Annotated in this window: 49 protein-coding genes; 22 read left to right on the top strand and 27 right to left on the bottom strand. The window is 63.5% G+C overall.

From position 1 onward, the window contains the following. A partial coding sequence (locus K675_RS0120650; protein WP_026145388.1) for an ATP-binding cassette domain-containing protein occupies nucleotides 1–233 on the bottom strand: 233 nt, incomplete at its 3' end. A 288-nt stretch (nucleotides 234–521) separates the two neighbouring features. Here K675_RS0120650 and K675_RS0120645 point away from each other — a divergent pair. From K675_RS0120645 to K675_RS0120615, 7 genes are all read left to right on the top strand, one after another. Continuing rightward, nucleotides 522–4,373 carry a bifunctional diguanylate cyclase/phosphodiesterase gene (locus K675_RS0120645; protein WP_017905378.1) on the top strand — a complete coding sequence of 1,284 codons (3,852 nt, stop codon included), beginning with the start codon at nucleotides 522–524 and terminating at the stop codon, nucleotides 4,371–4,373. 310 nt (nucleotides 4,374–4,683) lie between these two features. Further along, nucleotides 4,684–5,937: a serine hydroxymethyltransferase gene (gene glyA, locus K675_RS0120640; RefSeq protein ID WP_017905377.1), complete on the top strand. Its 1,254-nt coding sequence runs from the start codon at nucleotides 4,684–4,686 to the stop codon at nucleotides 5,935–5,937. A 352-nt stretch (nucleotides 5,938–6,289) separates the two neighbouring features. Then, entirely contained in the window at nucleotides 6,290–7,603 is a 1,314-nt protein-coding gene (locus K675_RS0120635) for a C4-dicarboxylate transporter DctA (RefSeq protein WP_017905376.1), read from the top strand. Between the two features lie 99 nt (nucleotides 7,604–7,702). Further along, nucleotides 7,703–8,413 (top strand): FadR/GntR family transcriptional regulator, encoded by a 711-nt coding sequence (locus tag K675_RS0120630; protein ID WP_026145387.1) that lies wholly within the window; start codon nucleotides 7,703–7,705, stop codon nucleotides 8,411–8,413. A gap of 25 nt (nucleotides 8,414–8,438) precedes the next feature. Then, nucleotides 8,439–9,122, top strand: a complete 684-nt coding sequence (locus K675_RS0120625) for a GntR family transcriptional regulator (RefSeq protein ID WP_017905374.1) — start codon at nucleotides 8,439–8,441, stop codon at nucleotides 9,120–9,122. A gap of 187 nt (nucleotides 9,123–9,309) precedes the next feature. After that, nucleotides 9,310–10,536 (top strand): aminotransferase class I/II-fold pyridoxal phosphate-dependent enzyme, encoded by a 1,227-nt coding sequence (locus K675_RS0120620; protein ID WP_026145386.1) that lies wholly within the window; start codon nucleotides 9,310–9,312, stop codon nucleotides 10,534–10,536. Continuing rightward, the gene (locus K675_RS0120615; RefSeq protein WP_157383966.1) at nucleotides 10,505–11,719 is read left to right on the top strand and encodes an MFS transporter; all 1,215 of its coding nucleotides are present in this window, start codon (nucleotides 10,505–10,507) and stop codon (nucleotides 11,717–11,719) included. Before K675_RS0120620 ends, K675_RS0120615 begins: the two co-directional genes overlap by 32 nt. Here K675_RS0120615 and yjiA read toward each other — a convergent pair. From yjiA to K675_RS0120600, 3 genes are all read right to left on the bottom strand, one after another. Further along, nucleotides 11,681–12,697, bottom strand: coding sequence for a GTPase (yjiA, locus tag K675_RS31150; RefSeq protein WP_198291664.1), 1,017 nt, complete (start codon nucleotides 12,695–12,697; stop codon nucleotides 11,681–11,683). The genes K675_RS0120615 and yjiA overlap by 39 nt on opposite strands. Before the next feature lie 157 nt (nucleotides 12,698–12,854). Next, nucleotides 12,855–13,052 carry a YbdD/YjiX family protein gene (locus K675_RS0120605; protein WP_010448516.1) on the bottom strand — a complete coding sequence of 66 codons (198 nt, stop codon included), beginning with the start codon at nucleotides 13,050–13,052 and terminating at the stop codon, nucleotides 12,855–12,857. A gap of 15 nt (nucleotides 13,053–13,067) precedes the next feature. Continuing rightward, nucleotides 13,068–15,134, bottom strand: coding sequence for a carbon starvation CstA family protein (locus tag K675_RS0120600; protein ID WP_026145385.1), 2,067 nt, complete (start codon nucleotides 15,132–15,134; stop codon nucleotides 13,068–13,070). A 219-nt stretch (nucleotides 15,135–15,353) separates the two neighbouring features. Here K675_RS0120600 and K675_RS0120595 point away from each other — a divergent pair, with 219 nt between their 5' ends. Then, a complete protein-coding gene (locus tag K675_RS0120595) occupies nucleotides 15,354–15,722 on the top strand; it encodes a PilZ domain-containing protein (protein WP_017905369.1) in 369 nt (122 codons plus the stop codon). 12 nt (nucleotides 15,723–15,734) lie between these two features. On the opposite strand, the gene K675_RS0120590 is transcribed toward K675_RS0120595, so the two are convergent. The 4 genes from K675_RS0120590 to katB all read right to left on the bottom strand — a co-directional run bounded on the left by K675_RS0120590 (nucleotide 15,735) and on the right by katB (nucleotide 20,073). Next, on the bottom strand, nucleotides 15,735–16,457 hold the full coding sequence (locus tag K675_RS0120590) for a hypothetical protein (protein WP_017905368.1): 723 nt from the start codon (nucleotides 16,455–16,457) through the stop codon (nucleotides 15,735–15,737). 20 nt (nucleotides 16,458–16,477) lie between these two features. Further along, nucleotides 16,478–17,845 (bottom strand): DNA repair protein RadA, encoded by a 1,368-nt coding sequence (gene radA, locus K675_RS0120585; RefSeq protein ID WP_017905367.1) that lies wholly within the window; start codon nucleotides 17,843–17,845, stop codon nucleotides 16,478–16,480. A gap of 49 nt (nucleotides 17,846–17,894) precedes the next feature. Next, nucleotides 17,895–18,446 carry an ankyrin repeat domain-containing protein gene (locus tag K675_RS0120580; protein ID WP_017905366.1) on the bottom strand — a complete coding sequence of 184 codons (552 nt, stop codon included), beginning with the start codon at nucleotides 18,444–18,446 and terminating at the stop codon, nucleotides 17,895–17,897. An 85-nt stretch (nucleotides 18,447–18,531) separates the two neighbouring features. Then, nucleotides 18,532–20,073 (bottom strand): catalase KatB, encoded by a 1,542-nt coding sequence (katB, locus tag K675_RS0120575; RefSeq protein ID WP_026145384.1) that lies wholly within the window; start codon nucleotides 20,071–20,073, stop codon nucleotides 18,532–18,534. 284 nt (nucleotides 20,074–20,357) lie between these two features. On the opposite strand from katB, the gene mscL reads away from it, so the two are divergent. Beyond that, nucleotides 20,358–20,771, top strand: coding sequence for a large-conductance mechanosensitive channel protein MscL (gene mscL / locus K675_RS0120570; protein WP_017905364.1), 414 nt, complete (start codon nucleotides 20,358–20,360; stop codon nucleotides 20,769–20,771). A 42-nt stretch (nucleotides 20,772–20,813) separates the two neighbouring features. Here mscL and K675_RS0120565 read toward each other — a convergent pair whose 3' ends face one another. Then, nucleotides 20,814–21,590 carry a ferredoxin--NADP reductase gene (locus K675_RS0120565; RefSeq protein WP_017905363.1) on the bottom strand — a complete coding sequence of 259 codons (777 nt, stop codon included), beginning with the start codon at nucleotides 21,588–21,590 and terminating at the stop codon, nucleotides 20,814–20,816. 385 nt (nucleotides 21,591–21,975) lie between these two features. Between K675_RS0120565 and K675_RS32455 the strand changes: the two genes are divergently transcribed. Together K675_RS32455 and K675_RS0120555 are read left to right on the top strand one after the other, a co-directional pair. After that, nucleotides 21,976–22,689, top strand: coding sequence for an autoinducer binding domain-containing protein (locus K675_RS32455; protein WP_026145383.1), 714 nt, complete (start codon nucleotides 21,976–21,978; stop codon nucleotides 22,687–22,689). Nucleotides 22,690–22,852: 163 nt separating this feature from the next. Further along, nucleotides 22,853–23,977: a methyltransferase gene (locus K675_RS0120555; protein ID WP_017905360.1), complete on the top strand. Its 1,125-nt coding sequence runs from the start codon at nucleotides 22,853–22,855 to the stop codon at nucleotides 23,975–23,977. Between the two features lie 193 nt (nucleotides 23,978–24,170). Here the strand turns inward: K675_RS0120555 and K675_RS32450 are convergent, their stop codons facing one another. From K675_RS32450 to K675_RS0120540, 3 genes are read right to left on the bottom strand one after another with little or no spacing between them, the layout of a single operon-like run. Beyond that, a complete protein-coding gene (locus tag K675_RS32450) occupies nucleotides 24,171–24,338 on the bottom strand; it encodes a DUF2474 domain-containing protein (RefSeq protein ID WP_017905359.1) in 168 nt (55 codons plus the stop codon). Between the two features lie 52 nt (nucleotides 24,339–24,390). Continuing rightward, complete coding sequence (gene cydB, locus K675_RS0120545; RefSeq protein WP_017905358.1) at nucleotides 24,391–25,398, bottom strand: cytochrome d ubiquinol oxidase subunit II; 1,008 nt, start codon at nucleotides 25,396–25,398, stop codon at nucleotides 24,391–24,393. A 3-nt stretch (nucleotides 25,399–25,401) separates the two neighbouring features. Further along, entirely contained in the window at nucleotides 25,402–26,841 is a 1,440-nt protein-coding gene (locus K675_RS0120540; RefSeq protein ID WP_017905357.1) for a cytochrome ubiquinol oxidase subunit I, read from the bottom strand. 361 nt (nucleotides 26,842–27,202) lie between these two features. Between K675_RS0120540 and K675_RS0120535 the strand changes: the two genes are divergently transcribed. Further along, nucleotides 27,203–28,438: an MFS transporter gene (locus K675_RS0120535; protein ID WP_017905356.1), complete on the top strand. Its 1,236-nt coding sequence runs from the start codon at nucleotides 27,203–27,205 to the stop codon at nucleotides 28,436–28,438. A gap of 24 nt (nucleotides 28,439–28,462) precedes the next feature. On the opposite strand, the gene K675_RS0120530 is transcribed toward K675_RS0120535, so the two are convergent. Then, nucleotides 28,463–28,918 (bottom strand): DUF4879 domain-containing protein, encoded by a 456-nt coding sequence (locus tag K675_RS0120530; protein WP_026145382.1) that lies wholly within the window; start codon nucleotides 28,916–28,918, stop codon nucleotides 28,463–28,465. Nucleotides 28,919–29,147: 229 nt separating this feature from the next. Between K675_RS0120530 and K675_RS0120525 the strand changes: the two genes are divergently transcribed. Next, nucleotides 29,148–30,443, top strand: a complete 1,296-nt coding sequence (locus tag K675_RS0120525) for an NCS2 family permease (RefSeq protein WP_017905354.1) — start codon at nucleotides 29,148–29,150, stop codon at nucleotides 30,441–30,443. Next, nucleotides 30,440–31,519, top strand: coding sequence for a tRNA (uridine(54)-C5)-methyltransferase TrmA (trmA, locus tag K675_RS0120520; RefSeq protein ID WP_017905353.1), 1,080 nt, complete (start codon nucleotides 30,440–30,442; stop codon nucleotides 31,517–31,519). Before K675_RS0120525 ends, trmA begins: the two co-directional genes overlap by 4 nt. Nucleotides 31,520–31,700: 181 nt before the next feature. Here the strand turns inward: trmA and K675_RS0120515 are convergent, their stop codons facing one another. From K675_RS0120515 to K675_RS0120505, 3 genes are all read right to left on the bottom strand, one after another. After that, nucleotides 31,701–32,540 carry an amidohydrolase family protein gene (locus K675_RS0120515; protein ID WP_037006954.1) on the bottom strand — a complete coding sequence of 280 codons (840 nt, stop codon included), beginning with the start codon at nucleotides 32,538–32,540 and terminating at the stop codon, nucleotides 31,701–31,703. Between the two features lie 157 nt (nucleotides 32,541–32,697). After that, the gene (locus K675_RS0120510; RefSeq protein ID WP_017905351.1) at nucleotides 32,698–33,978 is read right to left on the bottom strand and encodes an MFS transporter; all 1,281 of its coding nucleotides are present in this window, start codon (nucleotides 33,976–33,978) and stop codon (nucleotides 32,698–32,700) included. 42 nt (nucleotides 33,979–34,020) lie between these two features. Continuing rightward, a complete protein-coding gene (locus tag K675_RS0120505; protein WP_017905350.1) occupies nucleotides 34,021–34,752 on the bottom strand; it encodes a GntR family transcriptional regulator in 732 nt (243 codons plus the stop codon). Nucleotides 34,753–35,012: 260 nt separating this feature from the next. Between K675_RS0120505 and aroQ the strand changes: the two genes are divergently transcribed. After that, complete coding sequence (gene aroQ / locus K675_RS0120495) at nucleotides 35,013–35,462, top strand: type II 3-dehydroquinate dehydratase (protein ID WP_017905348.1); 450 nt, start codon at nucleotides 35,013–35,015, stop codon at nucleotides 35,460–35,462. Next, a complete protein-coding gene (locus K675_RS0120490; RefSeq protein ID WP_017905347.1) occupies nucleotides 35,459–36,313 on the top strand; it encodes a shikimate dehydrogenase in 855 nt (284 codons plus the stop codon). Before aroQ ends, K675_RS0120490 begins: the two co-directional genes overlap by 4 nt. A gap of 12 nt (nucleotides 36,314–36,325) precedes the next feature. Here K675_RS0120490 and K675_RS0120485 read toward each other — a convergent pair whose 3' ends face one another. From K675_RS0120485 to quiC, 3 genes are all read right to left on the bottom strand, one after another. Beyond that, on the bottom strand, nucleotides 36,326–36,652 hold the full coding sequence (locus K675_RS0120485; RefSeq protein WP_017905346.1) for a hypothetical protein: 327 nt from the start codon (nucleotides 36,650–36,652) through the stop codon (nucleotides 36,326–36,328). A gap of 183 nt (nucleotides 36,653–36,835) precedes the next feature. Continuing rightward, entirely contained in the window at nucleotides 36,836–37,507 is a 672-nt protein-coding gene (locus K675_RS0120480) for a TetR/AcrR family transcriptional regulator (protein WP_017905345.1), read from the bottom strand. A gap of 110 nt (nucleotides 37,508–37,617) precedes the next feature. Beyond that, nucleotides 37,618–39,531 carry a 3-dehydroshikimate dehydratase QuiC gene (gene quiC / locus K675_RS0120475; RefSeq protein WP_017905344.1) on the bottom strand — a complete coding sequence of 638 codons (1,914 nt, stop codon included), beginning with the start codon at nucleotides 39,529–39,531 and terminating at the stop codon, nucleotides 37,618–37,620. Nucleotides 39,532–39,892: 361 nt separating this feature from the next. On the opposite strand from quiC, the gene K675_RS0120470 reads away from it, so the two are divergent. Next, complete coding sequence (locus tag K675_RS0120470) at nucleotides 39,893–41,227, top strand: MFS transporter (RefSeq protein WP_026145381.1); 1,335 nt, start codon at nucleotides 39,893–39,895, stop codon at nucleotides 41,225–41,227. 186 nt (nucleotides 41,228–41,413) lie between these two features. Here K675_RS0120470 and pcaG read toward each other — a convergent pair whose 3' ends face one another. From pcaG to pcaQ, 3 genes are all read right to left on the bottom strand, one after another. Further along, the gene (pcaG, locus tag K675_RS0120465) at nucleotides 41,414–42,019 is read right to left on the bottom strand and encodes a protocatechuate 3,4-dioxygenase subunit alpha (protein WP_017905342.1); all 606 of its coding nucleotides are present in this window, start codon (nucleotides 42,017–42,019) and stop codon (nucleotides 41,414–41,416) included. Between the two features lie 11 nt (nucleotides 42,020–42,030). After that, on the bottom strand, nucleotides 42,031–42,750 hold the full coding sequence (pcaH, locus tag K675_RS0120460; RefSeq protein WP_017905341.1) for a protocatechuate 3,4-dioxygenase subunit beta: 720 nt from the start codon (nucleotides 42,748–42,750) through the stop codon (nucleotides 42,031–42,033). Between the two features lie 128 nt (nucleotides 42,751–42,878). After that, the gene (gene pcaQ, locus K675_RS0120455) at nucleotides 42,879–43,808 is read right to left on the bottom strand and encodes a pca operon transcription factor PcaQ (protein WP_017905340.1); all 930 of its coding nucleotides are present in this window, start codon (nucleotides 43,806–43,808) and stop codon (nucleotides 42,879–42,881) included. A 161-nt stretch (nucleotides 43,809–43,969) separates the two neighbouring features. Between pcaQ and ypfJ the strand changes: the two genes are divergently transcribed. Together ypfJ and K675_RS0120445 are read left to right on the top strand one after the other, a co-directional pair. Next, nucleotides 43,970–44,860, top strand: coding sequence for a KPN_02809 family neutral zinc metallopeptidase (ypfJ, locus tag K675_RS0120450; RefSeq protein WP_017905339.1), 891 nt, complete (start codon nucleotides 43,970–43,972; stop codon nucleotides 44,858–44,860). A 22-nt stretch (nucleotides 44,861–44,882) separates the two neighbouring features. Continuing rightward, nucleotides 44,883–45,917, top strand: a complete 1,035-nt coding sequence (locus tag K675_RS0120445) for an alpha/beta hydrolase (RefSeq protein ID WP_232434456.1) — start codon at nucleotides 44,883–44,885, stop codon at nucleotides 45,915–45,917. Between the two features lie 221 nt (nucleotides 45,918–46,138). Here the strand turns inward: K675_RS0120445 and K675_RS0120440 are convergent, their stop codons facing one another. The 3 genes from K675_RS0120440 to K675_RS0120430 form a co-directional block, all read right to left on the bottom strand. Further along, a complete protein-coding gene (locus K675_RS0120440) occupies nucleotides 46,139–46,738 on the bottom strand; it encodes an HAD family hydrolase (RefSeq protein WP_017905337.1) in 600 nt (199 codons plus the stop codon). Further along, nucleotides 46,735–47,604, bottom strand: coding sequence for an acyl-CoA thioesterase II (tesB, locus tag K675_RS0120435; RefSeq protein WP_017905336.1), 870 nt, complete (start codon nucleotides 47,602–47,604; stop codon nucleotides 46,735–46,737). The genes K675_RS0120440 and tesB overlap by 4 nt, the downstream gene beginning before the upstream one ends. A 126-nt stretch (nucleotides 47,605–47,730) precedes the next feature. After that, nucleotides 47,731–48,300 carry a GNAT family N-acetyltransferase gene (locus K675_RS0120430; protein WP_017905335.1) on the bottom strand — a complete coding sequence of 190 codons (570 nt, stop codon included), beginning with the start codon at nucleotides 48,298–48,300 and terminating at the stop codon, nucleotides 47,731–47,733. Nucleotides 48,301–48,392: 92 nt separating this feature from the next. Here K675_RS0120430 and K675_RS0120425 point away from each other — a divergent pair, with 92 nt between their 5' ends. Both K675_RS0120425 and K675_RS0120420 read left to right on the top strand, forming a co-directional pair. Further along, on the top strand, nucleotides 48,393–49,313 hold the full coding sequence (locus K675_RS0120425) for a histone deacetylase family protein (protein ID WP_017905334.1): 921 nt from the start codon (nucleotides 48,393–48,395) through the stop codon (nucleotides 49,311–49,313). Nucleotides 49,314–49,644: 331 nt separating this feature from the next. Further along, a complete protein-coding gene (locus K675_RS0120420; protein WP_017905333.1) occupies nucleotides 49,645–50,883 on the top strand; it encodes a TIGR03862 family flavoprotein in 1,239 nt (412 codons plus the stop codon). Nucleotides 50,884–51,251: 368 nt separating this feature from the next. Here the strand turns inward: K675_RS0120420 and K675_RS0120415 are convergent, their stop codons facing one another. After that, entirely contained in the window at nucleotides 51,252–52,589 is a 1,338-nt protein-coding gene (locus tag K675_RS0120415) for a DEAD/DEAH box helicase (protein ID WP_017905332.1), read from the bottom strand. Between the two features lie 71 nt (nucleotides 52,590–52,660). Next, nucleotides 52,661–53,551, bottom strand: a complete 891-nt coding sequence (gene yedA / locus K675_RS0120410) for a drug/metabolite exporter YedA (RefSeq protein WP_017905331.1) — start codon at nucleotides 53,549–53,551, stop codon at nucleotides 52,661–52,663. A 159-nt stretch (nucleotides 53,552–53,710) separates the two neighbouring features. Between yedA and K675_RS0120405 the strand changes: the two genes are divergently transcribed. Further along, complete coding sequence (locus K675_RS0120405; RefSeq protein WP_017905330.1) at nucleotides 53,711–54,178, top strand: Lrp/AsnC family transcriptional regulator; 468 nt, start codon at nucleotides 53,711–53,713, stop codon at nucleotides 54,176–54,178. Nucleotides 54,179–54,626: the final 448 nt, after the last annotated feature.

Here is a 54,626-nt window from a genome sequence, read left to right as displayed (position 1 = left end):
TGCTCCTGCGGCAGGTAGCCGATATTCAGGTCCGGCATCGGCCGCGCTTCACCGTCGAACTCGGTGTCGACGCCGGCCATGATTTTCAACAGGGTGGACTTACCCGAGCCGTTCAGGCCAAGGACGCCGATCTTGGCGCCCGGGAAAAACGACAGGGAGATGTTTTTCAGGATTTCCCGCTTCGGCGGCACAACTTTGCTCAGCCGATGCATGGTGAAGACGTATTGAGCCATGGAGAACCTAGCGTCAGTGACTGATGAAATATGAAGGCGCAGCCCGGACCGGCAGCATTGCGCGGCATGCGTTATGCATCATCGAATGCAGCGCCAATCCTGCGTCAGCCATGGGAGCGCAAAAACGCCCGCGTAACAGGTAAAATTACCTGAATGTGTGCACCAGGGCAAACCACCAGCCGGAACAGGACTGGCACTTTGCCACAAGTCAAGGCATGCTAGCCGCCCTTCGGGCGTCCGGCTTATAGTGCACGTCGCGCCAATCCAGCCCAACCGCAGGATCACAGTTTGAGCAACGCCAACCCGCCATCGTCCGCGCGCGCATCCCGCCAGGTGTCCGGCACGCCCCTGCGCGGCACCATCAAGGCTGTCCTGGCGATCCTGGTGCTGCTCATGCTCGCCGTACTGTTCTGGCAACTGATCGACCAGTTCCAGCAGACCCGCAAGGTCCAGCGCCAGTACAGCATCGACTACAGCGCCGAGCTGGCTGATCGCATCAGCCTGAACATGAAGCTGGATGCGCAGATCGCCGCCAACCTGCTGCCGATCTTCGAGAAACCCGAGACCCGCGAACAGCAACGGCAACTGCTCGAGAAACTGCGCCTGTCCCTGCCCGCCATCAGGAGCTTCGCCCTGTTCGATAACAAGGGCAACCTGATCGGCGACAGCGCCACCGACAGCCATGACATCGACTACCTGAGCGAGCTGGTCAGGCACAGCAACCGGACCCAGGCCTATTACTTCACCAACGACGACGAGGGTTTGATCGTTCACCTGCTGCTGCACCAGGCCAGCGGCGAGACCAACGGCTACTGGGCGCTGCGCCTGGGGCCGAGCCTGTTCCAGAGCCTGACCCGCCAGACCGGACAGAAATTCCGCCCGACCTGGGTGATCGAAAACCGCCTGAACCATCGCGTGCTCAGCCGCGACAGCGACATCAGTCCGCGGCCGTCGGTGCTGCAACCGGATGACGAGGCCAACAGCGTACTGATCGCGCCACTGTCCAACAGCGACTGGCAACTGCGCGGTCTGTTCGACCAGCGCAAGATGCTCGAGGAACTGCTGCCGGCCCTGATCGGCAAGTGCCTGCTGGGCCTGGGCCTGTCGATGCTGCCGGTGCTGGCGCTGATCAACATGCGGCGTCGCCAGCACCAGGTGCATGAAGGTCGCCGGCGCTACCAGGAAATCTTCGAAGGCACTGGCGTGGCGCTGTGCGTCCTCGATCTCTCCAGCCTGCCGGGGTTCCTGGAAAGCCATCGGCTGGGCGACAGCGAAAGCCTCAAGAAATGGCTCGCCCACGATCCGCAACACCGCCGCCAGTTGTTCGAGCAACTGCGCATCACCGAAATCAATCTGGTCGCGCTGCGCCTGCTCAATGTCGACTCCCGCGAAAGCGCCTGGAGCTGCCTGGTCGAGGGTTGCCCGACCCAGGTCACCGGTATCGGCTACCCGCTGGTCGATGCCCTGCTCAACCAGCAGAGCCAACTGGAACTGGAGATCAAGCAGACCGACGCCCACGGCCAGGACCAGCACCTGTGGCTGGTCCTGCGCCTGCCGGAAGACCCCAGCGACTACAACGCGGTGATCCTGAGCATCAGCGATATCACCAGTCGCAAGCTGATCGAACTGTCGCTGCTCGAACGCGAAGGCTTCTGGTCGGACGTAGTCCGGACGGTACCCGACCACCTCTACGTCCAGGACGTGATCAGCCAGCGGATGATCTTCAGCAACCACCACCTGGGCCAGACGCTCGGCTACAGCAAGAGCGAGCTGCACCAGATGGGCGAGTACTTCTGGGAGATCCTGCTGCACCCCGAGGATGCCGAGCACTATCACCGCCTGCGCCACCAGCAGCGCCACGCCAGCTACAGCCAGTTGCTGCAGTGCCAGCTGCGCTTCCGTCATCGCGACGGCCAGTGGCGGCGCTTCGAGATCCGCGAACAGGCCCTGGCCCGGGACAAGTACGACCAGGTCACGCGGATCATCGGCGTGGCCAAGGACATCACCGACCAGATCGAAGCCAGCGAATCGCTGCGCGACAGCGAACAGCGCTACCGGATGCTGGCCGAAAGCATCAGCGACGTGATTTTCTCCACCGACAGCAAGCTGCAACTGAACTACGTCAGCCCCTCGGTACAGACCGTGCTCGGTTATGAAGCGGACTGGGTGTTCAAGCACGGCTGGCACTCGACCATCGCCAACCCGGCACAACTGACCGGCATCTATCAAATGATGGAACGCGTCAGCAAGGCCCTGGACAAGCCCGAGCAACTGGCCGAGCTGCGCAGCCAGGTCCAGACCCAGCTGTTCCTGTTCGACTGCCTGCGGGCCGACGGACGCAAGATCCCGATCGAGCTGCGACTGGTGCTGGTCTGGGACGAGCACGGCGCGTTCGAAGGCATCCTCGGCGTCGGCCGCGATATCAGCCAGCAACGCCGGGCGGAAAAAGACCTGCGCATGGCGGCGACGGTCTTCGAGCACTCGACCTCGGCGATCCTGATCACCGACCCGGCCGGCTACATCGTCCAGGCCAACGAAGCCTTCAGCCGCGTCAGCGGTTACGCGGTGTCCGATGTGCTGGACCAGTTGCCCAACATGCTGACGGTCGACGACCAGCAGGAAGCCCACCTGCGCTACGTGCTCAAACAACTGGAGCAGCACAACACCTGGGAAGGCGAAGTCTGGCTCAAGCGCCGCAGCGGCGAGCACTACCCGGCCTGGGTCGGCATTACTGCCGTGCTCGACGATGAAGGCGACCTGGCCAGCTACGTGTGCTTCTTCAGCGACATCAGCGAGCGCAAGGCCAGCGAGCAGCGGATCCACCGCCTGGCCTACTATGACGCCCTCACCCACCTGCCCAACCGCACGCTGTTCCAGGACCGCCTGCACACCGCGCTGCAGCAGGCCGAGCGGCAGAAATCGTGGGTGGTGCTGATGTTCCTCGACCTTGACCGTTTCAAGCCGATCAACGACTCCCTCGGGCATGCCGCCGGCGACCGCATGCTCAAGGAAATGGGCACCCGCCTGCTGGCCTGCGTCGCCGAGGACGACACCGTGGCGCGCATGGGAGGCGACGAGTTCACCCTGCTGCTGCAACCACGAGCCACCCGCGAGATGGCCCTGAACCGGGCGATTCACGTCGCCGAACAGATTCTCACCAGCCTGATCACGCCGTTCGTGCTCGAAGGGCGCGAGTTCTTCGTCACCGCCAGTATCGGTATCGCCCTGAGCCCACAGGACGGCAGCGAACTCAGCCAACTGATGAAAAACGCCGATACCGCGATGTACCACGCCAAGGAGCGCGGCAAGAACAACTTCCAGTTCTACCAGGCCGACATGAACGCCAGCGCCCTGGAGCGCCTGGAGCTGGAAAGCGACCTGCGCCACGCCCTGGAACAGAACGAATTCGTGCTCTACTACCAGCCGCAGTTCAGTGGCGACGGCAAGCGCCTGACCGGTGCCGAAGCGCTGCTGCGCTGGCGTCATCCACGCCGCGGCCTGGTGCCGCCGGGGGACTTCATCCCGGTGCTCGAAGAACTCGGGCTGGTGGTGGATGTTGGCGACTGGGTGCTGGCCGAGGCCTGCCGCCAGCTCAAGACCTGGCACCAGAACAAGGTCCGCGTGCCCAAGGTCTCGGTGAACATCTCCGCCCGGCAGTTCTCCGACGGCCAGTTGGGGACGCGCATCGCCACCATCCTGCGCGACACCGGACTGCCGCCAGCGTGCCTGGAGCTGGAGCTGACCGAAAGCATCCTGATGCGCGAGGTCAGCGAAGCCATGCTGATCCTCGCCGGCCTCAAGAACCTCGGCCTGAGTATCGCGGTGGACGACTTCGGCACCGGCTACTCGTCGCTCAACTACCTCAAGCAGTTCCCGATCGACGTACTGAAGATCGACCGCACCTTCGTCGACGGCCTGCCGTCGGGCGAACAGGATGCACAGATCGCCCGGGCGATCATCGCCATGGCCCACAGCCTGAACCTGGCGGTGATCGCCGAAGGCGTGGAGACCCACGAACAGCTGGACTTCCTGCGTGAACACGGCTGCGACGAGGTGCAGGGCTACCTGTTCGGCCGGCCGATGGCGGCGGGCCGCTTCGAGGCGCAGTTCAGCAATGATGCGCTGTTCATGTTCGACTGACGGCCTGCGCCGCAGCGACTGACGCTATCGCCAGCAAACGGAGCGCCGCCCGGCCGGCTCCCACAGTGACCGCGCCAGGTTCTTACCTTATGGGAGGAGTTACCGAGGCGTCGGACCGCCGCGAATGGGCCCGCCAGTCCTGCACCCGACCATAGAATCTCCCACAAGGGGCGGCGCTCGGCCCGCGAAAAAGCCCCCGCGAACCCAACCTGAACACCACTTATCTGCGACATGATGCCCTTTCATATGCCAGATAAAAGCCATTGGGTTAGAATGCCCACCTTTCTGCCCCCGATCCTTGAGGACCGCCATGTTCAGCCGTGATTTGACTATTGCCAAGTACGACGCCGATCTCTTTGCCGCCATGGAGCAAGAAGCTCAGCGCCAGGAAGAGCACATCGAGCTGATCGCCTCGGAAAACTACACCAGCCCCGCGGTGATGGAAGCCCAGGGCTCGGTGCTGACCAACAAGTACGCCGAAGGCTACCCAGGCAAGCGCTACTATGGCGGTTGCGAATACGTCGACGTGGTTGAGCAACTGGCCATCGACCGCGCCAAGGAGCTGTTCGGCGCCGACTACGCCAACGTCCAGCCGCACGCCGGCTCCCAGGCCAACGCCGCTGTCTACCTGGCCCTGCTGCAAGGTGGCGACACCATCCTGGGCATGAGCCTGGCCCACGGCGGTCACCTGACCCACGGCGCCAGCGTTTCCTCCTCCGGCAAACTGTACAACGCCGTGCAGTACGGCATCGACGCCAACGGCCTGATCGACTACGACGAAGTCGAGCGCCTGGCGGTCGAGCACAAGCCGAAAATGATCGTGGCCGGTTTCTCCGCCTACTCGCAGGTGCTGGACTTCGCCCGTTTCCGCGCCATTGCCGACAAGGTCGGTGCCTACCTGTTCGTCGACATGGCCCACGTCGCCGGCCTGGTCGCCGCTGGCGTCTACCCGAACCCGGTGCCGTTCGCCGACGTGGTCACCACCACCACTCACAAGACCCTGCGCGGTCCGCGTGGCGGCCTGATCCTGGCTCGCGCCAACGCCGACATCGAGAAGAAGCTGAACTCCGCGGTCTTCCCGGGTGCCCAGGGCGGCCCGCTGGAGCATGTGATCGCGGCCAAGGCGATCTGCTTCAAGGAAGCGCTGCAGCCTGAGTTCAAGGCCTACCAGCAACAAGTGGTGAAGAACGCCCAGGCCATGGCCGAAGTGTTCATCGCCCGCGGCTTCGACGTGGTTTCCGGCGGTACCCAGAACCACCTGTTCCTGCTGTCGCTGATCAAGCAGGACATCTCCGGCAAAGACGCCGATGCCGCACTGGGCAAGGCCTTCATCACCGTGAACAAGAACTCGGTACCGAACGACCCACGCTCCCCGTTCATCACCTCCGGCCTGCGTTTCGGTACCCCGGCTGTCACCACCCGCGGCTTCAAGGAAACCGAATGCCGCGAGCTGGCTGGCTGGATCTGCGACATCCTGGCCGACCTGAACAACGAAGCGGTGATCGACGCCGTTCGCGAGAAGGTCAAGGCCATCTGCAAGAAGCTGCCGGTATACGGCGCCTGATAGGCCCGCATCCCCCAGCACAAGAGAGCCCGGTCAGCGACCGGGCTTTTTTTCGCCCCTCGGAAAATCACTCACCCCGGTAAGGAGCAGGGCTTGTCGGGGCACCAAACCGCCGCGAGACTTTTAGCGCCCTCGAGCCCCCTTCGCGAGCAAACCCTGCGCCTGCAAACCGAGTGCATACTGCGACAACTGGTCAGACCGGTCGAACCAAATTTTCGAAAAACCGCTTGTGATCCCAGAAAATCCGGGCGTAGACTGAACTCGCACTGGACATACCGGTAAGACCACAACAATTAAGTTCCAATGCCGCGACCACAGGTCCGGACCCGGAACGCCGACCAGGATCCTCCCCATGCTCAAATGGTGCTCGCGTTCGATTTTCCTTCAGGTCGTCCTTGGATTGGTGCTGGGCATCATCTTCGGACTCACCCTTCCCGAATACTCAACCCAGCTCAAACCCCTGGGCGACGGCTTCATCAAGCTGATCAAGATGCTCATCGGGCTGATCGTCTTCTGCGTGGTAGTCAGCGGAATTTCCGGCGCCGGCGACCTGAAGAAGGTCGGCCGCATCGGCCTCAAGTCGGTGATCTACTTCGAGGTGCTGACCACCATCGCGCTGCTGATCGGACTGGTCCTGGCCTTCTCCACCGGCATCGGCAACGGCGCCAACATCCATCTGGAGCAACTGTCCAAGGCCGCCCTGGGCGACCTCGCCGATCGCGGCCAGCACCTGCGCGGGGCCACGCAGTTCCTGATGGACCTGATCCCCAACTCGGTGCTCAGCGCCTTTGCCGACAACAACATCCTGCAAGTGCTGCTGTTCTCGGTGCTGTTCGGCAGCGCCCTGAACCTGGTGGGCGAGTCGGCATCGGGCATCTCGCGCCTGATCAACGAACTGAGCCACGTGATCTTCCGCATCATGGGCATGATCGTACGACTGGCGCCGATCGGCGTATTCGGCGCCATCGCCTTCACCACCAGCACCTACGGCCTGGAATCACTGCGGCAGTTGGGCAATCTGGTGGCGCTGTTCTACATCACCTGCCTGGCCTTCGTGCTGCTGATCCTCGGCCTGGTCATGCGGGTGTCGGGCCTGCGGATCCTGCCGTTCCTCAAGTACTTCCGGGAAGACCTGCTGATCGTCATGGGCACGGCCTCCTCCGATGCCGTCCTGCCACAGGTGATGCGCAAGCTCGAACATCTGGGCATCGGCAGTTCGACGGTCGGCCTGGTGATCCCGACCGGCTATTCGTTCAACCTCGACGGTTTCTCGATCTACCTGACCCTGGCCATCGTCTTCATCGCCAACGCCACCGGCACCCCGCTGGCCATGACGGACCTGCTGACCATCCTGCTGGTGTCGCTGATCACCTCCAAGGGCGCGCACGGCATCCCCGGCTCGGCCCTGGTGATCCTGGCCGCGACCCTGTCGGCGATCCCGGCGATTCCGGTGGTCGGCCTGGTGCTGGTGCTGGCGGTCGACTGGTTCATGGGCATCGGCCGGGCCATGACCAACCTGATCGGCAACTGCGTGGCGACCGTGGCGATCGCCCGCTGGGAAAAGGACATCGACCTGCAACGAGCCCACAAGGTGCTTGAAGGCCAGCAGGGTTATGCCTTCACTCCGAGAAAGCCGAACACCTCAAGTCATCAGCAGGAGTTCTGATGCGATCCGCCCATGGACGGGCACTTGTACCGACCCACCAGCGGCAGCCTCAAGACTGCCCACGGGTCATAGCCTGACCGTTTCACCTGGGAGAGCACCGTGATCAGCTCATCGACCGTCGTCAATTCCGTGGTAGAAAAACTCCGCGCAGCCCTGGCCCGTGGCCAGTGGCGCTCGGGAGAAATGCTGCCGGGCCAGCGCGAGCTGGCCGAACAACTGGGCATCAGCCGCCCGAGCCTGCGTGAAGCGGTAACCGTACTGGAAACCCTGGGCCTGGTGCGCTCCATGCCCGGCAAAGGCGTGCTGGTACTGGACGCCACTCACGAGAGCGTCACCGCCCACAACGGCGTGGCCGAAGCCAGCCTCGAAGACATCCTGCAACTGCGCTACACCCTGGAGCCGTTCATCGTCGGCCTGGTGGCGCAATCGATCAGCAGCAAGGAGGTCGGCCAGTTGCGCCTGACCCTGATGGACATGCGCGAGGCCCTGGACGCCAGCGACAGCGTGGCCGGCATGAACGCCTACCTGGCCTTCCATGAAGAACTGTTCACCCTGACCTCCAACCCGATTTTCCAGAACGTGGTGCAACAGACACGCAACGCACTCAAGCAGAGCGCCGAAGTCCTGCGCAACTCGCCGGAACACCTGGCCGAACGCCTGCGGGAAAACGAAGCCGTGGTCCGTGCCATCCGTAACAGGAACAGTGCCCTGGCGAGTGCGGAAATGCGCCGACACATCCTTCAGGAAGGCCTGCGCATGGGCATCGAACTCACCATCCCGGATGACCTTCCAGGCAGTACCGAGCAGTAATTCACCCGTCGAAGGGAGACCGTTCATGAACAGCGTTGCGACACTTCAGCCCTTCACCGCCCCGCGCGCACGCCGGCAATTCCACATCCGGCCAGCACTGCCCTGCGCCGACGGCCTGTATGCCCGGGTCTTCGAAGACATTCTCGACGGGCAATTCAGCACAGGGCTGAGTGAAGAGCTGCTGATGAGAACCTACAATGCCGGCCGCAGCCAGGTACGCCGAGTCGTGACACGACTGACCCACCAGGGGATCATCTTCGCCCGCCCGAATCAGCGGGCCCACGTCGCCGAACCGGACGCCGAACAGATCCGGCAGGTCCTGCAGGCGCGACGGATGGCTGAAGGCAGTATTATTGAGCGGCTTTGCACGACCACTACCAGACAGGCACTTGAACCGCTGCGCGCGATAGTCGCCCGAGAGCGTCAAAGCGGCGAAACCAGCCGTCAGAGTACAACCACGAGACTAGGCGTCGAGTTTCATCTGGAGCTGGCGCGCATGGCTGGAAATACACCGCTGGTACATTTTCTTGAGGAGCTGGCGCCGTTGACCGGCCTGGCCCTGATGCAGCACCCTTGCAGAACCGAGGATTGGCGATCACGCGAGGCCATTGTCAACGCCATGGAGAATGGCGACGCTGTAACAGCAATGATGCAGATGACAATCTATCTGGATCGGCTGGTAGCCTTGCAGTGGACTCGAACAGGTTAACAACCTCTCCACAACAACCTCTCGCAGGGCTGATAACAATCACAGAACGTTCATTCGCAAAGCAATCTTGTGGGAGCGATCTGAGTTATTGGGAAGTTACGCTCATTCATGCCGGAAGCGTCCGATACACGCAGGACATGCAACACACCCATGCTCGTAGCCTGACTTATGGCAGGGGCACACCAGCATGGAAAGCAACCGTAATCTGCATACCAACTACAAACGAGTGATTGCTACGGCTGAGGAAGACTGGGATCTCTCTCAGAACAACAAACTATCCAACCTCAACGTCGAGGTCATACGACCAAATTATCTGAAGGATCAGTATGGTCGTTACCTGCATCATTTCTGCACCACGTCCTATCTGGGGCTCGACTACCACCCCGACCTTCTCAAGGGTGCAACCCAGGCGATAAGAAGCACTGGAACCTTACGTATCGCCAACTCGAAAAATCGCTGCAAGCTGTCGCTGCTTGAAGAATACGAAGCAGACCTATCCAACCTTTTTCAGAGTCACTGCCTGGCCACGCTATCTTGCAGTGCCGCCAGCGCAGGAGTGCTTCCACTGCTGGCAGCGGGGATCTTCACCGGAAACAAAGCTCCTGCCATGGCGTTTGACCGGTTTGCCCATTACTCGATGAACCATGTAAAGGCTGTTTGCGCGGACGAAACCGAAGTGCTTACCCTTCCACATAACGACATGGACCAACTGGAAAGCCTATGCCGCAGCCGACAGCGTGTCGCCTACATCGCAGATGGTTTCTACAGCATGGGCGGTGCCGCGAATATCAATAGCCTGCTCTATCTTCAAGATCGCTATGGCCTGTTTCTCTATCTGGACGACTCTCATGCGTTGTCGACCGTTGGCCACAAGGGCTGGGGGCACGCCCGCTCAAGCATTAATGAGCTCGGAGAAAATACCCTCATCGTTGCCTCACTGGGCAAGGCATTCGCAGCCGGCGGCGGTTTGGCGATGTTTGGTGATGCACGGCACAAACGCCTGGTACAACGCTATGGTGGCCCCAGCAACTGGTCACAAAGCCTGAATGTAGCGGCTATCGGAGCAGGGAAAGCCTCCATAGCACTCCATCACAGCCCACTACTGAATCACCGCCAGCAACAGTTGCAGGAAAACCTTCAGCTATTCGACTCACTGATTGGCTGTGAGCAATCATGCAGTCCCTCTCCCATCAGACTCATTCAGGTGACTGATGCAATCAAGGCGAACCGGGCTTCGGCGTACCTGGCAGATAATGGTTTCCTCACATCAGCAGTTTTCTTCCCCGTTGTGCCAAAGAACCAGGCAGCGGTGAGAATCACACTGCGAGCGGATATGGAGCCGTCTCTGATAAAGCTATTCTGCAAACACTTGGCGGAGTTCCTTGAATCAGATCACCCAAGGATCAGTTGTTGAGCCCAGAGCAATTCGTCGCGGCATGAACCAGCGCGCCATGCTGTTCGTTACCTGCCTTGCCGTATTGTTGGCACAGGCGGGAATCACGCTCTATCTGCCAGCATTGCCCCGTATTGCCGTAGAGCTCGGGGCTGACAGCTCATTCGCAGGCATGACACTCGGCATCTTTCTATTGGGGATGGGCGCCCCCATGCTGTTATGGGGGCGCCTATGCGCGACACACGGCACCTTTCGCATACTAAGTACCGCCTTGATCCTTTACGGCGCCAGTGGTTTGTTACTGGCCGCAGTCTCGGAAAGCTGGATGTTTCTTACTCTGCGCCTCCTGCAAGGAATTGGGGCTGGCGGAGCCTCTGTAAGCGCCCGGAGCCTGCTACGAGAACACTTTCATGGCTACCAGCTCGCAAAGGCACTGAGCGCCTTGTCCATTTGCTTTGTCTTGTCACTGGGGATCGTTCAATTTCTCGGTGCAGCCCTCGACACCTCAGTGGGATGGCGCTCGGGCTTCGCAGTGATCGGTATGACGGGGCTGTTGCTAGGCACAGCCCTGATCCCAGCAGCAAAGAGCGCAACCACCCCTCTCCATTCGCCAACATGGTCTGTCTACCTTGAGCTCTTGCGAACACCGTCCTTCATTCGCCCAGTGCTGGGAGGAGGTTTGGGCTACACGATTATCGTGCTTTTCAATGGCCTCGCGCCCGGTATTTTCCAACTGCAGTTCAGTTGGACGAGCCTGGATTACGGCATGCTTGGCTGGCCCATCAGCGCGGCTTACCTGCTGGGCACATTGCTGGTCAATCGGCTGGCCTCTCCTGCCCTGGATCACAGCAGGCTGTTCAACGCCGGACTGCTGATACTGCCTATAGGGGCAGTTCTGATGAGTTGTGGCACATTGTTATTTGCCGGGCACGGCGCATTTTTACTCTGGCTGCCTTACTGCCTGATCCTGGTCGGTCAGGGGATCAGCTATCCCCTCTGCCAACTTCTGGCCTGCCAGCAGGTCACGCACGGCCCGCAAGCCATGGCATTGATTGGCCTGCTTCACCAACTGATGGCGGTCGTCGCAGGAGCGTTGGTCAGCCTGCTACCCACCAAAAGCCAGGCGCTGGCGATAGCGTGCCTGGCGCTAGCCCTCACAGCCTGGCTATACGGCCGCACCACCCAAGTTCGCCAGCGCCCCTGAGGCAACACGCTGGAAGCCCTCACGTATTTTCTCTTCAGGCAGGTCGTCGGCAATGAAGACAATCACGCTCTCTCGTGCCGCCCCCTCTTCCCACTCGGTGTCCCAGTCGAAACCATAGAGTTTGAGCACGCCCTGGAACACCAGGCGCCGTGGCTCGCCGGCGATGTTCAGCACGCCCTTGTAGCGCAGCAACTGCTTGCCGTGCGCCTCCAGCAACTCGTTCATGAACTCGCTGAGCCGGTCGATATCCAGCGGCTGGTCGGTGCGCAGCACCAGGCTGGAAATGCGGTCGATGGAATGCCCCTGGCGGACCGGCCGCAGGCTCACGCCACCGCCCAGGTCGGCGTTGAGGTTGAAGCCACGGACATCCAGCAGTTCTGCCAGGTCGATATTGCCATGCTCGACGATGCGGATCGGTGCCCGCCGGTTGATCCGCGTCAGGCGCTCGCTCAAGGCGTCGAAGGTCGCTTCGTCGACCAGATCGCGCTTACTCACCAGCAGGCGGTCGGCAAAGCCGATCTGCGCCTGGGCAATGGTCTGGGTCAGGTGATGCTCGGCGTGGGCAGCGTCCACCAGGGTGATGATGCCGTCGAGCAGGTAGCGCTCGCGCAGCTCTTCATCGATGAAGAAGGTCTGCGCCACTGGCGCCGGATCGGCCAGCCCGGTGCACTCGATCACCAGCCGGTCGAAGAGGATTTCGCCACTGTCCAGGCGCTCGAGCAGCAGGTACAACGCCTTGGTCAGGTCGGTGTGGATGGTGCAGCAGACGCAGCCGTTGGACAGCGTCATGACCTGAACCGGTTCGGCGCCAAGCAGTTGGGTATCGATACCGGCGTCGCTGAATTCGTTCTCGATCACGGCGATTTTCAGGCCATGCTCGGCCTTGAGCAGATGGCGCAGCAAGGTGGTCTTGCCGGCGCCAAGAAAGCCGCTGAGGACGGTGACGGGGATAGGAACGGACAAACGCGAATCTCCCATAGGCTAAAAATGAATGTGGGAGCCGGCCGGGCGGCGATCCGCTTGCTGGCGATGGCGCTGTGTCAGACCAAGGAAAGATCGACAGTCAAAACGCTATCGCCAGCAAGCGGATCGCCGCCCGGCCGTCTCCCACAACGGAATGCGTCGAGTCAGTGACTCAACAACACTTCGGCCCACCCTTGCCGCCGTAACGGGCCTCCTGGCGTTCCCGGAAGAACGCCTCGTAGCTCATCACCGGCTTGTCCGGGTGCTTGGTCTGCATATGCTCGACATAGGTGTCGTAGTCGGGCATGCCGACCATCAGGCGCGCGGCCTGACCGAGGTACTTACCGAGGCGACTCAGGTCATTGAACATTGCAGTGCCCTCCCATCAGGCCCCAGGCACGGCCTGGAACGGTGTTTCCTTGTCCGTACGCTCCTTGTTGCCCCAGGCCGCGACACCGACCTTCAGGGCGTAGAACAGGATGCTGAAGACCACGAACAGGAACAGCGCGGTCAGCGTCGCGTTGGTGTACGCGTTGAAGATCACGTGCTGCATCTGGGTGATGTCCTTGGCCGGGGCCAGTACCTGCCCGGCCTCCAGCGCGCTGCTGTACTTCTTCGCCAGGGCAAGGAAGCCGATGGCCGGGTTGGCATCGAACAGCTTGATGAAGCCCGCGGTGGTGGTGCAGATCAGCAGCCACAGCGCCGGCAACAGGGTCACCCAGATGTAGCGCTGGCGCTTCATCTTGATCAGTACGACAGTGCCAAGCATCAGCGCGATACCCGCCAGCATCTGGTTGGAGATACCGAACAGCGGCCAAAGGGTGTTGATGCCCCCCAGCGGATCGATCACGCCCTGGTACAGCAGGTAGCCCCACAACGCCACGCAACCGGCGGTGGCGATCAGGTTGGCGGTCCAGGACTCGGTACGTTTGAGCGACGGCACGAAGGAACCGAGCAGGTCCTGCAGCATGAAGCGCCCGGCCCGGGTACCGGCATCGACCGCGGTCAGGATGAACAGCGCCTCGAACAGGATCGCGAAGTGGTACCAGAACGCCATGGTGTTCTCACCCGGCAGCACGTGGTGCAGGATCTGCGCGATACCGACCGCCAGGGTCGGGGCACCACCGGCACGCGCCAGGATGGTGGTTTCGCCGATGTCCCGGGCCACCGCCTGCAACGCATCCGGGGTGATCGTGAAGCCCCAACTGCTGACGGTCTGCGCCACGGCCACGGCATCCGCGCCGACCACTGCGGCCGGGCTGTTCATGGCGAAGTACACGCCCGGATCGATCACCGAGGCGGCAACCATCGCCATGATCGCCACGAACGACTCCATCAGCATGCCGCCGTAGCCGATGTAACGGGCGTTGGTTTCGTTATCCAGCAGCTTCGGCGTGGTCCCGGACGAGATCAACGCGTGGAAGCCGGACACCGCGCCACAGGCGATGGTGATGAACAGGAACGGGAACAGCCCGCCCTTCCACACCGGCCCGGTGCCGTCGACGAACTGGGTCAGCGCCGGCATCTTCAGCATCGGCATGGTGATCAGGATACCGATCGCCAGGGCGATGATGGTACCGATCTTGAGGAAGGTCGACAGGTAGTCCCGTGGCGCCAGGATCAGCCACACCGGCAGCACCGCGGCGACGAAGCCGTAGCCGATCAGCATCCAGGTGATCTGCACGCCGGTGAAGGTGAAGGCCTTGGCCCAGACCGGATCGGCGGCGATCTGCCCGCCCAGCCAGATCGAGCCGAGCAGCAGCAGGACGCCGATGATCGAGATCTCGCCGATGCGTCCCGGACGGATGTAGCGCATGTAGACGCCCATGAACATCGCGATCGGGATGGTCGCCATCACCGTGAAGATGCCCCATGGGCTCTCGGCCAGGGCCTTGACCACGATCAGCGCCAGCACCGCGAGAATGATGATCATGATCAGGAAGCAGCCGAACAGCGCGATGGTGCCCGGAATCCGGCCCATTTCCTCGCGCACCATGTCGCCCAGGGAACGACCGTTGCGACGGGTGGACAGGAACAGCACCATGAAGTCCTGGACCGCGCCGGCCAGCACCACCCCGGCGATCAGCCAGAGCGTGCCGGGCAGGTAGCCCATCTGCGCGGCCAGCACCGGGCCGACCAGCGGACCTGCACCGGCGATCGCCGCGAAATGGTGACCGAAAAGGATGTGTTTGTTAGTCGGCACATAGTCCAGACCGTCGTTGTTCAGCACGGCCGGTGTCGCCCGATTGCCATCGAGCTGCATGACCCTGTTGGCGATGAACAGACTGTAGTAACGATAGGCAACCAGATAGATCGCCACAGCAGCGACCACGATCCACAAGGCGTTGATCGCCTCGCCGCGGCGCAAGGCCACTACGCCCAGGGCGCACGCTCCTAAGATCGCCAGCACCAGCCAGGGAAGGTGGCGTAGCGGGCTATTATTATTTTTCATTTTGAGATTCCAGCCAGATGGACAGAAAGACAGCCACCCTGAGTTTAGCGCCAAAGCGCGTCATGACCATACCCGACCTTGGTATGGAGCGGTCTTTTCTTGCCGCCGGGACCATTTCCGGGACATCGCGCCGACGGATGAAAGGCCTTATCACGCCTGGCCGCTTGCCTGGCCCGGCATGGGGTCTATAGTCAGCAGAGTGCGCACAGGAACCTGAACATGAGTGACCATCCGATCAATCGTCGCCGTTTCAAGCGTATCGCGTTCGATGCCATCACCACCCTGAGCCAGGGGGATACGGTCTGGTCGGCGCAACTGATAGACCTGTCCCTCAAGGGACTGCTGGCCCATCAGCCGGACAAGTGGCCCGACGACGCGGCGGGCATCTTCCTGGTCGATATCCGCCTGGCGAAAAATGCCCATGTGAAGATGGATGCCGAGTTGGTCCATGTGGACCATCACCACCTGGGCTTCAAATGCCTGCACATCGGACTGGAGTCGATCCAGCACCTGCGCCGCCTGGTCGAGCTGAACCTGGGCGACGAAGAGGAGCTGGAACGGGAGCTGGACGCCCTGTTCGAGGATTGACCGGGCGTGCCCTCAAGGAAAGGCCGAGCGCTTGGGGAAGTCGCCCTCTGACTCCCAATAGGCCTTCTCCTCTCGCGACGACACTTGCCAGACATCGCCCTTGAGTCGATAGGTCCGGTAGGTGGTCACGAAATCGTCACCGTCCTCATTGGCCATCGACGACGACACCTGGAAAATCTCCGGCCGCGCGTCGCCGGCCTGCCAGGCCGCCTTGCCGGTCTGCGCGAGGAACAGCGGCTTGAGCGTGCCATCCTCCGCCTGGTACTGCATCGGCTGCAGCTTGCGCCGGGCCGGCATCAGCACCTGAGTCGCCGGGCCACTGTAGCTGCCCATGGGCGCGGTCTGGTCGACCGTGAGGAAAAACGCCGGGCTCGGCATGCCCTCCATGGTGGCCTTTTCCAGGGTCGCCAGCGGATAGGCAAGGCCCACGCTCTCGACCTCATCCCCGGATGCCGAGAGCAGCCGCAGGCGGGCCTCGACGATCGGTCGGCTGGCGACATCCTTCGCCAGTGCCTCGTCGTCAAAGGCATCCTCGTCGAATGCACTGCCATTGCCCCAGAGCGACTGATGCAGATCCGAGGTGATCCGCGCATCCTCCAGCAACTCCAGCTCGCCGCCATCCCCCGTGGGCATCTGCTGCGCCAGGCGATAGCCTTGCGGCACCGTGGCCGCGCCGGCCAGGCCGGCCCACAACATGCAACCTGCCAAACACATTGCCGCACCGACAATCCGCATCCCGCTGACTCCTTATCCGGTTATTCGAACAACGCGTCCAGCGCCTGCTCCAGGCGCGTGACCGCAATGATTTTCAAGCCCTGCGGCGACTCCTTCGGCGCATTGCCCTTGGGCACGATGGCGCGCTTGAAGCCATGCTTGGCCGCTTCCTTCAGGCGCTCCTGGCCACTGGGCACCGGCCGCACCTCCCCCGACAGGCCGACTTCGCCGAACACCAGCAGGTCATGGGGCAATGGCCGGTTGCGCAGGCTGGACATCACCGCCGCCATCAACGCCAGGTCGGACGCGGTCTCCAGCACCTTCACCCCCCCGACCACGTTGAGAAACACATCCTGGTCGTGGGTGGGAATGCCGCCATGTCGATGCAGGACCGCCAACAGCATCGCCAGACGGTTCTGGTCCAGGCCCAGGGTGACCCGGCGCGGGTTGGCCATGTGGCTGTCGTCGACCAGCGCCTGCACCTCCACCAGCATCGGCCGGGTGCCTTCCCAGGTGGCCATGACCACGCTGCCGGGGACTTCCTCCTGGGCGCGGGTGAGGAAAATCGCCGAAGGGTTGGAAACCTCCTTCAGACCCCGGTCGGTCATGCCGAACACGCCCAGCTCGTTGACCGCGCCGAAACGGTTCTTCACCGCCCGCAACAGGCGCAGGCGGCCATCGGACTCGCCTTCGAAATACAGCACCGTGTCGACCATGTGCTCCAGCACCCGCGGCCCGGCCAGAGCGCCCTCCTTGGTCACGTGGCCGACGAGAAAGATCGCCGTGCCGCTCTGCTTGGCATAACGGACCAGCAACGCCGCGCTCTCGCGCACCTGCGCCACGCCGCCCGGGGCGGACTGCAGTTGTTCGGTGAAAATCGTCTGGATCGAGTCGATCACCATGACCTTGGGCTTTTCCAGCCGGGCCGTGGCGATGATGCTTTCAATACAGGTCTCGGTCATCACCCGCAACTGATCCTGGGGCAAGCCCAGGCGCCGCGCGCGCATCGCCACCTGCTGCTGCGACTCCTCGCCGGTGACGTACAACGCCGGCATGCGCGTGGCGATATTGCACAGGGTCTGCAACAGGATGGTCGACTTGCCGATACCGGGGTCGCCACCGATCAGCACCACCGAACCATCCACCAGGCCACCGCCCAGCACCCGGTCGAGTTCGGCCGAGGCGGTGGAGAACCGCGGTATCTCCTCGACACTGACTTCGGCCAGGGTCTTGATCTGGGCCTGCTGCCCGGCCCAGCCGGTACGCCCGCTGGGGGCCGCGGCGCCGCCGCTTTCCACCAGGGTCTCGGTGAGGGTGTTCCAGGCCCCGCACTCGCCGCATTGCCCGGCCCACTTGGGAAAGGTCGCGCCGCACTCGGTGCAGCCGTACATGCGCTTGGCCTTGGCCATCTCGTCCACCCCAATGGAAAAACCGCGATGATAGCTCAGCCAGCGCCGATCAGCGCGTCGGTGGCGTACGGATTTGTCCCTCGGCCAGACGTGTCGCACTGTTGCCCAGCGGGTCCTCGGCCTGAAGGTCGGCGCCCTTGGCGGCCAGGGCCTCGAGCAGCGCGGTGCGCTTGAACAGCCCGGCATACATGGCCGCGGTCTGGCCGGCGGCATTGCGCTGGTCGGGATTGCAGTCGCTGTTCAACAGGCGTCGGGCAATGCGCACCTCGCCCTTGAAGATCGCCCCCATCAACGCGGTATTGCCGCGCTTGTCCTGGACACAGGCATTGGCCCCGGCCGCCAGCAGGCGCTCCACCGCCGGCCCCTGGCCATGGTAGGCGGCCAGGATCAGCGCGGTATAGCCCTGGGCGTCCTGGGTATCGAGCGGATAACCGGCCTCGATGAAGGTCTGCAGCATTTCGACGTCGCCACGGCGGGCGGCATCGAAGTAGTAGTCCTGGATCTGCGCCTTGAGCGCTTGCGGATCGGCGGGCACTGCCGGCTGATCGGCCGAGGCGTGGCAGGCACAGACCAGGAGGAACAACAGCACAGGGATACGCATTGAGTGACTCCTCGATAACCTCTCAATCCTCCCAGGCCCCCTCGTGGCAAGCGCCGCGAGGGGGCCTGGCCTTGATGCCGGCAGATCAGTCCACCAGCTTCGCCGCCAGCGCCTTGACCCGTGCCAGGTCGCCCTTGGCCACCCTGGTCACGCCGGCGCCGTACTCGGGATCGGCCTTGTAGAGGAACGACAGGATGATGTGCTTGCTCTCATCGTCGGTATCGGCCAGCGAGCCACCGAAGTTCTCGATCAGGTCCTGTTTCTCCTTCTGGCTGTAGGAGCGATACAGGTCCCCGGCCTGCTTGAAGTTCTGCTCACGCTGGATCTTCGCCTGCTGGGTGCTGCCCGACAGGGGCAACTGGCTGTAGCGCGCCGCCGGTTGCTCGTCACGGGGCATCAGCCGGCTTGGCTGGTAGTTCACCCCGGTGGTGCTGTGCCCGCTGTTCATCGCCCCATCCTGGTTGCCATTGTTCACCGCCACCCGCGGTGCGTTGATCGGCAGTTGCAGCGCATTCGGCCCCACGCGGTACATCTGCGTGTCGGCATAGGAGAACACCCGGCCCTGCAGCAGACGGTCCTCGGACGGTTCGATCCCCGGTACCAGGTTGGCCGGGGCCATGGCCACCTGCTCGGTTTCCTGGAACACGTTGGCCGGGTTGCGGTCGAGCACCATCTGGCCGACCTTGCGCTCCGGCACGCCGGGCCAGATCTTGGTGGCATCGAGCGGGTCGAAGTCGAACTTGCCCAGGTCCTGCGGCGTCAGCACCTGGACATAGAGATCCCATTTGGGAAACTCGCCCTTGTCGATATGGCTGACCAGGTCATGGGTCATGTGGCTGTAGTCGCGGCCCTGCACCTCGACGACCTGTTTCGGATCGAGGTTGCGGATGCCCTGCAGGCTCTTCCAGTGGAACTTGACGTAATGCACCTCGCCCTTGGCGTTGATCAGCTTGTAGGCATGCACACCGTTGCCATCCATCTCCCGGTAGCTGGCAGGCGTACCGGAGTCGGAATACAGCTCGGTCAGGGTGCGGGTGGCTTCAGGCACATGGGAGAAGAAATCGAAACGGCGCGAATCGTCATCCAGGTTGGTGCGCGGGTCGGGCTTGAAGGCATGAACCATATCCGGGAACTTGATCGCATCGCGGATGAAGAAGGTCGGGAAGTTGTTGCCCACCAGGTCCCAGTTGCCATCGGCGGTGTAGAACTTGGTGGCGAAACCCCGTGGGTCACGCAGGGTTTCCGGCGAGTGGTTGCCATGCACCACCGCCGAAAAACGCACGAATACCGGCGTCTTCTCACCGGCGGCGAACACCCTGGCCTTGGTCAGGTCACTCAGATCATCGGTGACGGTGAACGTGCCATGGGCGCCGGTACCGCGAGCGTGCACCACCCGCTCGGGGATGCGCTCGCGGTCGAAGCGCTGCAGTTTCTGGATCAGTTGCACGTCCTGTAGCAGCACCGGCCCGGTGGCTCCGGCGGTTTGCGAGTTCTGGTTGTCGCCCACCGCCGCGCCGTTGTCCCGGGTCAGGGTGGCGGCGTGAACGGAAAGGGATAGCAGGCTGGCGGTCAAAATACCCAGCACGCGCCGAGTGGGAACAGCTCCCGGAACAGGGATGATCTGCATGTCGGATTCCTCTTGATGTTGTGATGCGCATCCAGGTGCGCTCCACAGAGGCTAGAGACCGACTCGACGATTTCTAAATAGAAAAGCTCGAAGAGCCCGATTGAAAAATTCCACGGGGCAAGACGCGTCAGGAAGCGTATTTCGCGCGATTGGTGGCACTTTGCAAACTTATGGCCTGGCGGCAGGTCGATTGAGACGGGGGGTGTAGAGCCCGGCGTAGCGCAAGATACCCGTGGCTGAATTACACTGCGTTCACTCAACTCATCTGTAACAAGGAATTAGCTATGGGCGTACTCAGTGAGTTCAAGGCCTTCGCGGTCAAAGGCAATGTGGTCGACATGGCCGTGGGTATCATCATCGGTGCGGCCTTCGGCAAGATCGTCTCGTCCTTCGTCGGCGACGTGGTGATGCCACCGATCGGCCTGCTGATCGGCGGGGTGGACTTCAGCAACCTGGCGATCACTCTCAAGGCCGCCGAAGGCAATACTCCGGCCGTGGTACTGGCCTACGGCAAGTTCATCCAGACCTGCATCGACTTCTTCATCGTTGCGTTCGCCATCTTCATGGGCGTCAAGGTGATCAACCGCCTCAAACGCGAGGAAGCCGTGGCGCCGAGCGCGCCACCGGTGCCGACCAGACAGGAAGAACTGCTGGGCGAGATCCGCGACCTGCTCAAGGCTCAGAACAACAAGCCCTGAGCCATCGGCAAAAACCAACGGCACCCGCTGGGCGCCGTTTTTCTACCAGTAGTTTTCCACCGCCACCTGGCCTGGCCGGCGGCTCAGGCTGAGCTGCATGTCGCGCTGCTTGAGCACCTGGCGGGTATCATCGATCATCTGCGGGTTGCCGCAGATCATCACCCGCGAATGCACGGCCGTCAGCGCCAGCCCGGCCGCGCGCTCCAATTCGCCATTTTCGATCAGTTGCGGGATACGCCCTGACAGGGCTCCCGGCACCGTCTCACGAGTGACGATGGGCACGAACCGCAGCTTGTGCGCATGCTCGACCAGATAGTCACGTTCGGCCAACCCGGCAATCAGTTCGCGGTACGCCAGCTCGGCACCATGGCGCGCGCTGTAGACCAGCACGATCCGTTCGAAGCGCTCCCAGACCTCGAAGTCCTGAAGGATCGACAGGAATGGGGCCACCCCGGTGCCGGTGGCCAGCAGCCAGAGATCGCGCCCGTCGACGAAACGATCCAGGGTCAGATAGCCAATGGCCTGGCGCTCGATCAGCAGCGAGTCCCCCACGTTCAGGCGACTCAGTTCGCTGGTGAACGCCCCACCCGGCACGACGATGGAAAAGAATTCGAGAAAGTCGTCATGGGGCGAGGACACCATCGAATAGGCCCGCCACACCACGCCGCCATCGGCCCGGGTCACTCCCAGGCGGGCGAACTGACCGGCCCGAAAGCGAAATCCGGCATCCCGGGTGGTCCGCAGGGTGAACAGGCTGGGGGTCAGGGGGCAGACCTCGAGCAGGGTCTGCCGGGTGAACTTTTCGGCACTGACGGTCATGGCGCACTCCATCGAGAATGTGCTCCCAGTGTCGCGCAAAGCCGGCGACAGAAACACCGGCGATTTGTAGTGGTATAAGTTTTCCAGAAAAACATATACAAAAAAAACAAAAAGTACAGCAACCAATAAAAACATTAACTTATAAAAACATAAGCACCATCATCCGATAAAACTCAATCGCCCCACCTATTTTTCACCTTCCGGCAAAGCACTTAAAACCCACACGAGAGCGAAATGATATTATGCTCCGGGCGATAAACGAGCCACTTGAAAGGCGATAAAAATATCAGCGCAATATAAAAAAATCACACTCATATCAAGAATTTTCCTACACTACTCAAGCACGTTGGACTCAACGAATATTGCGTCAAGGAAGGGTACCTCAATGGAGAACTGGCAGGATAATCAACTGCACCAGCTCATGAGTGAAAAAGAAGAACAGGCAGTCTTCGATGCGGTTTTCAATCTGGCAGGTCAAATACGCTTCACCTTCGTATCATTCAGAGTCAGCAGCCTATCAGGAGGTTCTCAGCCCAATACGACATCCTTCAACAATTACCCCGCAGAATGGAATGCCTGCTATCAACGCAACAACTACATTGCCGTCGACCCTCTGCTCGCGCACTGCCATAACTCGGTGTTTCCCATCCTTTGGGGAGCCGAAGCCTTCAGGAGCGCGCCGGCACTCTGGCGTGACATGCAGGCCCATGGCCTCAATCACGGCTGGTCGCAGTCGGTTCACGACATTCGTGGCATCGTCAGCACCCTGAGCGTGTCACGGACCTGCGAGTCCATCACGTCCAACGAGTTCTACTCCAAGACGGGTCATGTGTTGTGGCTGTGCAACTGGTTGCATTCGTTCATGGCACAACGGTTGGCCAGTTCCCGTCCGCCGCAGAACAGCCATCCGCTGTCGCCGCGCGAGACCGAGATTCTCAAATGGACGGCCGAAGGCAAGACCGCCGCCGAGATCGCCAACATCCTCAACCTGACCACCCGCACCGTGGGCTTCCACATGAGCACCATCATGAGAAAGCTCGGCGTGAGCAACAAGGCATCGGCCGTGCTGCGTGCAGCCAAGTCCGGCCTGTTGTACTGATTGCGCCGCGCGCCCCTGGCAGAAGGATCTGCCACCTCCACACGCCACAGGCAATCTGCTTGAAACCCACGTAAAATCCCCCTCCTGCCATACCGTTGCCCACCTCGCCCGGTACGAACAGTCGTGCATGGCAGCCGTAACCGTCCCCCAGAGCCCGTGTCCCATGCCCCTGCTAGAAAGTCCGTTCGCCCGTCTCGACCTGATCCGCCAGCCTGAACAGCAGGGCGAACCCCTGCAGGCGTTCGACGCGGCCGATCAATACCTGCTCGACCACCTGGCCGGACAAGGCGTCTCGCAGGAGACCCGGGTGCTGGTGCTCAACGACAGCTTCGGGGCCCTGGCCGCCAGCCTGGAAGGCCATGTGCAGCTCACCAGCAGTGGTGATTCGTTCCTTGCCGCGCTGGGCCTGGAGAAGAACCTGGCGCGCAACGGCAAGGCCTTCGACGCGGTCCGTCATGTACCGGCCAGCGAGACGCCGCGCGGCCCGTTCGACCGGGTGCTGATCCGCGTACCCAAGACCCTGGCCCTGCTGGAGGAACAACTGATTCGCCTGCAGGGCCAACTGGCCCCCGGTGCCCAGGTGGTCGCCGGGGCCATGGTCAAGCACCTGCCGCGGGCCGCCGGCGACCTGCTGGAGCGCCATATCGGCACCGTGCAGGCCTCGCTGGCAGTGAAGAAGGCCCGTCTGCTGATCGCCACGCCCGAGCCCCGTCCCGCTGCCTCGTCGCCCTACCCGACCCGCTACCGGCTCGAGCGCCCGGCGATCGAGCTGCTCAACCATGCCAACGTGTTCTGTCGCGAGGGCCTGGATATCGGCACACGCGCCTTCCTTCCACACCTGCCGGAAAACCTGGGGCACGCCCGCGTCGCCGACCTGGGTTGCGGCAATGGCGTCCTGGCGATTGCCAGCGCCCTGCAGAATCCGCAGGCCCACTACACGCTGGTGGACGAGTCGTTCATGGCCGTGCGATCGGCTCGGGAAAACTGGCAGGCGATCCTGGGCGAACGCGAAGTGACCGTGCGCGCTGGCGATGGCCTGGCGGGGCAGGCAGCACAGTCGCTGGACGTAGTGCTGTGCAATCCGCCCTTCCACCAGCAGCAGGTGGTCGGCGACTTCCTCGCCTGGCGGATGTTCCAGCAGGCCCGCGAAGCATTGGTGGTCGGCGGCGCGCTGTACATCGTCGGCAACCGCCACCTGGGCTATCACAGCAAGCTGGCGCGGCTGTTCCGTGGCGTCGAACAGGTGGCGGCGACGCCGAAGTTCGTGATTCTCAAGGCCCGCAAGTAAGCCCATGCCACTGGACTGCCCCCAAGGAGCTGGACACACATTCAATCCTTTCGGGGGCAGTCCACAACTGTGGGAGCCGGCTTGCTGGCGATAACGCCGGGTCAGGCGACATCTTCGCCGACTGATGCGCCGTTATCGCCAGCAAGCCGGCTCCTACAGGGATGGTGTCAATCAGCCAAAGAGCGCCAGCCGCTCAATGGGTGGTCAATCCAGCCGCGTTCATGAACAGGCGCATCAGGCTGGCGACCACGAACAACGCCAGCACGCTGCCAGTCCAGATCATCGCCAGCCAGCCCAGACGCTGCCAGAGCGGTTTCCGCTCGGCCTCTTCGATTTCCTGCAATGAAGGCTTGCCACGCATATCCGCTTCCTCGTCATCGAAACGGCGGCCCCCCGGGCGCCACCGGCAGGTTCTAGTGATAGCCGTCCTCGTGGGTCACCTTGCCGCGGAACACGTAGTAGCTCCAGAAGGTGTAGCCCAGGATGAACGGAATGATGAACAGCGTTCCCACCAGCATGAAGCCCTGGCTCTGCGGTGGCGCGGCAGCGTCCCAGATCGAGATCGACGGCGGGATGATATGCGGCCACAGGCTGATACCGAGGCCGCTGTAGCCGAGGAAGATCAGCACCAGGGTCAGCAGGAACGGCGTGTAATGCGCATTGCGCGCCACCGCCCGGATCAACCCGTACAGCGTGACCAGCACCAGGACCGGCACCGGCAGGAACCAGAACAGGTTCGGCAGGGTGAACCAGCGTGCCGCGATCTCGGCATGGGTCAGCGGCGTCCAGATACTGACGATGCCGATCACCGCCAGCAGGACGAATGCCAGCGGCCGCGCCAGGTCATGCATCTGCTCCTGCAGCCTGCCTTCGGTCTTCATGATCAGCCAGGTGCAGCCGAGCAAGGCATAGGCCACCACCAGCGCCACGCCGCAGAACAGCGTGAACGGGGTCAGCCAGTCCAGCGAACCGCCGGCGAACTGCCGGTCGACCACCTTGATCCCGTCGATGAAGGCGCCCAGCGCCACGCCCTGGAAGAACGTTGCGGCGATCGAACCGCCGATGAACGCCTTGTCCCAGATATGCCGCTTGTCGTCCTTGGCCTTGAAGCGGAACTCGAACGCCACGCCACGAAAGATCAGCCCGATCAGCATGAAAATCAGCGGCAGGTACAACGCCGACAGCACCACTGAGTAAGCCAGCGGGAAGGCGCCGAACAGCGCCGCGCCACCGAGCACCAGCCAGGTTTCGTTGCCATCCCAGACCGGGGCCACGGTGTTCATCATGACATCGCGGTCACGATCGCCCTTGATGAAGGGAAAGAGAATGCCGATGCCCAGGTCGAAACCATCCATGACCACGTACATCATGATGCCGAAGATGATGATCACGGCCCAGATCAGCGCAAGATCGATACCCATGATTCAGTTCCCCTTGTTCAGGCTGTCGCCGTGGCCGTTTTCGCTGTCTTCATCGGCAGCGGAAAGCGGACGGGCCGGCGTGCGTTTCTGGCCAGGCCCCCCATGACTGGTTTCCGCGCCTTCGTTGGTCTTCGGTCCCTTGCGCACCAGGCGCATCATGTAGCCCAGGCCAACACCGAACAGAGAGAAATACACCACAACGAACAGTGCCAGGGTGATGCTCATCTGCATGACGCTGTGCCCGGAGGAGGCATCCGCCGTGCGCAACAGGCCATAGACCACCCACGGCTGGCGGCCGATTTCGGTGGTGAACCAGCCGGCCAGGATCGCGATCAGGCCGGACGGCCCCATCCACAACGCCAGATGAAGGAACGCACGGTTCTCGTACAGGCGATCACGCTTGCGCAGCCACAGCGCCCACAGACCGGTGAAGATCATCAGCAAGCCCAGGCCGACCATGACCCGGAACGACCAGAACACGATGGTCGAGTTCGGCCGGTCCTCGGGCGGAAATTCCTTGAGCGCCGGCACCTGCTTGTCCAGGGTGTGGGTCAGGATCATGCTGCCCAGGTAGGGAATCTCCAGGGCGAAGCGGGTCTTCTCGGCCTGCATGTCCGGCCAGCCGAACAGGATCAGCGGAGTCGGCTCATTGCCGACGTTTTCCCAGTGGCCCTCGATCGCGGCGATCTTCGCCGGCTGGTGCTTGAGGGTATTGAGCCCGTGGAAGTCGCCGATCACCGCCTGGATCGGCGCGACGATCAGCGCCATCCACATGGCCATCGACAGCATGGTGCGGATCGCCGGGTTGTCGCGGCCGCGCAACAGGTGCCAGGCGGCCGAGGAGCCGACGAAAAACGCCGTCGCGACGAACGCGGCGGTCGCCATGTGCATCAGTCGATACGGGAAGGACGGGTTGAACACCACCGCCAGCCAATCCACCGGAATCACCCGGCCATCGATGATTTCGTAACCCTGGGGCGTCTGCATCCAGCTGTTGGACGAGAGAATCCAGAACGTCGAAATCAACGTGCCGATCGCCACCATGACGGTGGAAAAGAAGTGCAGCCCCCGGCCGACGCGGTTCCAGCCGAACAGCATCACGCCGAGGAAGCCGGCTTCGAGGAAGAAGGCGGTGAGCACTTCGTAGGTCAGCAACGGCCCGGTCACGGCGCCGGCGAAGTCCGAGAAACGGCTCCAGTTTGTGCCGAACTGATAGGCCATGACCAGCCCGGAGACCACCCCCATGCCGAAGTTGACGGCAAAGATCTTCGACCAGAAATGGTACAGGTCGCGATAGGTGTCGTTGCGCGTCTTCAGCCACAGGCCTTCGAGCACCGCCAGGTAGCTCGCCAGGCCAATGGTGATGGCCGGGAACAGGATGTGGAAGGAAACGGTGAATGCGAACTGGATTCGGGCGAGATCTAGAGCCTCTAAACCGAACATAAGCTTTCCTCTGTCAGGTAATACCGGCTGTCGCCCCACAGGCCCAGCCACTGCCCCCACGAATATGGAGTGCGGCGAATTTGGCTTCGTTCTCTTTTTTCAACCCATCGCAACGCAGGGAGTCGGACCCTGATCACTGTCAGAAAGACAATTGACCTGGATCAATCAACGTTAAAAGAGTAGTCCCATTACGACGAACGGGTGACGTGGTCGGTTGCCGCGCGACAGGTTGCCTCAGGAGCAGATGGCAACTGATCCGCAAAAATCTTCCGGGGGCGGCAGAACATGCATAGCTAAGTAACCTTTTGTTACATCGGAGTGATAACCTTCCCCTTTCCTCCGCCCAGGCGAGCCCTTTCCGATGTCCACCGAGACACCCTTGCTGCTGCGTCATCACCGCCCCTTCCTCGCGTTCTGGCTGGCGCGGATCTTCACCGCCAGCGGCTTTCAGATGCTCACCGTGGCCATTGGCTGGAACCTCTATCAACTGACCGGCAACGTGCTCGACCTGGGGCTGGTCGGGCTGGTGGAGTTCGCGCCACGGGTGCTGTTCATGCTGCACACCGGGCATGTCGCCGACCGCTACGACCGGCGTCGGGTCGCCGCCCTGTGCCAGACCCTGCAGGCGTTGATCGCCCTGAGCCTGGCGGTCGGCAGCCTGACCAACCAGGTCAGCCGCGAGATGATCTTCATCCTCGCGTTCCTGCTCGGCGGCGCGCGCTCCTTCGAAATGCCCACCACCCAGGCGCTGCTGCCCTCCATCGTGCCGGCGACGCTGTTCCCCCGCGCCGTGGCCGCCGCGCAGTCGGCGCAGCAACTGGCGACCATCGTCGCGCCGGCCATCGGCGGCCTGCTGTATGCGCTCGGCAGTGTCTGGGTTTACGGGCCGACGGTGGCGCTGTACGTCGTGTCGTGCCTGCTGATGCTCAACCTGCCGGCACGGCAGACACCGCTGAACAAGGCCAAGGCCACCCTCGACTCGCTGCTGGCGGGCATCCGTTTCATCCGCAGCCGCCCGGACATTCTCGGCGCCATCTCGCTGGACCTGTTCGCGGTGCTGCTGGGCGGCGCCACCGCGCTGTTGCCGGTATTCGCCAAGGACATCCTGCTCACCGGTGCCTGGGGCCTGGGCCTGCTGCGCTCGGCGCCGGCGGTCGGCGCGCTGCTGATGTCGCTGTGGCTGGCGCGCTTCCCGGTGGAGCGCAAGGTCGGCCGGGTGATGTTCACCGCCGTCGGCGTGTTCGGCGTCGCCACCATCGCCTTCGGCCTGTCGACCTCGTTCTGGTTCTCCCTGGCCGTGCTGGTGGTACTCGGCGCCGCGGACATGATCAGCATGGTGATCCGCGCCTCGTTCGTGCAACTGGAAACCCCCGACGAGATGCGCGGCCGGGTCAGCGCCGTGAACGGCCTGTTCATCGGCGCTTCCAATCAGTTGGGCGAGTTCGAGTCGGGGCTGACCGCCCACTGGTTCGGCACCGTCCCCGCCGTGGTGCTGGGCGGGGTCGGCACCCTGCTGGTCACCGGCACCTGGATGAAACTGTTCCCGACCCTGGCCAACCGCGACCGCATGCACGAGCGCCGGGCCGAAACCGCCTGAAGCCCAGGCGGCGGGTGACGGCGATCAGTTGATGTCGATGGTCGCCGTCATCGTCTGCACCGGCATCGTGAGCGAGCGGTCGCTGAAGCTGAAGGTGCCCTGCTGCAAGTCCCCCAGGTCGTAGACGTAGCTGTAGCCGACCACAGCACCGCCACTGCACGGCACGAACGGCTTGTTGAACTCGCACAGGGAATTGCGCTGGCTGTAGTTGATCGGGCTGCCATTGAACGTGGCCCCCGGCGCCCGGCCATAACCCAGTTCCACCACCGTCACCGTGATGTTCGGCCCGCGATGGGCATTCTGCGTGCGCCGACGTCCGTCAGAAACATCCTCGATGATTCCCTGCGACGCGACTGTGTAGATAGCCACGCCTTTCAGGGCCGCCGCCGGCGCCGCCCGCAGCGGCCCAATGGCCGCCAGCGAGAGCAGGCCGACGCAGAGCAGCCGACCCATGGCACGGCAATTGCTGACTGATTTCATACTTCCTCCCTCTTTCCGTGCCGAGAGTATGCCTCAGCGGGCGGTTTTCGGAGTAGTTCGTGCACAGTCGCGGCGAAATGGGTGGCTCAACAGCCGTCCCTATTGCGCCGTCCGGCTGGTATGATGCGCGGTTTTTCCCACAGCCAAGTTTCATCAGACCATCAGCGTCTGTGCTTTGCTGTTGGGACCGATTCATTCAAGGCGCCGAAAGCGCCATTGGGGAGCAGAGATGCTGGAAAGGCTGTTTCAACTCAAGGCACACAATACCAATGTGCGCACCGAGATTCTCGCGGGCGTCACGACCTTCCTGGCCATGGCCTACATCCTGTTCGTCAACCCGAGCATTCTCGGCGAAACCGGCATGGACAAGGGCGCGGTCTTCGTCGCGACCTGCCTGGCCGCCGCCATCGGCTCGACCGTGATGGGCCTGATCGCCAACTACCCGATCGCCCTCGCACCGGGCATGGGCCTGAACGCCTTCTTCACCTACACCGTGGTCCTGCACATGGGCCACACCTGGCAGGTCGCGCTGGGCGCCGTGTTCATCTCGGCGGTGTGCTTCTTCCTGCTGTCGATCTTCCGCATCCGCGAATGGATCATCAACAGCATCCCGCTGCCGCTGCGCTCGGCGATCGCCGCGGGTATCGGCCTGTTCCTGGCGCTGATCGCCCTGCACAACGCCGGCATCGTGGTCGGCAACCCGGCGACCATGGTCGGCCTCGGCGACCTCAAGCAACCCGCGCCGATCCTCGCCACCCTGGGCTTTGCCGTGATCGTCGCCCTGGATGCACTGAAAATCCGTGGTGCGGTACTGATCGGCATCCTCGGCGTCACCGCCGTGTCGATCCTGATGGGCTTCAGCCCGTTCGCCGGCATCACCTCGGCACCGCCGTCGCTGGCCCCGACCTTCATGCAACTGGACATCAAGGGCGCTCTGGACATCGGCCTGGTCAGCGTGATCTTCGCCTTCCTGTTCGTCGACCTGTTCGACAACTCCGGCACCCTGATCGGCGTCGCCAAGCGCGCCGGGCTGATGGGCAAGGACGGCCACATGCCGAAAATGGGCCGCGCGCTGATCGCCGACAGCACCGCCGCGATGGCCGGCTCACTGCTGGGCACCTCGACCACCACCAGCTACATCGAGTCGGCTGCGGGCGTCAGCGCCGGCGGCCGTACCGGCCTGACCGCCATCGTGGTCGCCATCCTGTTCCTGCTGGCACTGTTCTTCTCGCCGCTGGCCGGTAGCGTACCGGCCTTCGCCACCGCGCCGGCGCTGCTGTTCGTCGCCGTGCTGATGACCTCGGGCCTGGCGGAAATCAACTGGGAGGACATCACCGAGGCCGCGCCCGTGGTGGTCACCGCCCTGGCGATGCCCTTCACCTACTCCATCGCCAACGGCATCGCCTTCGGCTTCATTGCCTGGACCGCGATCAAGCTGCTGTCCGGCCGTGGCCGCGAGCTGAGCCCGGCGCTGGTGATCCTGTCGATTCTGTTCGTGATCAAGCTGGGCTGGTTCAACGCATGACTTTCGATTCCTCGACCTACACCGTCCAGCTCAACGACAAGGTCGCGCGCCTGCGCGACCTGCTGGCGCCGTTCGCGGCCCCCGAGCCGCAAGTCTTCGACTCGCCCTTGCAGAACTTCCGCCTGCGCGCCGAGTTCCGCCTGTGGCGCGAAGCTGGCGAGCGCCATTACGCGATGTTTGCCCAGGACGACAAGCGCACGCCGATCCTCATCGAACAGTTCCCGATCGCCAGCCGGCGCATCAACGAACTGATGCCCCGGCTCAAGGCCGCCTGGCAGGCCAGTGCACCGTTGAGCCACAAGCTGTTCCAGGTGGAGTTCCTGACCACCCTGGCCGGCGACGCGATGATCACCCTGTGCTATCACCGCCCGCTCGACGAGCACTGGCAGACCGCCGCCGAGCAACTGGCGGCCGACCTCGGCGTCAGCATCATCGGCCGTTCCAAGGGCAAGCGCGTGGTGATCGGCCACGACTACGTGGTGGAGAAATTCGAGATCGCCGGGCGCAGCTTCAGCTACCGGCAACCGGAAGGCGCCTTCACCCAACCCAATGGCACGGTGAACCAGAAGATGCTCAACTGGGCTTATGAAGCATTGGGCGAGCGTCCGGATGACCTGCTGGAGTTGTACTGCGGCAACGGCAACTTCACCCTGCCGCTGGCGACCCGGGTGCGCAAGGTGCTGGCCACCGAGATCAGCAAGACCTCGGTGAATGCGGCACTGAGCAACCTCGACGAGAATGCCGTGGACAACGTGACGCTGGTACGGCTGTCGGCCGAGGAACTGACCGAAGCGCTGAACGAAGTGCGACCATTCCGTCGCCTGCAAGGCATCGACCTGAAGAGCTATGAGTTCGGCAGCGTCTTCGTCGACCCACCGCGTGCCGGCATGGACCCGGACACCTGCGAGCTGACCCGGCGCTTCGACAACATCCTGTACATCTCCTGCAACCCCGAGACCCTGGCGGCGAACATCGCGCAACTGCACGACACCCATCGAATCGAGCGTTGCGCACTGTTCGACCAGTTCCCCTGGACCCACCACATGGAATCCGGGGTCCTGCTGACCCGCCGCTGAACCCGGTGAGGGCCGGCTGAAGGGGTGTCAGTCGGCCAGGGTTTCATCTGACGGAGCGCCTTCGCGGGCAAGCCCGGCTCCTACAGTCCCTCGTCGTACATGTTCCTTGTTTACGACACAGGCCTGTAGGAGCCGGGCTGGCCCGCGAAAGCGACCGCCGCCGCTCCGCATACCCTCCGCATTACGCCCGAACGAAACCGAACAGTTCCGCCGCCGTGTTGCACAGCAGATGCTGGCGCAAGGGCACAGCGCAGGCCAGGCGGCGCAAGCTGGCGAACTCGCTGGCGAAATTCACCGCCTGCTCGTGCTGGGTATGCGGCCAGTCGCTGCCCCACAGCAAACGATCCGGCCCCAGACTCTGCAGCATCAGCGACAGGGCCTTTTCCGCGAAATGCAGATTCTGCGTCGGCGTCCCGCCGAGCCGGTAGATGCCCGAGACCTTGATCCACAGGCGCCCACTCTCCCCCAGCTCAAGCAGACGGGCAAACGCCGGCTGCTCGGCCCCCAGCCGGGCGTCGGGACGGCCGAAGTGATCGACCACCACCTTGCAGCCCATTGCCAGCAGCGGCTGGACCAACCCCGGCAGATCCTCCAGGTGGCGATGCAATTCCACATGCCAGTCCAACTGCCGCAGGTGCTGGAAAAACGCCTGCCAGCCAGCCTCGGCGAAATCCGGTAGGGGTTGGCCCATCAGGTTCAGGCGCACGCCTGCAACGCCAAGGGCAGCCATGCGCTGCAACTCGTCGAAAGCGATATCGCGCTCGACCACCACCACCCCGCGCAACCGCTCGGGTGCCTGTTGCAGCGCAGCCAGCAGATAGCTGTTGTCGGTGCCGAGAAAACTCGGCTGCACCAGCACGCCGTGGCTCAGGCCGTTTTCCTCCAGTCGTGCCAGATAGTCGGCCAGGGTGGCGTCATATTCCGGGGCATAACGGCGCACGGTCGCCAGCCCCAGGCCGCGTTCGAAGACATGGGCGTGGGCATCGATGCCGCGGATGGGCAATGGGCAAATCTCGGACATGGAACTCATCTATGAACTCAAGAACCCCGCCCCACCCTGTGGGAGCCGGCTTGCTGGCGATAGCGGCGTGTCAGATGACAAAGATGTCGGCCGACAGCCCCCTATCGCCAGCAAGCCGGCTCCCACACAGGCCAGGCAAGGCAGGGAAAAGGTGAAATCAGTGGGACAACTGGCCGGCGCCCTTGCCGGACTCCGCCTGCGGCGTGACGTCCTGCAAGTTGCGCCCGCGGGTTTCCGGTAGCGCCAATGCGGCCAATACCGCCACGCCGTAGGCGATCCCGGCATCGATACCGATGGCCGAACCGAGCGACATCGATTCGCTCATGTGCCCGACCATGAACGGGAACACCGCCGACAGCACCCGGCCGAAGTTGTAGCAGAACCCGACACCGGCACCGCGCACATCCGCCGGGTACAGCTCGTTGAAGAACGAGCCCAGGCTGGCCGGAATACCGGCGGCGAAGAAGCCCAGGGGGAACCCGAGGAACAGCATCTGCGCGTTGCTCAGCGGCAGGAACAGATAGCACTGCACCGTGATCACGCAGCAGAAGGCGAAGAGGATGATGTTCTTGCGCCGGCCAATACGGTCCAGCAGCATGCCGCTGACCACGCAGCCCAGAAAGAACGCGACGATGATCACCGCCAGGTAGCCGCCGGAACTCAGCACCGACAGATTGCGCTCGGTCTTGAGGAAGGTCGGCAGCCAGGTCATCACCGCGTGATACCCGCCGTGTGCGCCGAGGCCGAGGATGCCGCCCAGCAGCGTGACCCGTAGCAGCTCAGGGCGGAAGATCGCCGCCATCGATGCCAGCAGGCTGCGTTCGCGGACCCGGGCCTGGCGCTGGCTGGCATCGGGCTCGACCACGCTGCGACGCACGTAGATCACCAGCAGCGCCGGCAACAGGCCGACCAGGAACATCACCCGCCAGGCCATGGCCTCCGGCACGAAGGTGTAGACCAGGGTGAACACCCCGACCGCCGCGCCCCAGCCGACCGCCCAGGCGCTCTGCACCGCGCCCATCACCTTGCCGCGATAGCGCGACTGGATGGTCTCGGCCATCAGTACCGCGCCGGCGGCCCACTCACCGCCGATGCCGAAGCCCTGCAACGCCTTGACGACCAGCAACTGGTTGAAACCGGTGACGAAAGCCGAGAGGAAAGTGAACAGCGAAAACCAGAGGATCATCCATTGCAACGTCCGCACCCGGCCATAGCGATCGGACAGGGTGCCCCCCAGCCAGCCACCAATGGCCGAGGTCACCAGCGTCACGCCGCTGATCATCCCGGCTTCGCCCTTGCTCAAGGCAAACGCGGCGATCAGCGCCGGGATCGCCAGGCCGAACATTTGCACCTCCAGTGCATCCAGGGACCAGCCGCCAAAGCAGGCCCAGAACGTCTTGCGCTCCCTCGAAGTGATGTCGCGGTACCAACTGAACATGATTTCTTATCCTTGTAGACCAACAGGGAGCCCGGGCAGGGCTCAGCGAATCTCGACGCTGTAGCGGAAGTGGCTGGCATGGCCACGGGAGCGACGCCACTCCAGCGGCTGGCCGGCGTAGTCGCGGGCCAGTCGTTCGATCACCACCACCGGGCTGTCGGGCGCGATCTGCAACAGGCGGGCGTGCACCTCGCCCACGGCTTCGGCGGTCAGGCTCTCTTCGGCGCAGGCGACGACCTGGCCACAGAGTTCTTCGTAGATGGGATAGAGCAACGGGCCCTGCTGGTCGAGGTCGACCGTCAGCAACGCCTGGAAGGGGGCCCTGGGCAGCCAGATTTCCTCGGCCAGCACCGGCGTGCCTTCCAGCAGACGCAGGCGGACCAGGCGAATCACCTCGGCCTCGGGCGGCAGCCCCAGGACCTGGCTGACGGCCGACGGCGCGGGCAGCGAATCGATGGTCAGGATGCGGCTCTGCGGCAGCTGGCGTTCGCCGGCCAGGTTCTGGAAGCGGAAAAAGCGGAACAGCGAGGACTGGAACTGCGGCCGGCGGATGAAGGTGCCGCGTCCCTGGTGGCGCTCGAGCACGCCCTCTTCCACCAGCTTGTCGACGGCCTTGCGCACCGTGCCGATGGACAGTTGGTATTCACCGGCCAGCACGGCCTCGGTGGGAATCGCTTCGCCCGGACGCCAGCGGTTGTTGGCGATCTGCCGGGCCAGTTCGTCGCGCAGGCGCTGATAAAGCGGGAGACGTTCGTCGCTGGAGAGTGAATTCATTTTTTGTAGTTATCCAGTCATCTATATGAATTTTTGCGGAGTATTCTCCCTGGATGGAAAGGCGTCAAGTGCATCGATGCAAAGGTTAAGGACCCGCAGCCGCTGCAGCTCCAACACTGTCCGCTGATCGAACACAAAAAAGTGACGGCCATCCATGCCCTGTCTTGTTCATTTGACTGAATTAACCGGTTAGTACATTTTACTCCCTCAGACCCGATCACCTTGCGGTCCAAGCCAAAAACAACAATGGAGACTTGCCCATGCCCCCTATCGTGCTGGTGCTCAACGGCCCCAACCTGAACCTGCTGGGAACCCGCGAGCCGGCGACCTACGGCCATGAAACCCTGGCGGACCTTTCCGCCCTGTGCGGACGCACGGCAGCCGAACTGGGCCTGACCGTGGAGTTCCGCCAGACCAATCACGAGGGCGAGTTGCTCGACTGGATCCACGCGGCCCGTGGCCGCTGCGCCGGCATCATCATCAACCCGGCCGCCTGGACCCACACCTCGGTGGCGATCCGCGACGCGCTGGTGGCCAGCGAACTGCCAGTGATCGAAGTCCACCTGTCCAACGTCCATGCCCGCGAGCCGTTCCGCCATCACTCCTTCGTCTCGGGCATCGCCAAGGCGGTGATGTGCGGTTTCGGCAGCCACGGCTACCGCCTGGCGCTCGATTATTTCAGCCAGACGCTCAAGGGAGCGCAGCCATGAGCCAGGCCACCTCCATCACGGTATTGGCCGGCCTGATCGGCGCCGGCATCCAGGCCTCGCGTACCCCCGCCATGCACGAGCGCGAGGGCGATGCCCAGGGGCTGCGCTACCTGTACCGGCTGATCGACCTGGACGTGCTGCAACTGGACGTCAACGCCCTGCCCGAACTGCTGCTGTCAGCCGAGCGCATGGCGTTCACCGGCCTGAACATCACCTTCCCGTGCAAGCAGGCGATCATCCCGCTGCTCGATGAGCTGTCCCCCGAGGCCCGCGGCATCGGCGCGGTGAATACGGTGGTGCTCAAGGACGGCAAGCGGGTCGGGCATAACACCGACTGCCTGGGCTTCGCCGAAGGTTTCCGGCGTGGCCTGCAGGGCGTTGCCCTGGAACGCGTGGTCCAGATGGGTGCCGGCGGCGCGGGCGCGGCAGTGGCCCACGCCCTGCTCGCCGAAGGCGTGAAAAGCCTGACGGTCTTCGACGTGGACGCCGAACGGGCCCAAAGCCTGGCGGCCAATCTCAACCAGCATTTCGGCGCCGGCCGGGCCCGCGCCGGCAGCGACCTGCCGACGGCCATGGCGACGGCTGACGGCCTGGTCAACACCACACCGATGGGTATGGCCAAGTTGCCCGGCATGCCGGTCCCCCGGGAATTGTTGCGGGCCGAATTGTGGGTGGCGGAAATCGTCTACTTCCCACTGGAAACCGAGCTGCTGCGCAATGCCCGGGCGCTGGGCTGCCGCACGCTGGATGGCGGGACCATGGCGGTGTTCCAGGCGGTCAAGGCGTTCGAGCTGTTCAGCGGCGTGACACCGGATTCGCAGCGGATGCTGGAACACTTCCAGAGTCTGTAAGGTCCACTTCTGTCAGGGCTGGCGACAATCGCGCTGCACCGACAGGTGCGGCGCAGGCTCGAGGCGCACTTGCTGCAAGCCCTTGTCGCCCTGGAAAATGAAGTACTTGCTGCGACAGTCCCTGAACATCGGCGAATAGCCCTCGGCGCGCAGGGCCTGGCCTTCGACAGTCCTGGTCACCGTGTTGTTGCGACTCACCACCGCTAGCACCTGGGCATAGCTGTCGCCCATCTCCACACCCGGCTCGACGGTGGCCGAGGGCGACGGCGGCGAAGCGCAGCCAACCAATCCCGCCGCCCCCACGGCAGCCATGGCCAGCCGGCCAAACAAGGCGCGCATGTGGGGCTGCCGAAAAGTCGAGGACTGAATCCTGAACGGAGGGCCGAAAAGCATTTCTCATCCCTGTGAGTGAAGTCTCCGATGGCCAGCAGTGTAACCAGAACCTGGGCAGGAAGGTGCACTGACGAATCGTCAAACTGTGAGACAGCCCTCAGAAAGCCCCAGCGCTGTCCTCCAAGGCCCTCAGGCCTGCAGATACCGCAGCACCGCCTCGCAGATCATCTCCCGATGCCGCGCCTTGACCTCTTCACTCGGCAGGTCGATCGGAAACAGTGCCCCGAGGGTATGGCGGTTCGAAACCCGGTAGAAACAGAACGAACTGACCAGGATATGCACGTCCAGCGGGTCCAGTCCGCTGCGGAAAACGCCCAGTTGCGCGCCACGCTCGAGGATCTCGCCCAGTGCGGTGAGGATGGTCACGTTCAACGAACGGATCGCCCCGGACTGCTTGACGTACTCGCCCTTGTGGATGTTTTCGATACTGACGATACGCACGAAATCGACGTTTTGATCGTGGTGGTCGAAGGTGAACTCGACCATCCGCCGGATCGCTTCGCGCGGTTCCAGCTCCGTCAGGTTCAGCCGGCTTTCGGTGCTGCGAATGTCGCCGTAGAGTTTCTCCAGTACCTCGACGTAGAGCTGTTCCTTGCTCCCGAAGTAGTAATAGATCATCCGTTTCGAGGTGTGGGTGCGCTCGGCGATCGCGTCGACCCGCGCACCGGCCAGGCCTTGCTGGACAAACTCGACGATGGCTTCCTGGAGGATGTTCTCGCGGGTCTTCTCGGGATTGTTCTTGCGACTCTTGCGCGGCACGACGACGGACGCGTCGGCCGTGGCGGATAGTTCTGAAGTCATGATTACTCTGGGCTCACGGCCATCTCGGCGGATGTGGGCGATTATGGGCCGCGTGCCAGCGCGAAGGAAGCAGGGAGACAAGCCAATTGATCCCCCTGCTTCGGCCAGCCCTACAACCGGGCGTGGCGAGCCGCGCCGCTGCGGGACTTGGCCATCGCGGCCAGCCGCACCGCGACGTTCGCCGCGCCGTAGCCGACATAGCCATTGCGCCGTTGCAGGATCTCGAAGAAGAAGCGCCCCTCGAACGGCTCGGTGTACACGTGGAACAGCTCGCCACCCTGGGTATCACGGTCATACAGCACGTTGTAATAGGCCAGTTCGCTGAGGAACTCGTCGTCGAAATCGAAGCGCGCCGCCAGGTCGTCGTAGTAGTTGAGCGGAATGTCCAGCAGCGGCACCCCGGCCTCCTTGGCCCGCCGGACTTCGGCGAAGATGTCCTCGCAATCGAAGGCGATATGGTGCACGCCGGAGCCGCGATAACTGGACAACGCATGGGAAATCGCCGTGTTGCGGTTCTCGGAGATGTTCAGCGGCAGACGGATCGAGCTGCAGCGGCTGCGCAGCGCCCGGCTCTTGACCAGGCCGTAGGGGTCGGGCAGCACCACCTCGTCGTCAGCCTCGAAGTCGAGCAGACTTTTGTAGAACAACACCCAACTGTCGAGACTGTCGGCAGGCAGCGCCATGGCCATGTGGTCGATACGCTTGAGCCCCCCCGTGCTCGAAGGGGCGGCGGACGACAGGTGGAAATCGGTTTCGTAGAGCTTCTGTCCGGCGGTTTGCTGGTCGGCCAGGTAAATCAGGCTACCGTCCGGGGCACGCACCGCCGCCAGTTCCAGCTCATTGGGCCCGACCAGGCCACGATAGGGCTGGCCCTTGTAGGCCACCGCGCGGGCCAGGGCGCTGGCGCTGTCCTTGACCCGGATTGCCGTGGCGCACAGCGACGGGCCATGGGCCTCGAAAAAGCTGTGGGCAAAGGAATAGGGCTCGGAGTTGAGAATCAGGTTGATATCGCCCTGGCGCAGCAGGCTGACACTTTTCGAACGGTGCTGGCCGACCTTGCTGAAACCCAGGCGCTCCAGCCAGTGGCGCAGCTTGGCACCGAGGCTTTCGTCCACGGCGAATTCGAGGAACTCGATGCCGTCGTTGTCGCTGACCGGCGGCGGCGCGAACAGGGTGTCGAGATGGGCCACCGGTACGGATTCCAGGGCCAGTCGCTCGCGGGTTTTCTCTTCCAGGTAGAGCAACGAGCGCAAACCATCGGCAGCGTTGGCCCGGGGTGGCGCGGCACGAAAACCGTCGTTGAAAATTTCCAGGGATAGCGGCCCGGTATAGCCACTCTTGATGATCGGCGCGAGAAACCCCGGCAGATCGAACTCGCCTTGCCCTGGGAAGCAGCGGAAATGCCGGCTCCACTCCAGCACATCCATCGCCAGGATCGGCGCATCGGCCATCTGTACGAAGAAGATCTTGTCGCCGGGAATCTGCGCGATGCCGCTCGGATCGCCCTTGAGCGACAGGGTGTGGAAGCTGTCGAGCAGGACGCCCAGGCTCGGATGATCGGCCTGGCGGACGATGTCCCAGACCTGCTGGTAGGTGTTGACGTGCCGGCCCCAGGCCAGGGCCTCGTAGCCGATACGCAGGCCACGGGCGCCGGCGCGCTCGGCCAGCAGGTGGAGGTCGTCGACCAGGATCTGCCGCTCGCCCAGGCTGTCGGCCGAGGCGTTGCTGCACACCAGCACCAGGTCGGTGCCCAACTCTTGCATCAGGTCGAACTTGCGCTCGGCCCGCTCCAGGTTGCGTGCCAGACGGTCGCGGCGGCAGCCTTCGAAATCGCGAAAGGGCTGGAACAGGGTGATGGCGATGCCCAGGTCCGCGCACCGCTGGCGGATTTCCCGCGGACTGCCGTCATAATAGAGCAGGTCGTTTTCGAAGATCTCCACGCCATCGAAGCCGGCGGCGGCAATGGCATCGAGTTTTTCCGGCAGGGTGCCGCTCAGGGACACGGTGGCTATGGAACGCTGCATGAGTCGACTCCCGGCAGTGGGCGTTTTTATTGTGGACACGGACCGAAACCGAGGGTGCGGTGGCAGTCGCCGATGGTCATGTTGACTGACAGACCGCTATCGCCAGCAAGCGGAACGCCGCCCGGCCGGCTCCCACGGAATGAGCTTCAGCGGGCCTCGGAAGTGACCGGATTATTGATGCAGCGAAGCCACGACTTCAATCAAAGTGTACGAACTGGTTAGTTTTGTGTGCGATTATCGACCACAATGGTCCGCGGCGAATTGACGGTCTTTTGCCCGCTGCGCACCATCGTCCGGGCCAAGGCAGTGCTTCAAACGTTCCGCAAACCCAGTCACAATTCCAAAAAACGGGTAATCGCTCATGCTTTCATCTTCGCAAAGCTCCCCTGTGAGCCAGGGCAGCACCGGCGGCGGCATCGCCGCCAAACTTCGCGGCGCCATGGCCGTCGGCTCGACCCGCTGGGGCATGCTGGCCCTGGTGTTCTTCGCCACCACCCTGAACTACATCGACCGTGCCGCCCTGGGCGTCATGCAGCCGATCCTCGCCAAGGAAATGAGCTGGACGGCGATGGACTACGCCAACATCAACTTCTGGTTCCAGGTCGGTTATGCCGTCGGTTTCGTCCTGCAGGGCCGGTTGATCGATCGTCTCGGCGTGAAGCGGGTATTCTTCTGCGCGGTACTGCTGTGGAGCCTGGCCACCGGCGCCCATGGTCTGGCGACCTCGGCGGTGGGCTTCATGATCTGCCGCTTCATCCTCGGCCTGACCGAAGCGGCCAACTACCCGGCCTGCGTGAAAACCACCCGGCTCTGGTTCCCCGCCGGCGAGCGGGCGGTGGCCACCGGCATCTTCAACGCAGGGACCAACGTCGGGGCGATGTTCACGCCGATGCTGCTGCCGATCGTCCTGCAGGTCTGGGGCTGGCAGGCCGCCTTCCTGTGCATGGCGGCGCTGGGCGGCATCTGGCTGCTGTTCTGGGGCCTGAAGTACTTCAACCCGGAAGATCACCCCTCGGTAAAGGCTTCGGAGCTGGCGTACGTCCAGAAGGAAGTCGAGCCGGAGCAACCCGGCGTGCCGTTCTCGCGGATCCTGCGCATGCGCGGCACCTGGGCCTTCGCCCTGGCCTACTCGCTGACCGCGCCGGTGTTCTGGTTCTACCTCTACTGGCTGCCGCCGTTCCTCAACCAGCAGTACAACCTGGGCATCAGCGTGACGCAGATGGGTATCCCGCTGATCATCATCTACCTGACCGCCGACTTCGGCAGCGTCGGTGGCGGTATCCTGTCCTCGTTCCTGATCGGTCGCGGGATGAACCCGATCCGCGCCCGCCTGCTGTCAATGCTGCTGTTCGCCTGCTGCATCATCGGCGTGGTGCTGGCGGCCGGCTCCAGTCACCTGTGGGTGGCGGTGGGGGCAATCTCCCTGGCCATCGGCGCGCACCAGGCCTGGACCGCGAATATCTGGAGCCTGGTGATGGACTACACGCCCAAGCACATGATGAGCACGGTATTCGGCTTTGGCGGCATGTGCGCGGCGATCGGCGGGATGTTCATGACGCAGTTGGTAGGCCATATCCTGACCATCACGAACAACAACTATGCGGTGTTGTTCACGCTGATCCCGGCGATGTACTTCCTGGCGCTGACCTGGATGTACTTCATGGCGCCGCGCAAGATTCCGAAGCTGGACGACTGAAGCCAGTCACCGGAAACCCTGGACTGTCCAACTTCTTGGGGCAGTCCAAACCTGTGGGAGCCGGCTTGCTGGCGATAGCGCCCTGACAGCCGATATCGTGGTTGGCTGAAAGGACGCTATCGCCAGCAAGCCGGCTCCCACAAGGCATACAGCGTGTGGGCGATGCAAGCATCGCCCACACTGGCATCAGAAATCGAAGAACACCGTCTCGCCCTCACCCTGGATACGGATATCGAACCGGTAGGCCGTCCGTCCATTCACTTCACAGCGCTGGGCAACCAGGGTTTCGCGACGCTGCGGCTGCTCGATCAGGTTGATCACCGGGCACTGGGCGTTGGCCTCGGCCTCGTCAGAGAAATACAGGCGGGTCTGCAGGTGGATGTTGATCCCCCGCGCGAACAGCGAGACATTGATATGCGGTGCCATCGGCACGCCGGCGGCGTTGTTCACCACACCCGGCTTGATGGTCTCCAGGGTCCACTCCCCCGCATCGAAGGTGGTCGCGGTGCGGCCGAAGCTGTTGAACGACTTCTCCGAATCGAACGCGCTGTCGTAGACCCCTTCGTGGTTGGCCTGCCAGAACTCCAGGAAGGAGTCGCGCACCAGGTGGCCGTTGCCATCGTAGACGTTGCCGAACAGCAGGATGTGTTCGCCGGGCGCGTCGGGCTTGGCCATCCGGTTCCAGATTTCCTCGGGACGGGGCGGGTTGCCGGCCGCCGCCAGCGCCAGGCCGATATGCACGTAGGGACCGGCGGTCTGGGACGGGGTTTCCATGAGCAGTTGAACAGGCATGGTCGGTCTCCTCAGCAGTTTTCGAAGTGGGTCTTGCGCTGGCCGCGCAGCACGATGTCGAAGCGATAGGCCAGGCAATCCATTGGATTGGCATTGCCCATGTCGAGCCGGGCGACCAGGCTCTGCACCGCCTCGGGGTTGGCGATCGACTTGACGATGGGGCACATCGGAATCAGCGGGTCGCCTTCGAAATACAGCTGGGTGATCAGCCGCGTGGCGATCGACGGGCCGCTGATCGACACGTGGATATGCGCCGGACGCCAGTCGTTCGGGCCGTTGCGCCACGGGTACGGCCCGGGCTTGATGGTGCGGAAGGTGTAGTGGCCGTCACGGTCGGTCAGCGCCCGGCCGACACCACCGAAGTTCGGGTCCAGGGGCGCCATGTAACGGTCGTTCTTGTGCCGATAGCGGCCGCCGGCGTTGGCCTGCCAGATTTCCACCAGGGTGTGGGGAATCGGCTTGCCGTACTGGTCGCAGACCCGGCCGGCGAGAATGATGCGCTCGCCCACCGGCAGGCCGCCATTGTTGAAGTTGAGCAGCAGGTCGTTGTCGAAACGGCCGAACTTCAAATGGGAAAAATCCGGGCCGGTGCTTTCGCTGACCGACTGCGGAATGCTCACCAGCGCCTGGCGCGGGGAACGGGCGATGGAGGTCTTGTAGTCCGGGGTCAGGGCCTTGGGGTGCCAATTACGGTCACGAATGACAAAACGACTGCTGTCTGCTTCAGACATGTCGGTCTCCTGTTGTTTTTATGGGAAAGGTAGCTGCACGCTACACACTGCAAATCACGCGCTTGCAGCCTGCCCCAACCGGAAACCGCTGAACATTGAAAAGCCGGGCCCAATCCATAACCAAATGGTTATGGGTACTGACCCTCCCGATAGGCCTGCCCCACTTCCCGCAGCACCTCCACGGCCCATTGTGCAGCCAGCGACAGCGGCAGGCTGGCATTGCTCGAAATGCCCACCGAACCGCCCGGTTCACGCTGCCCGAGGTCGATCTCATGCAACTCGCCCCGCGCCAGGTCGAGGCGCACCGCATCCAGCGGCGCCAGCCAAAGCGCAGCGCTGGACAACACGTAGCGCCGGCTCAAGGCCACCGACAGGGTTTCCAGGCGTTGCCGCGACGGACTGAGGCCGCACTGCACGAACAGGCTGTCGGCGAACTTGCGGATGGTGGTGCCCGCCAGCGGCAGCACCAGTGGATAGTTTTCCACCGCCGAACGATCCAGCGCGCCATCGAGCAGCGGATGATCGGGACGGGCCACCAGCGTCATGGATTCACTATAAAGATGCTCGAAGGTCAGGCCCTGGATCTCCGGGCTGTCGGTCATCCGCCCCACCACCAGGTCGACATCGCCGACCCGCAGTTGCGAGAGCAGGTAGGCACTCGGCCCCGTCACCACGCTGACCACCAGTGCCGGATGCCGCTCGTGCAGGCGCCGCACCACTTCCGGGATCAGCAGGCTTTCCACCGTCGACAGCACGCCGAGGCGCACCACGCCGGCGGCGTATTCACCTTCGCGCAAGGCCTGCACGCCCTCGCGCAGGGTCTGCACCGAAGGCCCGGCATAACGCAGGAACGCCACCCCGGCCTCGGTCAGGCTGATACCGCTCTTGCTGCGCTCGAACAGGCGGGTGTCCAGCAGCTCTTCCAGCTCCTTGAGGGTCTTGGACATCGCCGGCTGGCTCACCGCCAGAACATCCGCCGCCCGCGCCAGGCTGCCCTGGCGGGCCATTTCCAGGAAGCACACGAGGTGGCGGAATTTGATGCGGGTATCGATGTTCACGAGACGGCGGACTCCGGGTACGGATCGGGACGACGCCAATTGTGTCTGATATTCGACGCCGGCGGCGGTTTCTCAAGCGAATCCGCGGCCTGACGACCGGACTGGCGGTGACGCGTCGCGGCAACGACACTCAAATGGCACAACGACGGGAGGATTCCCACATGCTCTGGAAAAAAGGACGGCGCAGCGACAACGTGGTGGATGCCCGCAACGACGACAATGCCGGTGGCGGCGGTCTGCGCTTCGGCGGCGGCAAGGGCTTGAGCCTGACAGCGGTGGTGTTGATCGTCGGCATCGGCCTGCTGACCGGCCAGGATCCGATGCAGATTCTCGGACAACTCAGCGGTCAGTTGAGCCAGCCATCGGCGGTCTCCACCCAACAGACGCGCCAGACGCCGCCGGCCAATGACGAACAGGCGGACTTCGTCCGGGCGATCCTCGGCGACACCGAGGACACCTGGGGCCAGATCTTCCAGCAGGCCGCACGCCAGTACCGCGATCCGACGCTGGTGCTGTTTCGCGGCCGGGTCGCCTCGGCCTGCGGCTTGGCCTCGTCGGCCACCGGACCGTTCTACTGCCCGGCGGACCAGCGGGTCTACCTGGACCTGGATTTCTTCCGCGAGATGTCCCAACGCTTCAAGGCTGCCGGCGAATTCGCACAGGCCTACGTGATCGCCCACGAAGTCGGTCATCACGTACAGACCCTTCTCGGCGTGTCGGCCAAGATGCAGGCGGCGCGCCAACAAGGCCGGCGGATGGAAGGTGATGGCGGCCTGTTGGTACGCCAGGAGCTGCAAGCCGACTGCCTGGCCGGTGTCTGGGCCTGGCACGCGCAGCAACGCCTGCACTGGCTGGAGCCCGGCGACGTGGAAGAGGCCTTGAACGCCGCCAACGCAATCGGTGATGATCGCCTGCAACAACAGGGTCAGGGCCGCGTGGTTCCCGACTCCTTCACCCATGGCACGTCCGCGCAGCGGGTGCGCTGGTTCAAGGTCGGCTTCGCCCAGGGGCAACTCAGTCAATGCGATACCTTTGCCGCAAAGAGTTTGTGAATGAATGGGGAGTGGCTTGCTCATGGGCGTGTTTCGTCAGTTGACTTCCCTGACGTCTGGTCGGGCGCTATCGCCAGCAAGCCGGCTCCTACAGGGGACCGTGCTGCTGGGGGTGTGCCTCGGCGCAGGGGCGGCGGAGCATGGGGTCAGGGAGGTCAGCCCCAACCACCTGAAGCTGTCGGGCGGCGAATTGAGTGTCGGCCTGAGTCGCGACTGGCGCGGGCCGATGCCCGATGTACAGCGGGTGCTGATCATCGTCCACGGCCGCCTGCGCAACGCCATGACCTACCTGCAGGGTGCGGAAACGGCCGCGTCCCAGGCAGGCCAGGCGAGCAGCACGCTGATCATTGCGCCGCAGTTTCTCAACGAGAGCGATGTGCGGCGCAATCACCTGCCCGACCGACTGCTGCGCTGGCACGACAATGACTGGATGGCCGGCGAAGCCGCCGTCGGCTCGGCGTCGATGAGCTCCTATGCGGCGGTGGATGAAGTGCTGGCGCGCCTGGGCAACCGCAAGAAATTCCCGGCGCTGCGCGAGGTGGTGATTGCCGGGCATTCCGGCGGTGGCCAGGTGGTCCAGCGCTACGCCCTGGTCGGGCACGGCGATGCGCAGTTGGCCAGCAGCGGCATCCGCTTGCGCTACGTGGTCGCCAACCCTTCGTCCTACGCCTACTTCAGCGCCCAACGGCCGGCGAAGGGCTTCGATCCGGCGGGCTGTCCGGGCTTCAATGACTGGAAGTACGGCCTACAGAACCTACCGGTGTATGCCACCGGGCAATCACCAGCCCAACTGGAACAGGCCTACGTGCAGCGCGATGTCACCTACCTGCTCGGGCAGCAGGACACCAATCCCAACCACCCGGCCCTGGACAGGAGTTGCGCGGCCGAGGCCCAGGGCGCCTATCGGTTGGTTCGCGGACACAACTACTTTGCCTATCTGCAGCAACGGCATCCGCGGGGGTTGGCGCAGAAGCTGGTGGAGGTACCGGGTGTGGGGCATGACGGCAACCGGATGTTCACTTCGCCGCAGGGGCAGAACGTGTTGTTCAGCCAGTAACCGCACACAGCGTGGCGAGCGGGCTTGCCCGCGCTCGGCTGCACCGCAGCCGTAAACGAGCCATTGCGGTCTGACTGACAAGCCGTGACGACCGGGTCTGGGAGCGCTTTGCGCTCCAGCGCGGGCAAGCCCGCTCGCCACGAAGGGTATCTGTCTGCAAAGGTGTCGACTGACAGATCGCCATCGCCCGCAAGCCGGCTCCTACAGAGGTAGCGGCCTGCTCACGATGGCTGACTGATCAACTGCTGCAGCGCCGCGCAATCCTCGGCATGCCAGTCGGCCAGCTCCGGCCACGGATTGTCCGGCAGATTCACCAGCACGGTCCGGGTTCCCGCCGCCCGGCCACAGTCGAGGTCGAAGCGGTAGTCACCGACCATCACCATCTCGCTCGGCTCAACATTCCAGGCCTCGGCCAGTTTCAGCAGGCCGCCCGGGTGCGGCTTGGGCGGCGCGTCGTCGCGACCCAGCACATCCTCGATGGCGAAGCAGTCGGCCAGGCCGATCGCCTGCAGCGTGACATGCGCCAGCTCACGGGCATTGCGCGTCAGGATGCCCAGGCGGTAACCGCGCCCGGCCAGTTCGCGCACCAGTTCCACCGCGCCCACCGCCGGTTTCGAGTCCAGCGCCAGGTCGCGCTCATGCTCCAGCAACCAGGCATGCTTGGCCGCCGCCTCGTCGGCCGGCAACGCCGCCAGGTGGGTGAGGATGTCGTCCTCCGGAGGGATCGACAAGGCCACGCGGATCGCCGCGAAATCGTGCACGGCGACGGTCAGGGTGCCGTCCATGTCGAACACCCAGTGACGCACATCGGCCAGGCTCATGCCCAGTCCTTGCGATGACGGATCAGGCCTTCCTGGGTCACCGACGCCACCAGCACGCCGGCGCGGTTGTACACGCTGCCACGGGAGAAACCACGGGAGTTGCCGGCCCAGGGGCTGTCCATCGCGTACAGCAGCCAGTCATCGGCGCGCAGGTCGGCGTGGAACCACAACGCGTGGTCGAGGCTGGCGACCTGCATGTCCTTCTGCCACACCGAGCGGCCATGGGGCAGCATCGAGGTGGTCAGCAGGCCGAAGTCCGAGGCATAGGCCAGCAGGTACTTGTGCAGGGCCGGGATATCGGCCAGGGCGCCGTCGGCACGGAACCAGACGTACTTGATCGGATCAGCCGGCTGCGGATTGTAGGGGTCCTTCTCGGTCACCGGGCGCACTTCGATCGGCTTGGGGCACAGCAGCTTGTCGCGCATGTGCTCGGGGATCAGGTGCGCGCGCTGGCGGGTGATCTCCAGCTCCGAGGGCAGGTTCTGCGGCCCGACCACCTGCGGCATGCTGCTCTGGTGCTCGAAACCCTGTTCGTCGTACTGGAACGACGCGCTGCAGGTGAAGATCGGGTGGCCCTTCTGGATCGCGGTCACGCGCCGGGTGCTGAAGCTGCCGCCGTCGCGCACGCGGTCGACCGAGTACACCACCGGCAGCGCCGCATCACCGGGACGCAGGAAGTAGCCGTGCAGCGAGTGCACGTGTCGCGCATCCTCGACGGTCTGGCTCGCCGCCGACAGCGACTGGCCCAGCACCTGGCCACCGAACAACTGGCGAAAGCCGAGGTCCTGGCTACGCCCGCGAAAGAGGTTTTCCTCGATCGATTCCAGGGTCAGCAAATCGACCAGGTCTTCCAGCACTTGGCTCATCAAAACGCTCCTCACACAGGGCAATGCCGCCGGGTCTTGACCGCGGCGATCGAGGTCATTCGCTGTTCGATGACAGCACTCATGCCGCAAATGATACAGCGTTTGCGGCACCTGGGCCCGTAAACGCTAGCCGTGCAGGGTTTCCAGCCACTGGTCGCGGCTGATGCGGTACAGCACGTGCTTGCGCAGCGGATGGTCCTCGGCCAGCTTGGGGTGCTCGAAATCCGCCGTCGGGTCGTAGTGCATGCCGATGGCCTGCATGACCTTCTGCGAAGGGGTATTGGCCTCGGTGGTGAACGCCACCACCTCCTCCAGCGCCAAGCGGTCGAAGGCGCAGCGCAAAGCGGTCCAGGCGGCCTCGCTGGCGTAGCCCAGGCCCCAGTGTTCATGGGCCAGACGCCAGCCGATTTCCACCGCCGGGGTGAAATCGGCGTCGAAGTTGACGTGGGCCAGCCCGGTCAGGCCGATGAACGCACCGGTGTCCTTGCGCTCCAGGGCCCAGAGACCAAACCCGTGCTCGGCGAAATGGCCGCGGATGCGCCCGATCAACGCGGCGCTTTCCAGACGGCTCAAGGCCACCGGGAAATAGCGCATGACTTGGGGATCGGCGCACATCCGGGCAAACTCCGGCAAGTCGTCGTCACGCCACTGGCGCAACAGCAGACGCGCGCTCTCAAGTTCCAGTATCGGCTCCATCACTCCCCCTCCAGGATTCCTTGCCACGCGGTTTCCTGCCCGCAAGTGTATCGCGCTGATAAGATCCTTCCTTATTCCTACATGAAATCGCCATGCCATTGCCACTGATCTATCACGACGACTACAGCCCCGAGTTTCCGCCGGAGCATCGGTTCCCCATGGACAAGTTCCGCCTGCTGCGCGATCACCTGGTGGACAGTGGCCTCACCAGCGACCCGGCACTTCTGCGTCCAGAGATCTGCCCTGTGGATATCCTCGCCCTGGCCCATGACCGCGATTACATCGAGCGCTACATGGCCGGCGAGCTGTCCCGCGAAGACCAGCGCCGCCTCGGCCTGCCCTGGAACGAAGCCCTGGCCCGCCGTACCGTACGGGCAGTGGGCGGCTCGCTGCTGGCCGCCGAGCAGGCTCTGGAACACGGCCTGGCCTGTCACCTGGCCGGTGGCACCCATCATGCCCATTACGACCACCCGGCGGGTTTCTGCATCTTCAACGACCTCGCGGTGATCAGCCGCTATTTCCTCGAGAGCGGACGCGTGGGCCGGGTGCTGATCTTCGATTGCGACGTGCACCAGGGCGACGGCACCGCCCGCATCCTTGAAGACACTCCCGAGGCCATTACGGTTTCCCTGCACTGCGAGAAAAATTTCCCGGCGCGCAAGGCCCGCAGTGACTGGGATATTCCCCTGCCCATGGGCATGGGCGATGCCGACTACCTGCAAGTGGTGGACGATGCGCTGAACTACCTGCTGCCGCTGTATCAGCCGGACCTGGTGCTGTACGACGCCGGCGTCGACGTGCACAAGGACGATGCCCTCGGCTACCTGAAGCTGACCGACGAAGGCGTGGCGGCGCGGGATGAGAAGGTTCTGCGCCAGTGCCTGGGGCGTGACATCCCGGTGGTCGGGGTGATCGGCGGCGGCTACAGCAAGGACCGCCAGGCCCTGGCCCGCCGGCATGGCATCCTCCATCACAGTGCGCAGCGGGTCTGGGCGTCATCAGGCTGTCATTGAGTTGTGCAGGTTTACCCACAATGGCTGTGGAACCGCCTGTGGATAACCTGCGTGAAAGGCTGCACAGGCCTTGCCGGGCAAGGCTGACGGACGGTTGTATGTTTTTCGTACACATGCCGATGGCGTGCCGTTTCGATCGATGGGTGCACGACAGGAAGGCTCATTCGCGGGCAAGCCCGGCTCAGTGACCGCATCAAACTCGTGCGTTGAGGACGACACGAATCCTGTAGGCGCCGGGCTTGCCCGCGAAGAGGCCCGCAACCGCCCACACACCACAAGGCTGTGGAAAAACGTAGAATACGCGCCCCGTCCAGCCGATTCGCAGCCCCTCATGAGCCGTCCAGCCCCCGATACCCCTTCCCGCGTCGCCATCATCGGCGGCGGCCCAGCCGGCCTGATGGCCGCCGAGGTGCTGAGCCAGGCGGGTCTCCAGGTCGATCTGTACGACGGCATGCCCTCGGTCGGACGCAAGTTCCTGCTGGCAGGCGTCGGCGGCATGAACATCACTCATTCGGAGCCCTACCCGGCGTTTCTCTCGCGTTATGCCGAACGCGCACCGCAGATCGCACCGATGCTGCGGGCCTTCGGCGCCGATGAATTGCGCGAGTGGATTCACGGCCTGGGGATCACTACGTTTGTCGGTACTTCCGGCCGGGTGTTCCCCAGCGACATGAAAGCCGCCCCGCTGCTACGTGTCTGGCTCAAGCGCCTGCGCGATGCCGGCGTGGTTATCCACACCCGTCATCGGTGGGTAGGCTGGCGGGACGGTAAGCTGGTTATCCACAGCCCGGACGGCGAAAGGCTGGTCGAGGCCGAGGCGACCCTGCTGGCCCTCGGTGGCGGCAGCTGGGCCCGGCTGGGCTCTGATGGTGCCTGGTTGCCGCTGCTGCAACAGCAGGCTGTCGCGGTGGCGCCGCTGCAACCGAGCAATTGCGGCTTCGAGGTCACGGCCTGGAGCCCACTGCTCAAGGACAAGTTCGCCGGCGCCCCGTTGAAGAACGTCGCCATCGGTCTGCGGCACGACGCCCTTCGCCTGGGCGAATGCGTGATCACCGCCAGCGGGATCGAAGGCAGCCTGATCTATGCCCTGTCCGCCGGAATCCGTGAACAGATCAACCGACAGGGCTCGGCCGTCATCGAGATCGACCTGCTGCCGGGCAAGACCCGTGAACAACTGCGCACGGCCCTCGCCAAGCCACGTGGTTCGCGCTCGATGGCCAAGCACCTGCACAGCCAGGTGGGTATCGACGGGGTCAAGGCGGCGTTGTTGCGTGAGCTGACGGATGCCGCCTGCTTCGGCGATCCCGAGCAGTTGGCCCGCGCGATCAAGGCCCTGCCGCTCAGGCTGGTGGCGCCCCGTCCGCTGGACGAGGCGATCAGCAGTGCCGGTGGCGTGACGTTCGAAGCGATGGATGAGCGGCTGATGCTCAAGGCGCTGCCGGGAGTGTTCTGCGCCGGCGAAATGCTCGACTGGGAAGCGCCGACCGGCGGCTATCTGCTGACTGCCTGCTTTGCCAGCGGGCGGGTCGCGGGGAAAGGCATCCTGGAGTGGCTCAAGCGCCGCTCCTGAACATCCCCTGACCCGAGCCCGCACGGCCGCTGTAGGAGCAGGACTTGCCCGCGAAGGCACCCTCAAGGACGCCAAAAGCTTCGCGGGCAAGCCCTGCTCCTACAAGATCCGCGTCTGTGGGAGAAGGATTTACCGAGGCGTCGGACCACCGCGAATAAGCCCTCAAGCCTTGCGCAGAACCCTAGGCTCTGTCTGAAAAATCTTGATACTCGGTGATGCTGCGTTGAAAACCGCCTCGGAATGCTCATTTACTCCAGTAAAGTCGGGCGCGACCCCGGCCGTTCCTCGGCGGTTTTCGCCTTGCCTGACCTTCGTCTCAAGACTTTTCAGACAAAGCCTAGCCTCTCCCACAAGCACCGAGGCAGGACTCAAGGCTTGCGCTTGCGCGGCCCGGTGTTGAACGCCGGGACCTTGCGCACCGGTTTGACCGGCGGCGCGACCTCTTCCGGCTTCTCGCCACTGTCCACCCAACGTCCCAGGTTGCGCTTGCCACCGCCCGACTCCTTGGGTTTCTTCGGCTTCTTCGGTTTCTTCACCACGTTGCCAGCCCCATCGGTCTGCGGTACCCGGTGATCCGGCTCGAAACCGGCCTCGTCCTGGCGCTTGAGGGTCTGGCGCGTCAGGGTCTCGATCGCCGACAACAGGTTCACCTCATCGGCGCACACCAGGGAAATCGCCTCACCGGTGGAGCCGGCACGACCGGTGCGACCGATCCGGTGCACATAGTCCTCGGCGACGATCGGCAGGTCGAGGTTGACCACCAGCGGCAGGTCTTCGATATCCAGGCCCCGGGCCGCGACATCGGTCGCCACCAGGATCTGCACTTCGCCCTGCTTGAAGCTGTCCAGCGCGCGCTGGCGGGTCGCCTGCGGCCGGTCGCCGTGGATGCCGTCGGCACTCACCCCCAGGCCCTGGAGTTTCTCCACAAGCTGGTCGACACCATTGCGGGTCTTGGCGAACACCAGCACCTGCTTCCACTTGTTCTTGCGCAGCAGGTGCACGAACAGTTCCGACTTGCGCTTCTTGTCGACCGTCACCACCCATTGCTTGACGGTACTGGCCGCCACGTTGCGCGGACTGACCTCGATGCTCAGCGGGTCGTTCAGGGTCTGCCCGGCCAGCAGGCGGATGGCATCGGAGAAGGTTGCCGAGAACAGCAGGGTCTGGCGCTTCTTCGGCAGCGCCCGGTAGATGTTGCCCAGCTCTTCCTGGAAGCCCAGGTCGAGCATGCGGTCGGCCTCATCCAGTACCAGGGTCTGTAACTGGTTGAACTTGATGGCGTTCTGGCGGAACAGGTCGAGCAGGCGGCCGGGGGTCGCCACCAGCAGATCGACGCCACGGCGCAGCTTCATCATCTGCGGGTTGATGCTGACCCCGCCGTACACCGCGTAGGTGCTCAGCGGCAGGTGCTCGGCGTACTGACGAACACTCTCATGGACCTGCTCGGCCAATTCGCGGGTCGGCACCAGGATCAGCGCTCGCAGCGAGTTGGCCGCGACCTTGGGCCCTTCCATGGCCAGCAGTTGCAGCAATGGCAGGGCGAAACCGGCGGTCTTGCCGGTGCCGGTCTGGGCCGCGGCCATCAGGTCACGGCCGGCCAGCACGGCGGGAATGGCCTGGGCCTGGACCGGCGTCGGCTCCTTGTAGCCGAGAGTGTCCAGGGCCCGGGTCAGGGGTTCGATCAGGCCGAGAGTGGCGAATGTCATGCAAGTACCATAAAAAAGAGCACCGTGGGAAAAGAGTCAGCGCAAGAAGCCATGCGCGGCAGTTTACCCTGTCAGGCCCCTTTCGGCTTGCGCCACTGCGGCAAACCGATCAACACCACGGCACTGATGATCACCGCCATGGCCAGGCATTCGTGCCAGCCGATGTGCTCGTCGGCGAACAGGATGCCCAGCAGCACCGCCACTGCCGGGTTGACGTAGGCATAGCTGGTGGCCGCCGCCGGGCGGACGTTCTTGAGCAGGTACATGTAGGCGTTGAAGGCGATGATCGAGCCGAAGAGCACCAGGTAGGCCATGACCGCCCAGCCTTCCACGGAGGGCATCTGGGTCAGGCGCTCGCCGCGGGCGAAACTGGCCAGCAGCAGCACTACGCCGGCCACCAGCATTTCCGCCGCGCTCGCCATGCCGCCGGACGGCAGCGGCAGGTGCTTGCTCCAGACCGAGCCGAAAGACCAACTGGCCGCCGCCAGCAGGATCAGGCCCGCGCCCAGCGGGCTGCCCTGCAGATTGGAACCCATGTTGAGCAGCGCGATACCGATCAGCCCGAGCACGATACCGGCCCATTCGAGACGAGTGGCACGGCCACCCCAGAAGTAGCCGCAAAGCAGGGTGAACAGCGGCACGGTGGCGACCGTCAGCGCAGCAATGCCCGAGGCCACGCCGATATACTCGGCGAGAGTCACCGCACCGTTGCCGACCGTCAGCAGCAATATGCCAATCACCGCGGCGGCCTTCCACTGCTGCCAGGTCGGCGCCGGCACTCCGCGCCAGCGCTGGTAGGCATACATCAGGGCACCGGCGATCACGAAGCGCAGACCGGCCATCAGCAGCGGCGGCCAGGACTCCACACCGATGCGGATCGCCAGGTAGGTCGATCCCCAGATGAAATACAACGCGAAAAAGGCACCGATCAACGGTAGCGGAAAGCGGCGAGGCGCGGACATGGGTGGCTCGGGGCAGGACAAGGGAAGGCTATTCTAGAAAGGCCAACGACAAATAATAAGTTACAAAACCGCGTTATCATGCCAGTACACTTTCTAAAAAACGGATATCACGGGCATGACCCGTGTTTTCGAAAGCGGGTATTGCAGAGGCTTTTGTAGATGGACAAGTACGACCGTTTGATCCTGGGAGCCCTGCTGGAAAACGGCCGCGCCTCGTTCGCCGAACTGGCGCGCAGGGTCAACCTGTCCGCCCCGGCCGTGGCCGAGCGGGTGTCGAAGCTCGAAAGCTGTGGCGTGATCACCGGCTACCAGGCCAAGGTCGACCTGGACAAGCTCGGCCTGCCGATCCGTTGCGTGATCGAATTGCGCCTGAACCAACATGGCAAGCAGCAGATCTACGACGAACTCGCGCAGATCCCGCAGATCACCGAATGCCATCGGGTCACGGGCGATCCCTGCGTGATCATGCAGGCGGCGGTGGGCTCTATGGGCGAGTTGGAGGAACTGATCAACCGGGTGGCCCAGTTCGGCCTCAGCAAGACCTCGGTCGTGCTGTCCAGCGCCATCGAGCCGCGGGTGCCGTTGGGGCATCTGGAGAGCAACGGCAATGGCAAGGCCAAGGGCTGACAAGACGGGAAGCTGGCTCCAGCTTGTGGTGATCGGACCAGGGGGATGTGGCGATCGAACTTTTGTGGCGAGCGGGCTGGGCTTGTGTGGCGAGCGGGCTTGCCCGCGCTGGGGCGCAAAGCGGCCCCAAACCAGACGATCGAGTTTCATCAGGTACAACAGTGCAAGCAGGTTTACGGCTGCCTTGCAGCCGAGCGCGGGCAAGCCCGCTCGCCACACAAGCCCAGCCCGCTCGCCATAGAATCATTCAGGTCAGCCCCTCACCAGAGACAACCACTCCCGGCCACTGGCACCACCTGCGGCATGTCCCGCAGGCGAATCCAGGGTTCCTTGCGCCAGTACAGCAGGCTCACCACGCCACCACTCCAGCAAGCCCCGGCTCGGGTGTCACCGCCAATGTAAAACTGTAGTGGTCTACTAACCCCGGACACCTTTTTAGGCGAGAATG

The sequence above is a fragment of the Pseudomonas fuscovaginae SE-1 genome (genome assembly GCF_000364705.1).
Lineage (GTDB): Bacteria > Pseudomonadota > Gammaproteobacteria > Pseudomonadales > Pseudomonadaceae > Aquipseudomonas > Aquipseudomonas fuscovaginae_A.
This window is presented reverse-complemented; position numbering and strand designations above follow the sequence as displayed.

Bases quoted from the DNA above. Each gene is read 5' to 3' on its own strand.
- K675_RS0120635 (WP_017905376.1), top strand. From the start codon at position 6,290: ATGCTCAAATGGTGCTCGCGTTCGATTTTCCTTCAGGTCGTCCTTGGA.
- K675_RS0120485 (WP_017905346.1), bottom strand. From the start codon at position 36,652: ATGCGCGCCTTGTTTGGCCGGCTGGCCATGGCTGCCGTGGGGGCGGCG.
- K675_RS0120625 (WP_017905374.1), top strand. From the start codon at position 8,439: ATGAACAGCGTTGCGACACTTCAGCCCTTCACCGCCCCGCGCGCACGC.
- trmA (WP_017905353.1), top strand. From the start codon at position 30,440: ATGACTTTCGATTCCTCGACCTACACCGTCCAGCTCAACGACAAGGTC.
- K675_RS0120510 (WP_017905351.1), bottom strand. From the start codon at position 33,978: ATGTTCAGTTGGTACCGCGACATCACTTCGAGGGAGCGCAAGACGTTC.
- K675_RS32450 (WP_017905359.1), bottom strand. From the start codon at position 24,338: ATGCGTGGCAAGCCTTCATTGCAGGAAATCGAAGAGGCCGAGCGGAAA.
- K675_RS0120590 (WP_017905368.1), bottom strand. From the start codon at position 16,457: ATGCGGATTGTCGGTGCGGCAATGTGTTTGGCAGGTTGCATGTTGTGG.
- K675_RS0120605 (WP_010448516.1), bottom strand. From the start codon at position 13,052: ATGTTCAATGACCTGAGTCGCCTCGGTAAGTACCTCGGTCAGGCCGCG.
- K675_RS0120540 (WP_017905357.1), bottom strand. From the start codon at position 26,841: ATGTTCGGTTTAGAGGCTCTAGATCTCGCCCGAATCCAGTTCGCATTC.
- K675_RS0120595 (WP_017905369.1), top strand. From the start codon at position 15,354: ATGAGTGACCATCCGATCAATCGTCGCCGTTTCAAGCGTATCGCGTTC.
- radA (WP_017905367.1), bottom strand. From the start codon at position 17,845: ATGGCCAAGGCCAAGCGCATGTACGGCTGCACCGAGTGCGGCGCGACC.
- K675_RS0120565 (WP_017905363.1), bottom strand. From the start codon at position 21,590: ATGACCGTCAGTGCCGAAAAGTTCACCCGGCAGACCCTGCTCGAGGTC.
- cydB (WP_017905358.1), bottom strand. From the start codon at position 25,398: ATGGGTATCGATCTTGCGCTGATCTGGGCCGTGATCATCATCTTCGGC.
- aroQ (WP_017905348.1), top strand. From the start codon at position 35,013: ATGCCCCCTATCGTGCTGGTGCTCAACGGCCCCAACCTGAACCTGCTG.
- K675_RS0120480 (WP_017905345.1), bottom strand. From the start codon at position 37,507: ATGACTTCAGAACTATCCGCCACGGCCGACGCGTCCGTCGTCGTGCCG.
- pcaH (WP_017905341.1), bottom strand. From the start codon at position 42,750: ATGTCTGAAGCAGACAGCAGTCGTTTTGTCATTCGTGACCGTAATTGG.
- K675_RS0120505 (WP_017905350.1), bottom strand. From the start codon at position 34,752: ATGAATTCACTCTCCAGCGACGAACGTCTCCCGCTTTATCAGCGCCTG.
- mscL (WP_017905364.1), top strand. From the start codon at position 20,358: ATGGGCGTACTCAGTGAGTTCAAGGCCTTCGCGGTCAAAGGCAATGTG.
- K675_RS32455 (WP_026145383.1), top strand. From the start codon at position 21,976: ATGGAGAACTGGCAGGATAATCAACTGCACCAGCTCATGAGTGAAAAA.
- ypfJ (WP_017905339.1), top strand. From the start codon at position 43,970: ATGCTCTGGAAAAAAGGACGGCGCAGCGACAACGTGGTGGATGCCCGC.
- yjiA (WP_198291664.1), bottom strand. From the start codon at position 12,697: ATGGGAGATTCGCGTTTGTCCGTTCCTATCCCCGTCACCGTCCTCAGC.
- K675_RS0120525 (WP_017905354.1), top strand. From the start codon at position 29,148: ATGCTGGAAAGGCTGTTTCAACTCAAGGCACACAATACCAATGTGCGC.
- K675_RS0120620 (WP_026145386.1), top strand. From the start codon at position 9,310: ATGGAAAGCAACCGTAATCTGCATACCAACTACAAACGAGTGATTGCT.
- K675_RS0120470 (WP_026145381.1), top strand. From the start codon at position 39,893: ATGCTTTCATCTTCGCAAAGCTCCCCTGTGAGCCAGGGCAGCACCGGC.
- K675_RS0120600 (WP_026145385.1), bottom strand. From the start codon at position 15,134: ATGAAAAATAATAATAGCCCGCTACGCCACCTTCCCTGGCTGGTGCTG.
- yedA (WP_017905331.1), bottom strand. From the start codon at position 53,551: ATGTCCGCGCCTCGCCGCTTTCCGCTACCGTTGATCGGTGCCTTTTTC.
- katB (WP_026145384.1), bottom strand. From the start codon at position 20,073: ATGCAGATCATCCCTGTTCCGGGAGCTGTTCCCACTCGGCGCGTGCTG.
- quiC (WP_017905344.1), bottom strand. From the start codon at position 39,531: ATGCAGCGTTCCATAGCCACCGTGTCCCTGAGCGGCACCCTGCCGGAA.
- pcaG (WP_017905342.1), bottom strand. From the start codon at position 42,019: ATGCCTGTTCAACTGCTCATGGAAACCCCGTCCCAGACCGCCGGTCCC.
- glyA (WP_017905377.1), top strand. From the start codon at position 4,684: ATGTTCAGCCGTGATTTGACTATTGCCAAGTACGACGCCGATCTCTTT.
- K675_RS0120405 (WP_017905330.1), top strand. From the start codon at position 53,711: ATGGACAAGTACGACCGTTTGATCCTGGGAGCCCTGCTGGAAAACGGC.
- K675_RS0120555 (WP_017905360.1), top strand. From the start codon at position 22,853: ATGCCCCTGCTAGAAAGTCCGTTCGCCCGTCTCGACCTGATCCGCCAG.
- K675_RS0120535 (WP_017905356.1), top strand. From the start codon at position 27,203: ATGTCCACCGAGACACCCTTGCTGCTGCGTCATCACCGCCCCTTCCTC.
- K675_RS0120580 (WP_017905366.1), bottom strand. From the start codon at position 18,446: ATGCGTATCCCTGTGCTGTTGTTCCTCCTGGTCTGTGCCTGCCACGCC.
- K675_RS0120420 (WP_017905333.1), top strand. From the start codon at position 49,645: ATGAGCCGTCCAGCCCCCGATACCCCTTCCCGCGTCGCCATCATCGGC.
- K675_RS0120490 (WP_017905347.1), top strand. From the start codon at position 35,459: ATGAGCCAGGCCACCTCCATCACGGTATTGGCCGGCCTGATCGGCGCC.
- K675_RS0120530 (WP_026145382.1), bottom strand. From the start codon at position 28,918: ATGAAATCAGTCAGCAATTGCCGTGCCATGGGTCGGCTGCTCTGCGTC.
- K675_RS0120415 (WP_017905332.1), bottom strand. From the start codon at position 52,589: ATGACATTCGCCACTCTCGGCCTGATCGAACCCCTGACCCGGGCCCTG.
- K675_RS0120515 (WP_037006954.1), bottom strand. From the start codon at position 32,540: ATGTCCGAGATTTGCCCATTGCCCATCCGCGGCATCGATGCCCACGCC.
- tesB (WP_017905336.1), bottom strand. From the start codon at position 47,604: ATGAGCCAAGTGCTGGAAGACCTGGTCGATTTGCTGACCCTGGAATCG.
- K675_RS0120445 (WP_232434456.1), top strand. From the start codon at position 44,883: ATGGGCGTGTTTCGTCAGTTGACTTCCCTGACGTCTGGTCGGGCGCTA.
- K675_RS0120440 (WP_017905337.1), bottom strand. From the start codon at position 46,738: ATGAGCCTGGCCGATGTGCGTCACTGGGTGTTCGACATGGACGGCACC.
- K675_RS0120430 (WP_017905335.1), bottom strand. From the start codon at position 48,300: ATGGAGCCGATACTGGAACTTGAGAGCGCGCGTCTGCTGTTGCGCCAG.
- K675_RS0120425 (WP_017905334.1), top strand. From the start codon at position 48,393: ATGCCATTGCCACTGATCTATCACGACGACTACAGCCCCGAGTTTCCG.